Here is a 56,404-nt window from a genome sequence, read left to right on the forward strand (position 1 = left end):
ATTCAGAATTAATAAGCAATACAAAGAAAATTTAGAAGTCCTTTAACATACCATGTTAAGGGGCTTTTTTTTGGGAAAGGGTATATAAAAGTAAAAAAAATAACTCTTGTTTGGTTGAGCGCACCCGATAGCTATCGGGTTGAAACCTATGTTTAAAATATGTGAGTAGTAGTTCTCTCCCGAAACTTCGGGAGCGCTCGAACAGACATCTTAGTATGCTTTCCAGACACCCTTTTTTTATAACTATTTTCAACATCTCCGAGCTGTCTTCGTTTTGGAAATTTGTTAGGTTAAAGAATCTAGCTAAGCCTACAATAGAATCAACCTAATGCAATTGGAGCGCTCATATTTCCGAAGGTATACTTTAGAGGTTACTGTAATTATAAAGCATAAAAAAAACCTGACATAAGCGACAGGTTTTAAAAATATATAAAAGTATTTCTTATAATTTATCTGCAGTAATACGTCCTTCGCGGTTGGCAACTTCCCATGCGGTGTGGAAAATAAGACGCGTTCTTTTTTCCATTAATTCGTACTCAATTTTGTCAGGCGTGTCAGATATTTTGTGGTAATCTGCATGTACTCCATTAAAATAGAAAATAATAGGAACATTGTTTTTAGCAAAGTTGTAATGATCACTACGGTAGTAGAAACGGTTAGGATCGTTTTCATCATTATAAGTGTAATCTAGTTCTAAGTCGCTGTATTTTTTGGCTACTTCTTCTGAAACATTATGTAATTCTTGGCTTAGCTTATCACTTCCAATAAGGTATATATAATTTGGGGTATCTGCCTTATCTGGGTCAATACGTCCAATCATGTCTGTATTTAAGTTACAAACAGTATTAGCAAGCGGAAACAAAGGATTCTCTGTATAATAACGCGAACCGTACAAACCAATTTCTTCTCCAGTTACGTGTAAAAATAAGATAGAGCGTTTTGGACCTTTCCCTTCTTTTACTGCTTTTTGAAACGCTTCTGCCATTTCTAACATGGCAACTGTACCACTTCCGTCATCATCGGCACCATTAAATACGTTTCCTTCGTCATCAACACCCACATGGTCTAAATGTGCAGAAAGTACAATAATCTCATCTGGAAATTCGCTTCCTTCAATAAAGGCTACTACGTTTTCTGAATCTGCTGGTTCTTTTAATCTAGTAAGGTAGCTCGCAGGAACATTTTGAAAATAATTATCACCTCCAAGTGGTGATTTGATACCATGATCAACATAGAATTTCTTTAGATAATTTACCGCCATTTTCTGACCTTCGGAACCTGTCATTCTTCCACGCATGTCATCTCCAGCATAGACGTATAGCATTTCTTTTAGTTCACTAGAGGTAATTGTTGCTGCATAATTAACAGCGTCATCTCCTTTTTTTGTAGTTGTTTTTTGAGACGAATTACATGCTACAGTAACAATAGCAAGTAATGCGATGATATAATGTTTCATAAAATTATTTGTTTACAGCCTGCAAAATATTCATTTTTTGAGAGTTATGCTAGTGTGTACATATTAAAGTTTTATTAACGCATCAGGAATCATTTTTTTGATATTTGTAACCATCACTATTAGTATCTTTGTAATAAAATGATTCATTATGCAGATTGAACAACTATATACAGGATGCCTTTCGCAAGGCGCATATTATATTGAGAGTAAAGGAGAAGTAGCTGTTATAGATCCACTTCGTGAAACGTCCCCTTATTTAGAAAGGGCGAAAAGAGATAACGCTACTATTAAGTATATTTTTGAAACCCATTTTCATGCAGATTTTGTGAGTGGTCATGTTACCTTATCGAAAGAAACAGGAGCATCTATTATTTTTGGTCCCAATGCAAACCCTTCTTTTGATGCACATATCGCTAAAGATGGGGAGACTTTTACCATTGGAGATATTTCTATTACTGCATTACATACACCAGGGCATACCATGGAGAGTACTACCTATTTATTGCATGATGCCTCTGGCAAAGAACATGCAATTTTTAGTGGAGACACACTATTTCTAGGAGATGTAGGTCGTCCAGATTTAGCTCAGAAAGCAGCAGATATGACTCAAGAAGATCTCGCAGGTATTTTGTTTGATAGTTTACGAACCAAGATCATGCCTTTGCCAGATCATGTTATTGTCTATCCAGCGCATGGTGCTGGTTCTGCTTGTGGAAAAAACATGATGAAGGAAACGATTGATACCTTAGGGAATCAAAAGGAAATGAATTATGCGCTACGCGCCAATATGACCAAAGAAGAATTTATAAAAGAAGTAACAGATGGTTTGGCGCCACCGCCTGCCTATTTTCCTTTAAATGTGAAAATGAATAAAGAAGGCTACGAAAACTTAGATGTTATTGTAGCGAAAGGCACCACACCGCTAAGTCCAGAAGATTTTGAAACTGCTGCAAATACTACTGGTGCTTTGGTCTTGGATGTGCGTCATCAAAAAGATTATATGGAAGCTCATGTACCACGTTCTATATTTATTGGTATCGATGGAGGCTTTGCTCCTTGGGTAGGTGCTCTAATTAAAGACGTACAACAGCCAATTCTATTGGTGACTCCAGAGGGGAGAGAAGAAGAAACGGTTACTCGTTTGTCTCGTGTTGGATTTGATAATACCCTTGGTTTTTTAAGGGGTGGCATAGATGCATGGAAAACCTCTGGAAAAGAAATAGATAGTATGCAATCTGTCTCTGCGGAAATTTTAAAGGCAGAAATCGCTTTAGGTGCCCCAGTGTTTGACGTTCGAAAAGAGGGGGAATTTTCAGGGGCCCACATTCCATCGGCTGAACACACTTCATTAGAATTTATTAACAATCATTTGGATGAATTTCCATCAGATACTCCTTTTTATGTGCATTGTGCTGGAGGGTATCGCTCTGTGATTGCGGCTTCTATTTTAAAAAGTCGTGGTATCCACAACGTAATTGATGTGGCTGGAGGGTTTAAAGCAATTAAAGAAGCTGGAATAGCAACAGTTTAGGCGATAGCCTATCTTGATGTTGTGCTATCTAATTAAAAGCTATCTTTGCTCGCTGAAAAACCTATTCATGTCATTATTAATTTTTGTCCTAGTATATCCTCTTATCTGGATATTATCTAAGTTTCCATTTAGAGTACTTTACTTTATTAGTGATGCCGTATACTTATTGTTGTATTATGTAATTGGATATCGCAAAGAAGTAGTTCGCTTTAATTTAAAAACGGCATTTCCAGAAATGGATGCGGCTACCTTAAAAAATATAGAAAAACGTTTTTACCACCATTTTTGTGATATGTTCATTGAGGTGATTAAAACATTGAGCATTAAGGAAGAAGCCTTAAAAAAACGGTATACCTTTACAAACCTTGAAGTGTTACAAACATATGCAGAAAAAGGGCAACCAGTCATACTTACATTAGGGCATTATGCTAGTTACGAATGGATTTTTACATTGCATTTATTTTTTAAAGGAACACCCGGATATGCTATTTACAAGAAAATTAGAAATCCATATTTCGATAAAATGATACGTGATATTCGAAGCAAATGGCATTCTACTATGGTTCCAAACAAAGAAGCTCGCGAAACAATGAAAGAGGTGCTCAAATCGCAGTCTGGGTTTATGCTATTTGGTTTTGTGATGGATCAATCGCCATCAAACGATAGAAATAAGCATTTCACAAAGTTCTTTGACGTGCAAACTCCTTTTTTTACTGGGGTGGAGCAACTTGCAAAACAACATGATTTACCAGTTCTTTTTTTAGGTACCACAAAGATTAAAAGGGGTCATTACAGTTCTACTTTTAGTGTCTTGGCAGATGCCCCAAAAACACATCCAGATTTTACGATTACCGATGCTTTTGCTCAAAAATTATCTGAACAAATTGCCATAGATCCAGCGTATTATTTCTGGACACACAAACGATTTAAATTTATTAAATAGTATAGATATGACTTCTGAAATTTTAGAACAATTACAATGGCGTTATGCCTGTAAAAAATTTGACGAGACCCATAAAATTTCCGAAGAAAAATTAACGCTATTGAAAGAAGCGTTTAATCTTACAGCAACTTCTTACGGTCTACAGCCATTAAAAATGATGGTGATTTCAAATCCAAAGATTAAAGAAGATTTGGTGCCTATGACCATGAATCAGGCACAGGTAAAAGATTGCTCGCATACATTAGTTTTATGTACAGAAACAAACATGGATGCTGCTTTTATTGAAAATTATTTTAAAAATGTACAGGCAGTAAGAAATACACCTTCGGAAATATTAGATCCCTTCAAAAACTTTCTGTTAGAAGATTTTGCAGGGAAATCTCAAGATACTATTGACACTTGGATGGCAAAGCAAGCCTATATCGCCTTAGGAAATTTACTAACGGTATGTGCGCTAGAAAAAATAGATGCCTGTCCTATCGAAGGCTTTAATTCAGAGCAATATGATGGCTATTTAAAACTGAAAGAAAAAGGTCTTCAATCTGTCTTGGTCTTAGCAGTTGGAAAACGTGCCGATGACGATATGTTTGCCAGTCTTGCCAAAGTACGTCGTGGGGTTGATGAAGTGATTATTGCTCTATAATATTGTATTTCAATAGAAAATTGTACCTTGAAGTTTCGATTTTAAGTGTACCATGATTACAAATACCACACGTAATTTCTTAACAACATTTATTACTAGTTTTTTTGTCTTATTAAAAGGTAAAAGAACTCGGAAGTTTGCTTTTATTCCTTTTTTAATTATTGGAATAGGCTATTTGTTACCACAAGAAATGGTCATTCCTGTGCAAGGAGCCACCACTAATGATTGGGACGATCAATCTTTTTGGGCCTACCCTTGGGGAAGCTCTATCACGCACAAAGGGATTGATATTTTTAAGGAAAAGGGAACACCAGTAGTTGCGTCAACTTATGGCTTGGTAGTGTACACGCACGAAGGTGGTAAAGGTGGAAAATCTGTGATGGTATTAGGACCCAAATGGCGATTTCATTATTATGCACATTTAGACGCTATTGATGCCTATCCTTTTGAACCTTTAAAAACAGGGGAAGTAATAGGAACAGTTGGTGACACAGGAAATGCCAGAGGAAAACCACCGCATTTACATTATGCTATCACAACCCCTTTTCCGTATTGGTGGTTACGTGACACCGTTGCTGTGCAGGGCAATAGGAAGATGTTTCATTTAGATCCAGATACTTGGCTACGGGATTAGTGAGTAGGACGTTCGCCTTTCTCACTGGTACCATGCAGGACACTTCTCTTGGAGAAAGTATGTAACTCCAAGCGAAGCGTCCTACCAGCAAACTAGTTTGAATCCTAATGTTTGCCAATTAACAAAGTACTAATTTACTTCAAGTAATTTGCTTTGGGTTGGGGTATTTATATTGTTTTCAAAATACTCAATTAAATACGTTCCCGATTCGAAGATCATCCCAAGATCATGGTTGGTGTTGGTACTATTAAATACTTGTGTGTCATTTGATTGGTCGTATACCTCAATATCCCAATTTACCACTGTTGTAACGCTATATACCCAGCATCCAAACTCACATGTTGTTCCATTAACTGCAGATATTTTTATTGTAAGATCGATGCATTCTACTGGGAGGAGTGCTGCGAGACTTACAAAGGTGTTTGCTGGAATCTCTGTGCGTTCTGTGTCTAGGATATTTAACCCATTGGCACCAGTTTCTTGGTAGGTAATAACAGTTTTTGTTTCTTGGAAATCTGTATTTGAAATAAAATTGGAAATGATTTGACCAAACTCAGGAACGTTAACCTCCACACCGAGTGTTTCATAGCGAGTTTCAATATTTGAGGTGATTTCAGCTACATCAAGAAGTTTTGCATGCTCCAATAAATCTGAACCAATTGCTGTGTTATCAAGTGTACCATCAGTTCTAACATCCGAAATGATATCTGCCATGATCGATGAGAAATCTGCTTCATTTCTAAACCCTTGTAAAATACTCGAAACAGCTATGAGTATAGCATCACCTTCTGTAGAACCCGAAATATCGAACAATTCAGAAAATATCGCTCCGCTTGAATTGGAGATTTCAAATATCGCTAGAATTTCAGTTTGTGCTTGAGATTTTGCTTGTAAAAATGTACTTCCATTTTCTATGAGATACTCTGTTCTTACTTTTTCTAAGTGAGTGAGTACATTTATGTTTATTTGGTTTTCCTGTAAATTAACAGGATCCTGAATGTTCAATGCGGTAATACCTTGTAGTGTGATTGGAGCGCTACTAAGATCACCACAAACCTCATTAAAGTAAAATCCATCCACGCGAAGATTGATGTTTGGTGAGGAAAGAGTCAATGCTCCGAAACTAAACTGCCCAGTATTGTCTAATATTTCAGAAGTAAAAACACTCCCAGTGGGGGTAAAGGTGTTATCTAATTCTGTAAGGAGTATTGCCGAACCGTTTATAAAAGGTCCTTTTTGGGCTTTACCTTCAAGCACTATATTTATTGGACAAGGAACGCATGATCCTCCACAATCTATATCGATTTCATCTCCATTTTGAATGCCATCATTGCAGGATGGGATTGTTTCTTGTTCTTGCTGTTGTTCTGTTGTTGTAACACCCTCATCGGTGCTGCAACTGAAGAGGACAAAAAGTAGGGTTGCTAGAAGTGTAATTTTTTTCATAGTTGTTAGTTTTTTTCTAAAAATACTACTCAAACCTACTTCTTTTTTCCTGTTAAAACTTGTTTAACAATTTTTTAACCCCTTATATCTTAGCTTGATAGGTGTATATATCGTAATACCTACCTTCTTTTTCTATGAGCCTATCGTGATTTCCTTGTTCGGCGATGTGTCCGTTTTCTATGACTAATATTTGATTTGTACTATTTTTTGTGAATGATTTTAAAACTAGTTATTTTTTTATATTAATTTAAAAACTGATATAATTATGTTACTTTAGTAAAATATTAACATTAAAACAACAATTCATGAAAAAATTATTTTTGGCTTTAACAGGATTAGCACTCATTTTATCTTGTGAAACTGATGGTACTCAAAATGCAATAGATCAAGAAATGGATCTAAGTGATTACACCTTACACATTGATGAAGATCTTACTGACCATTCGGAAGGAAGAAAATGTCATTCTATGCAAGTATTAGAACAAAATCTCGCAAATAATCCTGAATTAATAGCAAGTATGACTCAAATTGAGGAGTTTACAAGACGTTCAATTATAAATAGAATGCCAGGAAATGGAAATGGAAATGGAAACGGAAATGGTGGCGGCGGAAACGGCGGTGGCTCTGGCGGTGGTGATCCAATTGACAATTTAGGCACCATAAATATTCCAGTAATTGTTCATGTAATTTATAATAATTCGAATCAAAACATTTCTGATCAACAAATAAATTCTCAGATTAGTGTTTTGAATGAAGATTTTAATTTAGGTAATAGTGACGCTAATCAAGTTCCCACAGAATTTGCTAGTTTAATTGCAGATGTTGATGTTAACTTTACTCTTGATCAGACCATAAGAGTTGCGTCTTCAACAAGTTCTTGGGGAACAAATGATGCAATGAAATTTTCATCAAACGGAGGTTCTGATGCTGTGAGTCCCGATACACATTTAAATATTTGGGTATGTAATATTGGAGGTGGAATTTTGGGCTATGCTCAATTTCCAGGTGGTGCAACTTCTACAGATGGTGTGGTAATCTCTCCACAATATTTTGGTACAACAGGATTTGTTCAAGCTCCTTTCAATAAAGGTAGAACTGCTACTCATGAAGTAGGTCACTGGATGAATTTAAGACATATCTGGGGTGATGGTAGATGTAAAAAAGACGATTTTGTTTCTGATACTCCTGCCTCAGATGCACCAAACTATGGATGTCCAAATTACCCTACAAACAATTGCAGAAGCAATGACATGACTATGAACTATATGGATTATGTAGACGATGCTTGTATGTATATGTTTTCTGAAGGTCAAAAAGTACGTATGAGAACTATTTTTCAGCCAGGTGGACCTAGAGATTCTTTCTAAGAAAATCAATTTATTTAGTGTAGAAAAGGGTGCTCAAAAGCACCCTTTTTTTATTAAATCTTAGCCTGATAGGTATATAAATCGTAATACCTACCTTCTTTTTCTATGAGGCTATCGTGATTTCCTTTTTCGGCGATACGTCCGTTTTCTATGACTAATATTTGATCTGCTCTTTTAATGGTACTCAAGCGGTGTGCAATGACAATAGTAGTTCTGTCTTTTGTTAAAGTAGCTAATGATTTTTGAATAAGTGCTTCACTTTCTGTATCGAGATTAGAGGTTGCCTCATCTAGAATGATAATTTTTGGATCCGCTAAAATAGCTCTTGCAATAGCAATACGTTGGCGTTGTCCTCCCGATAATTTAACCCCGCGTTCTCCTATGAGAGTATCTAGTCCGTCATCAAATCGATCTGTAAATTCATTTACATATCCTGCTTTTACTGCGGCTTGTAGTTGTTCTTCTGTAGCATTAGGTCTTGGAAATAAAATATTATCTCTAATAGTACCTTCAAACAAAAATTCATCTTGTAAAACCACACCTAAATGTTGGCGGTAACTGCTTAGATTTACCTTAGCTAGGTCTATGCCATCCATGGTGACGGTTCCAGATTGTGGCGTTAAGAAAGTTGCGCATAATCCAGCAATGGTCGATTTTCCCGAACCAGAACTTCCTACCAAGGCAATGACGTTACCCGCTTCCACAGTGAGGTCTATATCGTGTAATACATCTTTGCTATCTTCATAAGCAAAAGAAACCTTATTAAATTCGAGTTTTCCTTTAATATCGTCTAATACAATGGTGCGATCTTCCATTTCTTCCTCCGTGGTGATATTCATAAGTTCTTCGGTACGGTCTAATCCAGCGAGGGCTTCGGTGAGCTGACTCCCGATATTACTCATTTGCACAATGGGGGCAATCATGAACCCTAACAGTAAGGTAAAGAGTAAAAAATCACCAACAGTCATGGTGCCTTCAATCATGTAGTAACCACCAATTCCCATAATCCCTACAGAAGCTAATCCTAATAAAAAAGTAGAAGAACTTGTCATTAATGCGGTAGCGGTTAAGCTCTTTTTTACATTTTGAAATAGCCTGTCAACACCGGCTTCAAAGACTTTGTTTTCTTGGGCTTCGGCGTTAAATCCTTTAATGACACGAACGCCTGCTAGCGTTTCGGTTAACCTACCTTTTACTTCGGCGTTAATTTTTCCGCGATTACGAAAAATTGGTCGGATATACTTAAAAGCTTTTAAGGCAACAAAACCAAAAATAGCTACAGGCAAAAACACAAATAAAGTCATCCAAGGGTTGATACGGATTAATAACACCACAGAGATAATTGCCGTAATGGTTCCTCCAACTAATTGTACCAAACCAGTACCAATAAGATTTCGAACGCCTTCTACATCACTCATGATTCTAGAAACTAAGGCACCAGATTTTGTGTTATCAAAAAAACTGATAGGCAAGGAAAGTACCTTTTTTTGGACTTGCGCACGTAATTCACTAATAAGGTATTGCGCTTGCACACTGAGAATACGCGTAAGTAAAAATGAAGTTATGGCCTGAACCAATAGGGCAGCGCCCACCATCCAAAGCATGTTGTAGAGTCCAGAAGTATCATTGTTTGGAATGATGCTGTCTAGTAATTCTTTCGATTTTAGTGGTAATACAAATCCAGCCAAGCGACCAATGACAATTAAAATCAAACCAATTAACACCAAGTTTCGTCGAGGCCAAATAATGGTTTTAAAAGCAGAAACCATGGTTACTTTAGGTTTTGTCTTGGTCTCTTTTTTGGGAGTTTTTGCGTAGTGTTTCATTGCTGTAAAGATAGCGCTTGTACTAATATTTCCGAAGTTAAAAACTTCCTAAAATAGACAGACTATGTATCTTTATGCTATACAGAGTGAAATTATGGACACCTACAAAGAAACTCATGCCACCTGGAACAAAGTAGCTGCTGCCTATGAGGCATCCTCTATGGACTTAGCTCTCTATAACGATACCTATAATTCTTTTTTAGAACTATTACCTTCTAAAAATGCAGCGATTCTCGATGTGGGTTGTGGTCCGGGGAATATTTCAAAATATCTTGTGAGTCAAAACCCAGTAATACAAATTCATTGTGTTGATATTTCGGAATCTATGATATAAAAAGCACAGACGCATGTTCCATCTGGAATTTTTTATGTGTTAGAAACCTAGACACATTGCAACTGACTTTCGAAGGTATTGTTTGTGGCTTCTGTCTACCATATCTCTCTCCAGAAGATTGCGAAACATTTATTAAAACATGTACTACTTTGGTAGTGCCAAAAGGAATAGTGTATCTCAGTTTTGTGGAAGGAGTGAAAGAAAAATCTGGGTTTGTAAAAGGCAGTACAGGCGATCGTGTGTATTTTTATTACCATCCTTTAGATTGTATCCAAAGAGCATTAGAAGCATGTCAATTCTCTATAGTACATACCACACATAAGGACTACACAAAAAAAGACGGCTCAAAAGAAATGCACACTATTGTGATTGCAAATAAAGACTAGAAGGAAGCTGCTTAGTAAGCAACATAGTCGGTAATTTCTAAACCATAGCCAATCATACCCACACGTTTTTCTTGTTTGCTGTTAGAAACCAAACGTATTTTATGGATCCCAAGATCGTGTAGTATTTGTGCGCCAATTCCAAAATCTTTAGCGTCCATTTTAATGCTTGGTGCTTTGGCAATTTCATCGCCTTTTTGGACTTCCTTTAGGGTTTTTAATCTGTTTAGAAGATTAAAAGACTGACTCTGCTGATTGATAAAAACCATAGCGCCTTTGCCTTCTTTTGCAATGACTTGAAACATGTCGTCTAGTTTTTTATCAACATTGCTTGTAAGTGCTCCCAAAATATCATTGTTGACCAATGTAGAGTTCATACGAACCAACACAGGTTCGTCTTTTTTCCAATCACCTCTGGTTAGGGCAATATGTACTTGGTCGTTGGTAGTTTGTTTGTAAGCTCTTAATCTGTAGGGTCCGAAATTAGTATTGATAGTAAAGTCTTCTTGTTTTTCAATAAGCGAATCATGCTCCATTCTATAAGCAACAAGGTCTTCTATAGACACAAGTTTTAGATCAAATTTTTGCGCTACTTCTGCCAACTGTGGAAGTCTTGCCATCGAGCCATCTTCGTTCATGATTTCTACAATAGCTCCAGCGGGTTCGAGCCCAGCAAGGCGAGCAAAATCAATAGCAGCTTCTGTGTGTCCAGTTCTACGCAATACGCCACCATCTTTCGCTTTAAGCGGGAAAATATGTCCAGGTCTGCTTAAGTCGAAAGGTTTCATGTTTGGATCTACCAGGGCCTTTACTGTTTTAGCTCTATCGCCAGCAGAAATCCCTGTTGTAACGCCATGTCCTTTTAAATCGATAGAAACCGTAAAGGCAGTTTCCATAGGATCTGTATTGTTACCCACCATCATGTCTAGGTGTAATTCTTTACAACGACTTTCGGTAATGGGTGTACATATAAGACCGCGACCATGGGTTGCCATGAAGTTGATAATCTCTGGAGTAATGTTTTCTGCGGCAGCTACAAAATCCCCTTCATTTTCACGATCTTCATCATCTACTACAATAATCACCTTCCCTTGCCTAATGTCGGCAATGGCTTCTTCAATGGTGTTTAGTTTGATTTTGGTGTTGTTTTCAGTAGAAATCATAGCGTTTTGTTTTCGTTGCAAAGATAAACAATGCAGGTGAGATGTGCTTCGGAAATTTTAATACACTAACATACTATTGAGGTATTATATTTCCGAAGTAAAGATACAAACTGTAGGATTTATATAGTTGTTGCGACATATAAAACCTAACAATAAGAATATTAGGTTTCTTGATAACTTTTTGCGTCCATTTTTTGTGAAAATGTTTACTTTTGGAATCTTATAAAATTTTTGAAAAAATAGCCATGAGCGATACGATAGAGAGAATAAAATGTTTGATTATAGGTAGTGGTCCTGCAGGATATACTGCTGCAATCTATGCAGCACGTGCAGACTTAAAGCCAATTATGTATACAGGTATGGAGCCTGGAGGTCAGTTAACAACAACTACAGAAGTAGATAACTTTCCAGGATATCCAGAAGGAATTGATGGACCCACCATGATGGTGCAATTGCAACAACAAGCAGAGCGTTTTGGTACAGAAGTTCGTATTGGGATGATTACAGCTGTTAAATTTGCTACCGAAGTAGGAGGTATCCATAAAGCTACTGTAGATGGTAAGACGCAAATTGAAGCGGAGACTGTAATTATTTCTACGGGTGCTACAGCAAAATATTTAGGCTTGCCAAGTGAACAAAAATTACGTGGAGGTGGAGTTTCTGCCTGTGCCGTTTGTGATGGATTCTTTTATAAAGGACAAGATGTTGCCATTGTAGGAGCTGGAGATACGGCTGCAGAAGAAGCAACTTACCTTGCAAATATCTGTAATAAAGTAACCATGTTAGTTCGTAAAGATTACATGCGTGCAAGTAAAGCAATGCAACATAGAGTTACTGCTACGCCAAACATTGACTTACGTTACAATACAGAAGTTGACGAGGTATTAGGAGATATGGTGGTAGAAGGGTTACGTATGAAGAACAACCAAACAGGTGAAACGGAAGATATCGCTATTACTGGATTGTTTATTGCCATTGGTCATAAGCCCAACACAGATATCTTTAAAGGACAGTTAGATATGGATGACACAGGGTATTTAATTACCGAAGGAAAGTCAACAAAAACAAATATTCCTGGAGTTTTTGCAAGTGGTGATGTACAAGATAAAGAGTACCGTCAGGCAGTAACTGCAGCAGGTACAGGTTGTATGGCAGCCCTAGATGCAGAACGTTATTTAGCGACTATTGAAACTGCTGTTGAAGCATAAGTTTCATTTAAATAAAAATTAAAAGTCCTTTTGTTAACTAACAAAAGGACTTTTTTATTGGGCTTGATGATGATAGCTGTATATAGTTTTAGCTTTCCAAGTATTATTTTCTTTCATCCATAGAATGCTAAACAATGCTTTTCCGGTTTGATACAATGCTTTGTTTGGTTCTTTAATATGGAACTCATGTGATCCTTTAGCAATCATTCCATACAAGACTCCATTATTTCTTAGCGGAAAAACTTCTAGTGTTTCAGGCACCAATTTTCTAATTGGTTTTTTATCTGTAGGCCCGCAAATATTTTCTTTTATGGCTTTCATGAATTGACTTTTGTTTTGCCTGCCAGCAAGATCATGATAAAAAGCGACATCTGAAGCAAGTAAATTTTCAGTAGGAGTGAGGTTACATTTGTTAAACCCTTCATCAAAAATAATACGGTCCAATTCGAGTGCTTTTATATATAAGGGACTATCTATTTTTTCTTGCGCTAGGATATTTCCGAAGAAAGAAAAAACAATAATAATGAGAGCGTATTTTTTCATGATTTATTAGAATTGGTAATTGATGTAAAAAAAAGAGGATAAAAAAGAACTTTTTGTCTGTTCGAGCGCAGTCGAGAACTATACCTAGGTGAAAGTTCACATAGGTTTCAACTGCGCTCAACCAGACATAGTTACAAATCCTTTAAATATCCTCTTGTGTAAAACGTCTATAGCAATATGTACGAATTACATTTTATTGATAGCGCCACTGTAGTTTTTGGACGTTGTGTGTACGGTAGGTTCTCCGTAATAATCAATATTACCACCACTACTAGCTTTGGCTTCTAGATGTTCTTTTACGTTTACTGAAATATTACCACCACTAGAAGCCCTTGCATCGCAGTTTGCAGAAAGTACATGATCTGCATCTACCAATCCACCACTACTTGCTTTTACTTTAAGTGATTTTGTTTTTCCAGAAACATCTAGATTAGCACCGCTACTAGCTTCTAGGTATAAATTTTTTGAAAAAACATCTGCTTCTATATGAGCACCACTGCTGGCATCAAGTGTAAAGCGCTCACTTTTAATTTGGTCAGATGCACTAACATTTGAACCACTACTTGCTTTAATTTCTGAAAGCGAAGTGTAGGTTACATAAATCTTTTTTGACTTTGCATTGCGAATGTTCTCTTCAGATCGAATGCGTAACATACCATTATCAACATAGGTTTCAATTATTGGAAGTAAATTACTGTCTGCTTCAACTATTACTTTTTGAGAGGTTCCTTCTTTTAATATTACGTGTAGACCAGAACTTGCTTTAACAGCTGTGAATTCTGCATTCATGTTACGTTCTTCGGTTTGTACGTCTCCGTTTCCACTTATTTGACCTAAATCAAGATCAAATCGGCAGGATATTGCTGTAACAGCAATAAGTGCTATGAGTATAAATTGCTTTGTTTTCATGTTTTCATGTTTTTGGTTTTATGGTTATACTTATTAGAAGATTTCGGTAATGGTAGTCTCTTTAATTTTTAAAGAGTCGTTCACTTTCACTTTTACCTCTTTTACTTTTTTCGAATTGATGTTTAGACTGTTATTTACGTCCTCTTCCCAATTTTCAAAAGTTGTTGTTTCTTTTTGAGTAGTGGTATCACTTTTTGTTTGACTTGGTGGTGTGTCACAATCTAAACATAGTGTTCCCGTTGGAGTGATTTTTAAAATCTTTCCTTCGTCGCCCACATCTAAAATGTCTCTGTATCTAGATTCATTTCTATGGAAAGAACGCGTGTTTTTATCAGCCACAAGTCTTGCATCTACAGGAAGGTATAAGATGATTTCCATTTCTTGATCACGATATTTGTTTTCTATATCTGTTAAGAAATAACCGTCTAATTCCAAAGTGTTTGTTGCAGCATCGTAGGTATAGTTATAATCTATAGCCTCTGCACGTTCTTTGGCAAGCTTATAATTTTTCCCTCTAGCCGATTTTTCGATGACTAGTTTTGCATTGGCGTCGTTGGTGCTTCTTACAATAAGTCTAATGTCGTTAGAATACAAAACTTTATCTCCATTTTCATCAGGTCTTACATCTAGACCACCACCTCTTCTTGCTTCGTAGTCGTACTTTTCATTGCTACGCATTTTTAATATCATAGGAGTTTCCATATTTATTACAAAAGGGGCTTCTGTAATACTAGTATCCTCATACGCTCTGTCTGTTGCTTGACGAATCCCTAATGCTCCTAATGCAATAATGGCAAGCAGCCAAATGGTTGCTAGTGTTATTTTTCCAGGTGCTCCAATCGACTTAATATTAGGTGCAATAATTTTCAATCCTAAAATAAAAAGTACTAGTAAAGGGATTCCTGCTGCTAGTGTTACAATGATAGAGACTAACCATAGTGGAGTGTTAGTTGTATCTATAAGTTGGTACAAGTCCATTCCAGCTCCAGTATCGTAGATACCAAAGGTGCCAAAGGCAAACATACCGATGATGGTAGCGATAAGACCAATCAATCCAGCAACTAGGATAATGAGGCCAAAGAATTTTACAAATACTTTGAGTATCGTCAAGATAACACTACCAAGAGAATCGAAAAAACTAGCTGATCCCTTTTTGATTTTCTCTCCGTATTTGTCAAATTCAGCATTTTTTATGCTGTCGGATACAGATTGATAGCCCTCATTAAACTTTTTTTCAATGTTGGAGATATTAATAGGTTCTCCAGTCATTTTTAGTTTCTCGCTAGTTGTCTCAGCAGCGCGTACTAATATCCAGAATAGGACATAGGCTAACACTCCAAAACCACTAGTAGCAAAAGTTAATAAGATCCACATAAGACGTACCCAAATGGCATCAATACCTAAGTAATGACCCAGTCCCGAACATACCCCAGCTACAAACTTGTTATCGATATCTCTAAACAATTGTTTGTGTCCAGTACTAGTACTACTTGTGTAATCACTTTTTGTGTCTTCATTTGCAGCAGTACTACTTTTTGGAGCATCCTCTTCATACATGTTTTCGCCCATGATATAATCTTCAGGCTGTCCCATGATGGTGATAATTTCGTCCAATTCTTTGGTAGAAACTACTTGTGTATTGCTTTCTATTTTTTCTGAAAAAAGTTCTGCAATTCTCGCTTCTATATCTCGAATAATTTCATCTCCTCCAAGAGGATCACTAAGCGAACGTTTGATCGCATCGAGATAGCGTGATAATTTTCCAAAAGCATCTTCATCGATGTGGAAAAAAGTTCCGGCTAAATTAATATTGACTGTCTTTTTCATTTCTTGGTGGTGGTATTGGTTACTTTAGAGACTGCTTGTTGAAGGTTGCTCCAAGTAGTTGATAATTCGGTTAAAAATATAGTACCTGTTTCGGTGAGTGCGTAATATTTGCGTGGTGGGCCGCTGGTTGATTCTTCCCATCTGTAGGAAAGTAATCCCGAATTCTTTAGCCGTGTTAATAACGGATAAATGGTACCTTCTACCACCAGTAGCTTTGCGTCTTTAAGAGCAGCTAGAATATCACTAGTGTACGCTTCTCCATCTTCTAAGATAGAAAGGATACAGTATTCTAGTACTCCCTTGCGCATTTGCGCTTTTGTGTTTTCAATGTTCATTGGTGTGATTTTTTGTACTATTCTGTTCGTTTTTTGATATTAAAGTATGATCGCAAACCATGGTGATGGTTTCTTTACAAGCATCAGTAACTTCATGCTGTTGTTGTGCCATCTGTGCGCCAGTAATTTGTAATACTAGTGCAAGAATAAAATTGATTAGTGTACTCATGAGGTTGGTTTTTCTGAAATTTCCTCTTCTGAAATGGTGTTCGTTTCATTAGAGTGTGTCTCTGTGGTTGTTATAAATTGAATGCAAAAAGGATATGTAAATAAGATGCCTTTTGATGCTTTGATGGTTGCAGTAATTACATAATAGAGTTCAAATAAAAACAAGCCTAGAAATAACAATGCAAATACCATTATAAGCACGATATAACTAGGAAGGTTTTCTATTTCTGGTGCTCTTACATGTCTTGCATGATCTAAGGTTTCTATAAGCCCAATAAAGTCTAAAGCAAATATGGCTACAAACGGAAGACTTACTAATGCAATTCCTAAGGCATATACAAAAACACTTAGTTGGAAATTGATAGCCTGTTTTCCATGGTGATCTAGAAAAGGCTTCTCTTTATGGATGGTCCATAATAATAAAGGAGCAAAAAAGTTTCCTAGTGGAAAGAAGTACTTTAAAAAGGTACTTCCATGCATTAATGCACCTACTTGTTTTTGCGTTTCTGTGATTGATTTTTCCATTGCCTATTAATTTCTTATACAAATATATGTCTAAAAAAAGGTATTATGTTACGCATAGTACTAAAATTAACAAAATATTAACAATTGAATATTTGTTAAACATCTAAAGATTAATAGTTTGTGTAAAATTTTCTATTTTTATCAAAATAGAGCGGTTTTTTGAAATGGTTGGATTCTCGGTTTTTTGTATTCTTTTAGATGCTCTTTTTAACTTAAACAATGGTAGATTTCTAAAATTTCCGAAGCAAATTTGAGCTCCAATATATAAATAGGGTTAGTAAATAGGTATCTTCGCAAAAAATGAAAGAATATGAACGTCACTCCAAGTAAAATAAATAGCTATATACTCTTTAAATTACCTTCTTGTTACTTTACAGGGGTGCGTGTAAAAACAATTAATACTACTACTTGTGTTACCTCTGTAAAACATCGTTGGATTAATCAAAACCCTTTTAATTCTATGTTTTGGGCCGTGCAGGGTATGGCTGCAGAACTAGCTACAGGGGCTTTAGTAATGAAATCTATTGCAGAGAGTGGTGAAAAAATATCGATGCTTGTTGCAAATAATAACGCTCGATTTGATAAGAAGGCCACTGGCAGAATCTCTTTTATATGTGAAGATGGAGTGGCTATTAAAGAAGCAATAATAGAAGCAGTTGCTACCGGAGAAGGACAAACGTGTTGGATGAAAGCCAAAGGTAAAAATGCAGAAGGTGTTATTGTATCTGAGTTTAACTTTGAATGGACACTGAAGGTAAAGCGCTCTAAAACTGGTGCTTAGTCGAATTTTTAGATAACTTTAACTGTGTTTTTTATTAACAATCTTCTTTTTTTGATGAAAAATTTCATACATTGAAGAAGTTAAAATTATAAACACATTATATATAGCATAGAAAACTACTTAACCTTTTAGTAATTATACCCTATGGCGAGAGCGATGTTTGACTACACCAAAGCTGTTTTATCTAAAGTAAGTTTTGATGTCCAACTTTTTTGCAAGGAGCTTGAAAAAGCAATCACACGATTATTACCTTACGAAATCGAGGAATTAATGATCTGGGTTGATTCTCTGGTAAAGCAGAATCCTCAACTTAATCAATGTTTAATACAATTAAAACCATAAAAAAAGCACTCCACGGAGTGCTTTTTTTAGTTTTGTGTAGCTTGTTATTTCAACGGACTAATAATTTTCACATCATTAAAGCGTATGGCACCTCGTATGACGCCAGCAATAACATCGTATAAGGCATTGATGATTTGCATTTTTAATTCACTTTTGCTGTAAATAATACTTACCTCTCTTGCTGGCGAAGGTTCATTAAAGTAGCGTAGTTTTTTTGCTTGTTTTTCTGAAATATCTAGGGTGTGTAGATATGGCAATAAAGTCATTCCTAGACCTTCATTCGATAATTTTATGAGGGTTTCAAAACTTCCACTTTGTAACTGGAAATGATCTTCTAATTGTGCTTGTTGCGATTTGCACAAGTTAATAACACTGTCTTTAAAGCAATGACCGTCTTCGAGCAGCAGTAAATCATCTAAATCTAAATCATCACTGTTTAGTTTTTTGTGTTCAGAGAGTCTGTGGTTTTCGGGTACAAAGGCTACAAAAGGTTCGTAGTACAATACACGTTCCTTGATGTGTTCTTCTTGTAAAGGTGTGGCTGCAATCGCAGCATCTAGATGACCGTCATTTAATTTCTTAATAATATCATCTGTAGTGAGCTCTTCTATCTTGAGCTGTACTTTTGGGTATTTGTTGGTAAAGTTTTTAAGAAACATAGGCAAGAGCGTAGGCATTACTGTAGGGATGATCCCTATTTTAAATTCCCCTCCAATAAAACCTTTTTCTTGGTCTACTACATCTTGCATGCGCTCACTTTCGTTCACAATGTTACGCGCCTGACTTACAATTTTTCGTCCGACGGGAGTTAACTCTATAGGTTTTTTACTACGATCGAAAATTAAAATTTCGAGTTCCTCTTCCAGCTTTTGTATTTGCATACTAAGTGTGGGCTGGGTTACAAATGTTTTTTGTGCTGCCTTTGTGAAGTTTTTGTTTTCAGCAACAGCGAGCACATATTTTAGTTGTGTTATGGTCATGATTAGAATTGTTTTTGTAAAAATAAGAAAAATTGATAGTAAATTAAAATTATTTAGTTTTTATCTATCGAATTGATTCTAATACATTTGGGATGATATTTCCGAAGAAAAGCAGTACATACCCGCAATAATGTAGCTGTTTTTTAGTTTATTTGCAGAAGCGCATATGCTACTAAAAATACTACTATGAATTTTTTATATTTCGATCCGGGTCTAGGTGCTATGATTGTTCAAGCTATTGTAGCTGCCGCTGCAGGCGTTTTATTATTTTCGAAAGGCGTAATGTATAAGATAAAAGCGTTTCTTGGTTTAGCTAAAGATGAAGATGACACCTACGATTCTATAGACATTGAGGACCAAGACGATACAGACGATGCAGAATAATACCCAGGCACATCAAGCTTCTTTTAGAGATCCTTCTGGATATATGTTTCATGATGGTGATACATTAAGAAGAGCAATACAACCTATATATTTCAAGCAATACAATGCCTTAAATGACAGTGGGTTTTTTAAGACATTGATAAAAAATGAATTGCTTATCCCGCATGAAGAAACCAGTGTTTCTGATGCACAAATAGTCATTACACCCGAAGCGATTCCATTTATTACAAATCCGTATGAATGGAGCTTTGAGCAGTATAAGCATGCTGCATTACACACGTTAAAAATTCAAAAATATGCCTTATCTAAAGGATTTATTTTGAAAGATGCTTCGGCATATAATGTAACATTTCATAAAGGCAATCCTATTTTTATAGACACCTTGTCCTTCGATTTTTACGAAGAAGACACTCCATGGCGCGCTTACAAACAATTTATCACGCATTTTTTTGGTCCGTTGGTTTTGACAAGTTACCATGGCACTGAGATTTTTAAAATGCTACAGACCCACATCGATGGAATTCCTGTAAAACTAATTTCTTCATTACTTCCGGGAAAAACAAAATTAAGCTCTACCATTTATACCAATATTCATTTATTGGCAAAAATGGAAAGCAAGCACAGTGAAGATTATAAGGCGGAAACCAAGATTGCCAAGCTGTCAAGAAAGGCACAAAATAATATTATTGATAATCTTTTCGATTTTATAAAAAAACTCACACTTAAGGAAGAAACAGAGTGGGGAAATTATTACGATAAGACCAATTACAACGACGCAGCGTTTCAAGGAAAGAAAACCTTGATTGAAGACTGGGTAACCGCTCTCAATCCGCAACGATTAATAGACATTGGTGGTAACGATGGTACTTTTGCTAGAACGGTTTTACACAAAGTACCCCATGTTATCGTTACCGATATCGACAGTAATGCTGTAGCTCATAATTACAAACAAGCCCAACAACACAAAGAAACTAATATGTTGCCTTTTGTGTGTGATGTATTGCAGCCAGCACCGGGTATTGGTTTGAATAACACAGAGCGCAATTCGTTAACAGAACGGTTGCGTGACTATGCGCCAGATGTAACCATGGCCTTAGCACTCATTCACCACATTACACTGAGTGGTAATGTTCCTTTTGAACGTTCTGCTCAATTTTTTGCAGGCTTTTCAAACTATTTAATACTAGAATTTCCAACGAGAGAAGATTCTTGGGTAGAATCCTTACTAGTGCGTAAACGTGAATTTATCAATCATTTCGATTTCTATAATCTCGATATGTTTGAAAAAGGCTATCAGCAGTATTTTACCATTGAGAAAAAAGAAAATGTTCCAGGCACAAAGCGTGTCTTGTACTTATTAAAAAACAAAGGGTAGATGGGAGCTCCTAAAAAGCAGTCTGTTATTGCCTCTTTTTTATCTTCAAGTAAAGAATATATTTTCCTTGCAGCTATTGCATCGGGGTTGTATCCTATCTTTTTCTATTACAGTAATAATTTCCCTTTAGTAAATTCATGGGGGCATCTAGCCTTTTTTGTGGGTACTTTTATTTTGCTGCCAGCGGTAGGCTTTTTTGTGATTAAAAAAGTTTTTTCAAAGGTTGCTGTGTTGCAAAAATGGGAAAAGTATGTGCTTCCTTTTTTAGGAATTTTCACCTTTTTGTTTTTACTAAAAATATGTTTGTATGCTGGGATTCAAAAGAAAATAACACTGGGTATTTTTGTAGTTGCTGCAGGAGTAGCCTTTTTTCTTTGGAAACATTATAAAAAAATAATAGTACTTCAATTATTACTAGCAGGTATGGGGTTGTTTACGCTATTGCCAGTTTTAAATAGGCAGTTGTCGTATGATACAAGTTGGACAGACCAACCAGATGCCATTACAGAAGCGAGCTTTGTAAAAAAACCAAATGTATATTTCATTCAGCCAGACGGCTATGTTAATTTTTCTGAAATTGATAAAGGCTATTATACGTTAGATAATTCAGTTTTTAAAGAGTATTTGGAACAGAACAATTTTAAGATCTACGAAAATTTCCGAAGTAATTATGCTTCTACATTAACATCCAACAGTGCTACGTTTATGATGAAGCATCACTATTATGGAAATGGTAAAAGTTTTACAGAAAGTACGAATGCTAGAGAAATGATTGTTTCAGAAAATACCACATTAGAGGTGTTTAAAAACAATGGCTACAAAAGCTATTTCTTAGCCGAAATGCCTTATCTGTTGCTTAATAAACCATCTTTAGGCTATGATGAATGCAATTTTACATTTAGTGATGTAGGCTACGTTGGAACAGGCTTAGGAACCTATTACGATATTTTATCTCCCTTGGCTACTTACACAAAAGAAGAGATTGATCAGCCTAAGTTTTTCTTTATTGAAATTTTTAACCCAGGTCACATTCATGGTCAGAAAATAAAATCCTTAGGAGTTGAAGGAGAGCGAGAATTATGGCAAGAAACGCTTGCTAATGCAAACGAAATGCTTACCAAAACGCTGAATCTTATAAATGAGAATGACCCAAATGCACTCGTAGTGATTATGGCCGATCATGGAGGTTTTGTAGGAATGGAATATACAGGACAGACCTATAAAAAAACACAGGATAGAGATCTAATTTACTCTATGTTTAGCAGTAACTTATCCATACACTGGCCCGATGGCGCTGCACCGGTATTTGACACAAACTTTAAAAGTGCTGTAAACGTTTTTAGGATTTTGGTATCTTACCTAACAGAAGACACATCGTATTTAAAACACCTTCAAGACGACAGCAGTTATGTGATTCTTAATGAAGGCGCTCCAAGTGGAGTCTATAAATACATCAATACCGATGGAGAGATCGTTTTTGAAACGGTTCCAACAGAGTAAGAACTTGGTCTTTTACTGCTCAAATTAGCAACAATTTTATGTCCAACTATCGCGTAGAAAAATATACTCAAGCACACAGGACCCTTTGGGATGCTTTTGTGCGCACTGCTAAGAACGCCACCTTTCTATTTGAACGCGATTTTATGGAGTACCACAGCGATCGGTTTGAAGATTTCTCGCTACTCGTTTTCAAAGATGATACGTTGTATGCTGTATTGCCTGCAAATGTTAAGGATGGAGAAGTCTATTCGCATCAAGGGCTTACCTATGGTAGTTTGGTATTACAAGAAAGCGCCAAGTTATTATATGCTTTTGAGGCTTTTAAAGCACTGCTGAAATTTTTACACTCGAAGAGCATTAATTCCTTAGAGATTCGTAATATTCCTACATTTTATAATTCGGTACCCGCTGATGAATTATCCTACTTTTTATTTAAAGCCAATGCAACTTTGGTAAAGAGAGATGCTTTGATGGTTATAGATAATACGCACCAAATAAAATTTCAGAAAAATAGAAGAGAAGGTATTAATAAGGCCAAACGAAATGGATTAATCGTAAAAGTAGATAGCAATTTTGAAGATTTTTGGAATGAGATTTTAATCCCAAATCTTCAACAAAAACACGGAGTGTCTCCAGTACATAGCTTAGCAGAAATAAAAGCACTTGCTGCAAAGTTTCCTGAGCATATAAAGCAAGTAAATGTGTATAAAGACAGTGCAATTGTTGCTGGAACAACAGTGTTTTTAACCAAGACAACCATTCATCCTCAGTATGTTTCTGGCAATAGTGACAAGAATGCTTTTGGTAGTCTAGATCTTGCCTATCATTTTATTATTAATGAATTAGATCCATCGAAACGTTATTTCGATTTTAATATTTCTAGTGAAGAAAATGGAACTAAACTTAATAGCGGACTCATATTCTGGAAAGAAAGTTGTGGGGCACGTACCTATGTGGCAGACAATTACGTTGTAGCTACAGCAGCATATAAAACTATAGATTTAGGCGTACTATGATACCATTTATCGATTTGCATAGCATTAATAAGCGTTTTGAAAAGGCGTTCAGAAATCAGTTTCAAGATTTCTTAGATAGCGGGTACTATATTTTGGGGAATCAAGTAGCTGCCTTTGAAAGTCGATATGCCGATTTTTGTGGCACACAATATTGTATAGGTGTTGGAAATGGTCTTGATGCATTGCGTCTCATTCTAGAAGGATACAAGGTCTTAGGGAAATTGAAAGAAGGCGATGAGGTTTTAGTAGCTTCCAATACTTTTATAGCAACTATTATTGCTATCAAACAAGCTGGACTCACCCCAGTATTGGTGGAAGCAGAAAAGGAGACCTTTAATTTTAATATTTCTGCATTACAAGAAGCCATTACGACAAATACTAAAGTGATTATGCCAGTACATTTGTATGGGCAAATAGCCCCTATGGATGAAATTGAACGGTTGGCTGCCTATCATAATTTGTTAGTTATTGAAGATGCCGCGCAAGCACACGGAGCAGAACATAATAATGGGAAACGTGCTGGTAACTTAGGCCATGCTGCTGCATTTAGTTTTTACCCTACCAAAAATTTAGGAGCGCTTGGTGACGGAGGTGCAGTGACCACCAACGATACTGAACTAGCTGAGATTGTAAAGAAATTACGTAACTATGGAACTTCTTCTAAATACGTGAACGATATCTTAGGAGTCAATTCTAGATTAGATGAAATACAAGCAGGCTTTTTATCTACAAAGTTGCATTGTTTGGATGCAGACAATGACAATAGAAGAAAGGTTGCAAAGGCTTACATAGAAGGTATAAATAATCCTAAGGTTGTTTTGCCTAGTTATGATGGTAGCAAAAACCATGTGTTTCATTTATTTGTTGTGCAGGTAGAAAATCGAATTGCATTTCAAGAATACCTAACGCGAGAAGGGGTAGGGACTTTAATTCATTATCCCATCGCACCGCATCAACAAGAAGCCTTAAAAGAATTTGCAGATTTGACCTTTACAGTTTCCGAAACCTTGCATCAACAGGTAATTAGTTTGCCAATGAGTCCCGTAATGGAGCAGGAGCAGATTGAGAAAGTGATTAACGTTGTAAATGCCTACTAATTGAAAATACCACATTTTATAAAGAGTAATTTACTGCTAAAGATCACATCTTTAAATGCGATAGTTATTTCTATTCGTCTGGTGTTTGCGGCACTTATACAGCGTCTTATCACCGATACCATAGGTGCAGAAGGCTTGTATAAGGTAGGGCAGTTGCGAAGCTTAACCCAACTACTTACTTCCCTAAGTTCTTTGGGAATTTTTAATGGAGTTGTAAAATACCTGGCGCAATACAAAGAGGACAAACAAAAATTACAAGAATTATTTTCTACAGCATTTGTCTTGTTGTTTGTGGGATCTTTGGTTTCTGGAATCTTACTTTTTGTATTTGCAACACCTATAAGTCATTACCTGTTTACAGAAAGCGAAGACTATACCTATCTCATAAAGTTTGTTGCCATCCTTACCCCAACTATTGCAGTACAACGAATGTTTAGTGGTGTGGTCAATGGTCTGTCTGAGTATAAGAAATTTGCTAAAATTGAACTCATAAGTTACCTATTGAGTGCTGCGCTTTTGGTGATTGCCTTACTGTATTATTCTATAGACGAAGCCCTCATGGCAATTGCATTGGCGCCGTTTATTCAAGTACTAGTAGTGTTGGTTATTTTCTATAAGATTTTAAATACCTATGTACAGTTTTCTAAACTATCTTTTAAAACACCTTTTCTAAAAAATCTATTGGCGTTTACGCTCATGTCATTTGTAGCAACCGTATTGCTTCACTTTGTTGAAATAGACATTCGCTCTATGTTGGCCGAAAAAATGACAGAAAAGGATGCTGGAGTTTGGACCGGAATTACATTCATTTCTAAGAACTACATGGTCTTTTCTGGGTCTCTATTTTCGTTATATGTATTACCAAAATTTGCAGGTATTTATACAGGAGGGGCTTTTAAGAAAGAAGTGGTTTCAATCTATAAAACATTGCTGCCCATATTTGGTCTTGGGATGCTTCTCGTCTTTTTTGGAAAATCGATTATTATCGATATTATTTATCCGGGATTAGAGGAAATGTTACCCCTTTTTAAATGGCAACTCCTTGGGGATTTTATTAGACTTGCTTCTTTGGTATTGGCACATCAATTTTTAGCAAAAAAGATGGTACGTAATTTTATTTTTTCTGAGCTGTTATCCTTAGCCTTGTTTTATGGCTTTGCTAATTATTTGGTGACTCAATATGGCGTAGAAGGTGTGGTAATTGGTCACTTTGTAAGATATGTGATCTATTTTGTAGTGGTGCTCTTTTTAGTGTGGCGCTATTTTAAAAATAAAAAGGAACAAGACTTTGATGCACCTATTGTGAACTAACCCCATTCCAAGTGTCCAAATACTGCTGTGCAACTTTTTTATGATCATGACGTGCAGCGACAAACCTTCTGGCTGCCATCCCAATTTCAATAATCTTTTTAGGTTGCGTGATAAGTGATTCCAAAGCTGCTACTAATGAGTCAACATTAGGAAGAGCATTAATGGCTACTGGATGGTCTAATTTATAATGTTCCGTAAATTTTTTTTCTGCTCCTGTGAATACTACTTTCCCTTTGGCCATGGCTTCTAAGGCATTGTATCCTTGATCGTAGGCAAATACTTGGTCAAGTATAATATGCGCTTTGTTGTATTTTTCGATGTATTGTGCGTAGGGAAGGTTTTCTACAATTTCTACTTTTATTTTCTTCGGAAATTTTTGTTGCATCACCACTAGGGCTTCTTCGAAATAACGAATGCCTTTACTGTGGTAATTGGTTCTGTTTATTCCCATAAATATTGTGATGGGTGCTACAATTTCAAGTTCAGGAATGGATAGCACCTCCATATTTACGGGATTAGGAAGCAATCCAAGGTATTTTGGATGTCCTTCTAGTGGCATGTGGTAATCAAAATCACTAGCAATGACACCATCTACTGTTTTAAAAACAAACTCATGTAGTTTCTTGAAAGGGAACTTTGTATATTTTAGGATATTCTCAAAGTGTGTTTTTGTAACAATTCCCTCTTTGTATTCACTTAATATTGAGTAGGGGTTTGCGTCACTAAGTTGATGTTGTACACTCAAATAATCGGTGCCGCAGCTTAAAAGAAATATTTTTTTGTTGTGTTTCTTTAGGTATGAAATCATTTTCATTTCATCTTTAGGAGCACCCCCAAACGGACTTTCATTAATGAGTTGTACTACATCAAAACCCTGTAGTATTTCCGAAGCTTTAAAAAACTGTTTGGTCATGCTCCAAGAAGTGAGATCATAGTTAAAAAGTTGATACACTGCAATCTTCAATTTTCTTGAGAATCCGCTATCAAAGCCTCTTGTTATTTTAATATCGCTAGGGTAATTTTTAAAGTAATCTCCCGTTGAGATTAATGTGACTTCATGTCCTAGTGCATGCAGTCCTTCTTGCAATGAGTTATGCAATCTGCTATATTCACCAACGAGAAGGATCTTCATATTTATACTATCTTTGGGTTTTGATATGTTTCAAAAATAACATTAATTGATGACGCAGACAGCGCACAAAACAAAATTAAAAATTTGCTTGGTTTCTATTTCTTTGGCCAAAGGAGGAGCAGAGCGCTCTGTTGCGATGTTATCTGAAATGTTAACAGCCAAAGGTCATGATGTACATCTGGTTGTATTGACCAACGAAATTGATTTCGCATATCAAGGGACCCTGTTTAATTTAGGGGAGTTGAAATCTAAAAACGATTCTTTTCTCGCTAGGATATTTCGGTTTAAAAAATTACGCACCTATTTAGTAGCTCAAAATTTTGATGTTATTATAGATCATAGGCCTAAGAATAACAACATACGGGAACTTTTTTATAGCAACTATGTCTATAAAAATATTCCTACTATGTATGTGGTTCATAGTTCTAATGTGGCAGAGTATTTCACCAACAATATGGCTAGCATGGTAAAGATTTACAATAAGGGATTGGCAACCATTTGTGTTTCGGAACATATTCAAAAAGAAATTGCTTCTAAGTTAGGCGTATCCAATAGCACCACGATACACAATGCTTTTAATCCCAATTGGATAGAAATTGAAAGTAAGGAAGCGCAAATAGAAGCTCCGTACATCTTAAGTTATGGTAGACTCTATGATGCAATTAAAGATTTTTCTTTTTTAATACGATCTTTCGATCAATCTAATGTCTGGAAACAAGGCGTACGTTTAGTGATTATGGGGGCTGGGCCCGATAGGGAGATGCTTCAGGAGTTAGCCGGTACCATGAATTCGAATACATTTATTTCTTTTCTACCTTATAATATTAACCCTTTTGAAATGATTAAAAATGCAAGATGTGTCACCCTAACAAGTACCTATGAAGGTTTTCCTATGGTGCTAGTAGAATCGCTTTCATTAGGTACTCCAGTGGTGTCCTTAGATATTGTTTCTGGGCCTTCTGAAATTATACAACACAAAAAAAATGGTTTACTGATTAAAGAAAGAGAAACCGAAACATTTGCAGCAGCTTTGAATACCATTTGTACCGACGAAGCACTATATTTGAAATTGAAAGAACAAACACTTGCTTCTGTAACACAATTTTCGATGGAGGAAATTTCAGAAAAGTGGAACCAATTATTAGAAGATGGCTTACGTTAATTTAAACGAAATACAGTTACAGGAAATTCCTAAAATAAGCGACCCAGATGGGCGCGGAAACTTGTCTGTTATTGAGAAGGACGTACTTCCTTTTGCAATTAAGCGCGTGTATTATTTGTATGATGTTCCTAGTGATAGTAGTAGAGGAGGACATGCGCACAAAGAGCTTCGTCAGTTCTTAGTAGCGCTAAGTGGTAGTTTTGATGTTGTGTTAGACAATGGCAAAGAGCGCAGAACAATTACACTTAATAGACCCAATAAAGGATTGTTAATACCTTGTGGTGTTTGGCGTGAGTTAGAAAATTTTTCAGCCGGATCTGTATGTTTGTCTCTGGTAAGTGAGGTTTATGATGAAGAAGATTACATTCGCGACTATGCTGAATTTACCTTATTTGTAGGTGCTTAAGTGAATTCTCATTTTTTCTAATACCAGTTTTGTTTGAAATAAGATCTTTATAACAAAAGAAGGTGCGTTTAACAATAAACGTTGTTTGCTATTAAGGCTCTCTGGGGCTATTTTTTCTTGTAAAGCCTTTACGTTTTTTTTATTTCCAGTTCTTTTTGCAATGATAGCCAAAGCAAATCTGTTTAAATCCAAGAACTTTTTAAGTCCCTTATTTGTGTTAGTGTATTTCTCATAAACATCTAGATTTAAGGTATTCTTAATTTGCTTTGGAGAATTTGATAAACTGGAGTTTTCAAAGGTATAGGTGGCTAAAGCTTTGTTTAGAAAAACTACTTTATAGGCTAGCCCGAGTCTAATCCAAAGGTCGGTGTCTTCTCCACTTTTAATGTCCTCGTTATACCTGCCAATGGTATCAAAAACATCTTTTTTTATAATGGTACTTGAGCTCGTGAGGACGGTGTTGATGTAGCTTGTTGTAAAATAATCTACAGTGGCTGTAGCTCCTTTCTCTAAAGAGAGATTAGAATAAGTAGGGTGTAAGGTTTGTTTAATTGTTTCAACTGTGCAAGCACAAGCAAAAACCGACTCCTTAGGGTAGGTGTCTATAACTTGCTTCATCTGCGCTAGATAACTAGGATGCCACACATCATCTGCATCTAATAAGGCGATGTAAGGAGCTGTCGCTTTTTGTAGGGCTGCATTTCTTGCACTAGACACCCCATTGTTTTCTTGCTTGTAATATTTTATTCTTGGGTCTTCAAAACTTTTTATGATATGTTCACTGCTATCTGTAGATCCGTCATTTACAATAATAACTTCAAAATCTGTAAAATCCTGTTGTAACACACTTTCTATGGTTTTAGAGAGGTGTTTCTCTTTGTTGTAAACAGGAATGACGACAGAGAACTGCATTAGGATTTGTTTTTTGATATGTCTAAGTAGTGTCCTAGTCTATAGATGTCAAATAGGAATAATGAAGGGTTGTTTGACAATAAATTCTTTTTTATAAATGTATTTCCTAACCAGATAGTTGCTCTTATAAACGAAGCAAAACCTTTCTTTTGTATGGCAATTGCTTTTTTTGACAAAGCAGTTTCTTCTGCATCAATGAGTCCTTCTTCTACAAATTGATGCAAGGCGTCTACACTTTCTATTGATTTGCGTAGAAATACTTCACTACTCTCAATGCCTAGGTGTATTACTGGATTGTCTATGTGTTGCACGTTAATGTTTTTTTTCTTGGCGTCTAAAGCAAACAAGGTGTCCTCGTGCCTCAGGTTTGGGATGTCTTCATTAAACCTCAGGGATTTAAAAACATTTTTTTGGATTAAAAAGTTTAAGGTTAAAAAACGAAGATGCGGTTCTTTGTTTCTTTCTATTACCGATAAAGCTTCCCTATGATTTCCATAATGCCATCTCAATAGTTGCGAAGTGTCTGGTTTTTCTTTTTGATAACAAATTCCTCCATATATAATTTGTGTAGTTGGTGTAATGCTATCTAAATATTTTTGAATAAAGTCATCTCGAATGACTTTCGTATCAGCGTCCAAAAAGAGAAGGGTATTGTATCTTGCGTCATTTGCTAGTTTGTTTCGGATGGCACTTCTACCAATATTCTTTGGTAGCTTGGTAAAAGTAGCATGTGCTAACGTATTAATAGCATCATTTTCAAGAACGGGTACGGGAGAGCAATCATCATACACGCAAATTTCAAAATTGACTAATGAAGCTACTGCTTGTGCATGAAGGGTATTCACAAGTTCAAAGACATTGTATTGATACGTAGGTATTACTATTGATAGCATGGTGCTAAGGTACAAAACAGATTAAAAGTATGGTTGTTATCTTAATCAAGTTTTTTGTGTTTAGATTTTATGAATACCTATCGTGCAACAATCCCTTTTGGCTTCTTTTTTTTTCTGTAGGTAGAGGTTTTATGCTTTTTATTTCAATAAGAAAAGTATTTTGTCACCATAAATACGTGTGTTTTTACAGGTAAATAGCACACATTATAGGTTTAAGTGTTTGCTATTTGAGAAATATTAAATCTTGTGTTAATATGTTGATAACTATGGTGATAAGATACTTTTGCTTTTAAAATATTGTAAGCTTTTTCTTGTTAATTTCATATCAGAACGTAGTGAAAGTACTATTAAGAATAATTTAACATTTTGGTTTTATATATTCAATTAAAAGTCATACATTTGCACGCTGAAATTTTAGCGTGAGAATTTTCTCGCTAACATTCTAATCTCACATGAAAAAAAGTATTTTAGTTACTAGTCTACTACTTTCAATTACCGTTTTTTCGGTATTGGGTTTTTCTTCTAAAGAAAATACCACAGACCTTTCTCACTACAAATTGGTGGATGAGGTGTATACGTATCAAGTACCTACACAACAAGAGGCATTAGCTGAGGCTAATTTTGTAAAGAAGCCGGCTTTTAATCTTTTTCTTGGAAAAACCTTTATTGGTTTTAAAGAAGCACTTGGCTTTAAAGAATCTAGAGGAAGTTACACTATCATTAATAAATTTGGTTATTTGGGGAAATATCAATTCGCCGCTGCTACTTTATCATTAATAGGTGTTCATAATCCGAGTGATTTTATAAGAAATGCTGCGTTACAAGAAAAGGCCTTTACTGCACATACTGCTAGAAATAAATGGATATTACGTCGAGACATCAAGCGTTTTGTAGGTAGACGTATTAACGGAGTCCTTGTTACTGAATCAGGAATACTAGCTGCTGCGCACCTTGCTGGTGCTGGTAACGTAAAAAAATATTTAAGAAGTGGTGGTACCTTTCATTTTGAAGATGCATTTGGAACCAGTATTCGCACCTATTTAAAGAAATTTTCTGGTTATGATACGTCTTACATCAAACCAGATAAGAAAGCAAAAGTTGTTTAAGTTAATTTGAGTTAAGTTTGAATTATAAATAGGGTGGGTCTTTTATTAAGATCCACCTTTATTTTTTTCCATTCTTGGGCTGTTGCGGTTCTAATATATTCTGTAGGTAATGTGATATCACAAGCAACACATATGCGCGTGTGCTTTTGTAATACCGTTGTGAGACTCTCCAGCATTTGATTGTTACGATAGGGAGTTTCTATAAATAACTGACTCTGATCTTCCTGTGCCGATCTTTTTTCTAGTTGCTTTATTTTTGATTTTCGATCTCCTTTGTCTATTGGGAGGTATCCATTAAAGGCAAAATTTTGTCCGTTAAATCCGCTAGACATCATCGCTAATAAAATGGAAGAAGGGCCTACTAATGGGACTACTTTAATTCCTTTTTTGTGAGCTTCAGCTACTACGGCAGCACCTGGGTCTGCAATTCCTGGGCAACCTGCATCTGAAATCACACCAACATCATGACCTTCTAAGCAAGGTTGAAGCATGTTTGGGATATCCTCTTCGTTAGTAAATTTATTAATCTCATCAATTTTTAAATTGGGCTGTGCTTTTTTGCTGTCAATTGCTTTTATGAATCTTCTGGCACTTTTTTCGTGTTCAACAATATAGTGATCGATGTGTTCAACAGCTTTCTTAACCAATAAGGGTAATACTTCTAGAGGTGGTGTTTCTCCCAAGGTACAGGGAATTAAATATAGGTTGCCTTTTAGTCTGTCCATAGTGTTTGTGTAGGTGTGAGGTTAAATATAGCTAAAAAAAATGTTGCCAATTCATTGTTTGTAACAATCAAAAGGCAACATTGGGCAATTTTTCTCAATCAATAGGTGTTTAACCAAAGGTAGCTTAGTAAACTACCAGTTTTTTTACAGTCGTATTTCCGTTTTGCGTGGTAATGTTTATAAAGTACATTCCGTTAGCAAGGTTTGAAATAGAAATAGCGGTTTTAGTGTTGTTTACAATTTCAGAAGAAAAAATACTTCCTTTTATATCTGAAATTTGAATGCGTTCTATTGTTTCCTGTGGTACTTCAATAGTGACAGTGTCTTTTGCAGGATTAGGGTATACTTTAGCTGTTAAGCTAGTATTGTCATTAATCCCTAATACTTCCCCTTGGACTTTGCTTATGGTGCCTCCAAGATTTACAATGTATAATTCTCTATTTATGTCTTCTCCAAATGCAACCCATGTTCCAGGGAAATTTCCTTGATTCACAAAGACGTCATTTTCATCGATGGTACCAATCATTCCGTCAATGTCTGCAAATACGTATACATCTTCTAGGTCAGTGTATGTAGTTCCTCTATAAACATATCCTCCTATAACAGAGCCTCCACCGTTCCAGTTGTAATCTAATACTGGAAATGTTAATTCGCTCATATTTGGACATCCACCAGTATTAAAAGGCGAATTCCCTTCGTAGCATCTCCATCCGTAATTTAAACCACCTTCTGTTAAGCTGGCTTTGTTAACTTCTTCTTTTGCGTTTTGTCCAACGTCTCCAATCCAAACGGTGTTGGTTTCTGGGTCCATGGTAAATCTAAAAGGGTTTCTTAATCCGCTAGCCCAGATTTCATCGCGAACTCCTGTGTCGCTTATAAAAGGGTTGTCAGCCGGAATTCCATAATTGTTTCCTCCACTTGGGTTGTCAACATCGATACGTAGCATTTTTCCTAATAGTAATGTTGGGTTTTGAGCATTATTGTCTGGATCGCCACCGCTTCCACCATCTCCCATGCCAATATACAAGTAGCCATCAACTGGGCCAAAAGCAATACTTCCTCCGTTGTGGTTAGAAAAAGGTTGATCTATAGTAAGTAATGGTAGCTCAGAGTCCGGATCAGCAACATCAGGATTTCCAGTACTTACAGAAAATCTCGAAATCTGTGTGTCACCACTATTGTTAGAATAGTGTACAAAGAAAAAACCATTGTTTGCATAATCTGGGTGAAATGCAAGTCCTAAAAGACCACGTTCTCCGCCACTGCTTACACGTGATTGAATGTTTAAGAAAGGAGTGCTGTTTGTGTTTCCGTCAAGGTCTAGAATTTTGATGGTTCCGTTTTGTTCAACTACAAACAACCTATCGTCTCCAGCATTTTGCAAATCTAGCGGACTAGAAAAACCGCTTGCAAAAGATTCTAACTCTATGTCTTGTGCAAATGAAGTGCTACTAAGTAATAACGCTGTTGCTAATAAGAATATCTTTTTCATGAGTGTAAGTTTTTATCAAAGTAACAAAAAAGGATTGGTTCTTTTTAGCTACGTCTACTCACAATTTTCTCACATGCGGTGTATAGCATATCATATACGTTATCAAAACCACGATCTCCTCCATAATAAGGATCTGGAACATCAACGTTTTCTCCCGGGAAAATCTCATCTAGAATGCGAGACACTTTTTGCTTCTCTGCTTCAGAGTTGGCTAGTTTAATTACATCGCGATAGTTGGCATTGTCCATGACAAAAATATGATCGTAAATTTCAAAGTCGTATGTAGAAAAATGTTTTCCTCTTTGGTGAGTAATGTCAATATTATTCTTGTTGGCAACTGCAATGCTTCTTGGGTCAGGCGGACTACCCACATGCCAGCTTCCAGTCCCAGCAGATTGAACTTCGAAAAGAGTAGGGTCTAACATGCTGGTTAAAATACCCTCAGCGAGTGGGGATCGGCAAATGTTGCCCAAACAGACCATCAGTATTTTTGTTTTCAAGAGTGTAGATGTTTAAAATTTCAGAATAGCTAAAAAAAATCCCGCCAATGGCAGGATTTAATGTGTTATAGTGTTAGTTTTTTTTGTAAATCTTCTACATACTTTCTAAACTGTTTGTCTGTGCTAGAAAGATTGTCAACTGTTTTACATGCGTGTAATACGGTAGCATGATCGCGTTGTCCTATTTGAGATCCAATAGAAGCAAGAGATGCTTTTGTGAATTTCTTTGCAAAGAACATAGCTAGTTGTCTCGCTTGTACAATATGACGTTTACGTGTTTTAGATTGAAGTGTCTCTACGTCCATTTGGAAGTAATCGCTCACTACTTTTTGTATGTAATCGATAGAAACTTCGCGTTTGGTATGCTTTACATAATTGTCTACTATCTTTTTTGCAAGATCGATGGTGATTTCTTTCTTGTTAAAAGAAGAGTGTGCAATGAGCGAAATAATAGCACCTTCTAGTTCGCGTATATTTGTCTTAATGTTGTTGGCTAAAAACTCTACAATATCTTCTGGCATTTCTACACCGTCACGATACAGCTTGTTTTTAATGATGGCCACACGCGTTTCGTAATCTGGGTGATTGAGCTCTGCAGATAATCCCCATTTAAATCGAGATAATAAGCGCTGCTCGATATCAATCATATCTACGGGTGCCTTGTCACTGGTTAAAATGACTTGCTTTCCGTTTTGGTGTAGGTGGTTAAAGATGTGGAAAAATACATCTTGAGTTCCTGCTTTTCCAGATAGTAATTGAATGTCATCAACAATCAAGATGTCTATTACTTGATAGAAATGTATAAAGTCATTGCGATTGTTTTTTTTCACAGACTCGCTGTACTGTTGTACAAATTTTTCTGCAGAAATATACAATACCGTTTTTTCTGGATATTTGTCTTTAATGTCAACACCAATAGCGTGAGCTAAATGAGTTTTACCTAGACCAACACCTCCAAAAATAAGTAGTGGGTTAAAAGAAGTTCCTCCTGGTTTGTTTGCAACTGCAATACCTGCAGATCTTGCCAAACGGTTAGATTCTCCTTCTAGGAAATTTTCAAAGTTGTAATTTGGGTTTAATTGTGATTCGATCTTAACATTTCGAATGCCTGGTATTACAAACGGATTTTTAAGCTCTGGGCTTTTATTTTTTAACGGTACATCAACATTTTGTGATGCTTGGTTGTTGCTTCTGTTTGAACTGGGGATTCTCTCGGTAAAAGGTTGTTTGTTTCCATAGGTGTTTTCCATACGAATGACATACACCAATTTTGCAGTCGGACCTAATTCTTTGGTTAAGGCTACTTTTAGTAATTTTACATAGTGCTCCTCTAACCACTCATAGAAAAATTTACTAGGAACTTGAATGCTTAGCGCATTATCGCTAAGTTTTACTGCTTTGATAGGCTCGAACCATGTTTTATACGCTTGCTGGGTAATATTATCTTCTATAAACGAGAGACAATTATTCCATACAGTTGCAGCAGTATTATTCATAGTTTTAAAAAAATGGTATTTTATTTGTTAATCATTGCGGCAAAAGAAGAAGAAATTTGGATATTTCTCTCTGACTCTCTCGCCCGACAAATATGTGAACAAATAAATGAAAAAAAAAATGATTTGGGTATTGAATTTTCGGTTTTTTTTATGCATGTTTAGTTAGTATTAACACGTACAAAAAAAGTAACCCCTTTTATATCAGGAATTTTTGAAAAAAACAACGACAAATTTAAGAGTGCGATATGCAGAAACAGATAAAATGGGAATTGTCTATTATGGAAATTACGCACAATATTTTGAACAGGGAAGAACCGAATGGCTAAGAAACATGGGCTTTTCGTACAAATGGATGGAAGAAAATGGTGTGCATTTGCCTGTGATTGAGTTGCATATAAAATACAAGGCGCCTGCACATTATGACGATGTATTGACAGTTAGTACAAGTTTAAAGAAAATTCCTACTTATCGAATTGAGTTTTACTATGAAATTCACAACCAAGATGGGCAACTTTTAATCACGGGAGAGACAAGTTTGGTGTTTGTAGATAGTGCTACAAATAAACTCATAAAAGCACCTTCATATTTGTTAGATAAATTAACCTAAAAGTTAAACTAAATTTCAGTGTTAATCTTCTAATTTTTTGATGGTAACTTTATAGGTATTTTCAAAAAGATTAAAAATACGTTCAGCTTCTTTTTTTCGAACTGAAATTCTAAAACGACATGCTGCTTCCATCTCTTGCGAAATCACTTTTATTTTTTCGTCTTTAATACTGCGCATCACGATATTCATTTCTGGATACTCAAAAAGTAGTAAAAACTCGGTGTTTATAGTCCGCTCTTCTATAGTGCTTGCTTCTAATGCTAATTGTGCAGATGTTTTATAGGCCTGTATCAACCCTCCAACACCTAATTTAGTGCCTCCAAAATAACGTACCGAAACCACTAATGTGTTGGTAACATCGAAAGCTTGTAATTGTCCGTAAATAGGCATTCCTGCACTGTTATTGGGTTCTCCGTCATCATTGGCTCTGTAACTATTGTACGCTGTTCCTAGCTGCCATGCGTAGCAAAAATGACGTGCCGTATGATGATGTTTTTTTAATTGTTCGAGGCATGCTTTAATGTCTTCTTCTGTAGTTACTGGAAAGGCATAACCAAAAAACTTACTTCCGCGATCTTTGAATAAGGTCTCTGCAGAAGGTTTTGTGATTGTTTTGTAGGTGTCTTTTGCTTCCATTTACAATGTTGCTAAGGTTACTAAAGCAATGCTAATAATTGCTAAAACAATCCCTATCCAATTTTTTAACGATAACTTTTCTTTAAAGAAAGCAATACCTAATAGGGTTGAGAGAATTACAATGGCGACATTGTTGACGGTAAAAATTCCTGAACTATCAAATAAATCACTACGTAAGGCTTTCACTAAGAAGTAAATAGAAAAGTAGTTAGGGATTCCTAGCGCAATCCCTCCAATAATATTTTTTACCTCAAAATAGAACGCACCTCGTATGCGTTGCACTAACAAAACACAAACACCAATAACACCAGCTGCTGCAAATATGGTAGCAGAAAATATTGGTACAAGTGTCTTATCTTCAATGAAATCATTTTGTAGGTAATTAAGACTGGTGTCTATAAGTCCGCTACCTAAAAAAACTAATAAAGGGAAAATGAGATTCTTTTTAGAAAGTGTGACGCCTTCTGTGTTTTTTACAGAGGCTAAATACACAGCAACTAGTGCTAAGCCAATTCCCAATCCTTTATATATGCCCAAAGATTCTTTGTAGTACCACAACCCAAATATAATAGGAATTACAACTGCCATTTTGGTGGCTACAGAAACGACTGAGAGTCCGCTGCGTTGCGTGGTAATTGCCATGAGGTTAAAAACAACAATAAATAAGGCACCTAGTCCTAGGGTGTAATAAAACCAATCGTATTGCGGTATTTTTGAGATCTCAATGGTGTTTTCATACCCAATAAGACCACAGGTACATGCAACCACATAGTTCACAACAATGGCTTGTAGCGTGTTTATATTATAGGTAGCAAAGAGCTTAAAAACCACAAAAATGAGGGTCGATGCTATGATACTTATGAGTAAGTATGTCATTTGTCGGTGTTTTTATAGGTGTGGTAAAGGTCTTTTTTTATGGTGCTTGTACTTGAAATGCTAGCTTTTAAAATAGGTGCTTTTACTCCGTCGTTAAATCTGGTCTTTCCAATGTACACCTGCGCTTCGTCCCATAGATTTTCGTCAATAAAGGTTTGTAGCGTTTGGGCACCTCCTTCTACAATAAGACTTTGTACGTCGTTTTGGTAGGCAATCTCACACACTTGAGCAGCTAGGTTCTTCTGAAATGTTACAGGCTGTACTGCTGTGTTAGGGATATCTGTAGTAGCGTCCTTTTTCTCGGTTATTATAAGTGTAGTTGCTTCACTATTATAAATAGCAGAAGTGGTAGGGATTTTTAAATTTCGGTCTAAAATAATCCGTGTAGGATGGTTACCGTTCCAATCACGAACCGTGAGGCTAGGGTTGTCCTCAAGTGCTGTTGCGGTGCCAATCAAAATACCTTGTTCTTCGGCTCTTAATTGATGTACGCGTTGTCTCGAAAAGGTGTTGGTGATCCAAACTGGTGCTCTACGATCTCTCGTTGTTGGAGCCATAAACCCATCTTCACTTTGTGCCCATTTTAAGATGATATAGGGTCTTTTTTTGTTCTGAAATGTAAAAAAACGTTTATTGAGTTCGTTGCATTCGGCTTCTAAAACGCCTTGGGTTATAGTGCATCCTGCGGCTTTTAGTTTGGAAATACCTTTCCCAGCTACTTTTGGATTGGGATCTGTGCTTCCAATGACAATATTTTTTATACCAGATGCCACAATTAAATCGGCACAGGGAGGGGTTTTTCCAGTATGACTGCAGGGCTCAAGACTCACATAAATGGTCGCTTTTGAGAGAAGTTCGTTGCAGCTATCAAGGTTTTCGTTTTTTAAAATTTCCGAAGCTATCCTACTGTTAGACAGACTTTTAATGGCATGTACTTCTGCATGCGGCGCTCCAGCTTGATAATGCCAGCCTTCTCCTATAATTGTATCTTGATACACCAAAACACTACCCACCAACGGATTTGGATACGTACTTCCCAAACCATTTTTGGCTAATTGGATGCAACGCTTCATGTATTTTTGATGTATATTCACGCTGTAAAAATACAACGATTTTAATAGATGAGCTTCCCTATTATTAGACCCATTCAAAAAGAAGATAATCCACACATTGCTAGGGTAATTCGAAAAGTATTAATCGATTTAGGAGTGCCCAAAGTGGGTACGGCCTATGCGGATACAGCGCTAGATTGTATGTTTGAAACGTATCAAAAAGAGCGAGCCGTTTACTTTGTGGTAGAAGAAAAGGGTGAAATTATTGGTGGAGCAGGAATTGCCCAGCTCGATAATTACGAGGGTAATGTCTGCGAACTTCAAAAAATGTATTACCTCGAAGAAGCGAGAGGAAGAGGGGTTGGTACTGCAATGATGCAGCGTTGTTTAGAGAAAGCGGCTGAATTCAAATTTGATAAATGCTATCTAGAAACCATGACCTATATGGAAGCTGCGCAAAAATTATACAAACGGTCTGGCTTCGAATATATCGATGGGCCACTTGGAAATACGGGTCATTTTTCTTGTCCGGTGCAAATGCTTAAAACACTCTAACATTGACATTAAAAGCATTACAACAATCATTTTTTGCACAATTAGAAGGAGTGCATCCCAAAGAAGAGATCACTTCTTTTTTCTACATTCTTTGTGATTTTTTTCTGAAATATTCTCGATTTCAAGTCTCGTTGAACCATGAAACGAATATTTCAGAAGCACATATAAACGCCTTTCATACTGCCATCGAACGGCTTAAAAAGCAAGAACCCATTCAATATATCCTAGGAGAAACCGAGTTTTACGGGCTCCCTTTTAAAGTCACGGAAGATACCCTAATACCAAGACCCGAAACCGAAGAATTGGTAGCTTGGATCCTTTCAGATCTTGCTGTAAGGGATATTGAACATACCATTTTAGATATTGGGACAGGGTCTGGATGTATTGCAGTTTCCTTAGCAAAGCATGTAGCGAAGGGAACAGTATCGGCTATGGATATTTCAGCAGGTGCGATTCAGGTTGCCAAACAAAATGCGCAATTAAATAAGGTATCGGTAACATTTTTAGAACAAGATATTTTAGCACAAGATGAGTTGCCTCAGCAATATGATGTTGTTGTTTCCAATCCGCCCTATGTGCGCGAATTAGAGAAAGCAACCATGAAAGAAAATGTATTGGACTTTGAGCCGGAGACTGCCTTGTTTGTATCTAATGATGATCCTTTAATTTTTTATAGAAAAATAGCCCAACTAGCCTTTAAAGATGTAAAACCTAATGGTTGGTTGTATTTTGAAATCAATGAATACCTAGGTGAGGAGATGCTGGAACTAGTAAAGGAGATAGGGTTTAAGAATAATGAATTAAAAAATGATTTTAGGGAGGTGCCTAGAATGCTAAAATGTCAAAAAATATGAAACGTATTTGTGTATTCTGCGGGAGCAGTGATGGGAAAGATCCTTTAATAAAAAAAGCAGCTACTGAATTAGGGGAAGCGATGTTGCAAAGAGAAAATGAACTGGTGTATGGTGGCGCTAAAATTGGTATTATGGGCACCATCGCTAGAACGGTTCTTGATGGGGGTGGACATGTAATTGGCATCATCCCTGAGTTTTTAAAAAAGAAAGAAGTGTTGCATACCGAATTGGATGAGGTGATTACCACCAAAAACATGAACGATCGTAAGCTAAAAATGCTAGAACTTAGTGATGGGTTTATAACCCTTCCTGGTGGTTTTGGTACCTTAGAAGAATTGTTTGAAATTGCTACAGGCCTACAGTTGGGACAACATAAAAAACCAATCGGACTCTTAAACGTAAACGGTTTTTACGATGAACTTTTGGCGTCGCTTCAAAAAATGGTGTCTTTGGGTTTTGTAAAACAGCACAATCTTGATTTAATGCTAGTAGATACTACGGTGTCTGGATTGTTGGAAAAAATGGATGCATTTATAGCGCCTAAAGAAGCGGTTTGGTAATTAATTGAAGTTGAACTTATTAACTTTTAAGCTTCAGTTTTTAACAAAATTCGTGTTGGATTTTTTCAAATTACTATCTTGAAGTATAGTAACTTATAAAATTCATCATATGAATGCTACAAAAAAGTATTTCGCCGAAGCACTAGGAACCTTTGCTTTGGTATTATTTGGTTGCGGTGCCGCAGCCTTGGCAGGAGTCTCCGGAACGGGACCCGCCGGAATTGGACTCTTAGGAATTTCTCTTGCATTTGGTCTTGCAGTCGTCTCAATGGCCTATACTATTGGACCTATTTCTGGGTGTCATATCAATCCTGCAATTTCAATAGCCATGCTCGCAGCAGGAAAATTATCTGGTAAAGATACTGTGGGTTATATTATTGGGCAATGTATTGGCGCAATTGCTGCTGCTGGGGTATTGTATGTTATCGCTTCTGGTGGCGCTGGATTTAGCATGGTAGAGTGGGGATTAGGAAGCAATGGATGGGGAGAAGGCTATCTTGGTAATTACGATATGAAAGCTGCCTTTATAGCAGAGTTTGTTTTTACATTCCTTTTTTTAATGGTCATATTTGGTACAACTGCCAAAGACGCATCTCCACAAATGGCTGGATTGGCCATTGGTATTTCATTGGTATTGATACATTTGGTAATGATTCCAATTACAGGGACTTCTGTAAATCCAGCACGTAGTTTAGGTCCAGCATTATTCGCAGGTGGGAAAGCGATGAGTCAATTATGGCTGTTCATAGTCGCGCCAATAGCTGGTGGTTTACTTGCTGCATTGGTTAGAAAAGTGTTTATAAATGATTAATTATAGGAGGCTTCAGTTTTTCTGAAATATTCTATACAAAACTTTATTGATATGAATAAAAATCTATTACGTATCGCTATTATAGCAGCACTCACTGCAATTATTGTTGTAGTAGTTTTAAAGCTGCTTGGTCACAGCAATCCTACTGTCACTGGTGGTGCTGTTGCTGGCGCTATTTCTGGCGCTTTGGTTGCTACCTTAGCAAAAAAGAAAAGTACAGATTAGTAAGTACTGTTCATAATTTATTAATTAAACCTGTTAGGTCTGTATGATCTGGCAGGTTTTATTTTTTAGTTTTGTTGTATGAATCCCGAGCAACACATCACTCAATTACGTAACGAACTTAGAACACACAATCATAACTACTATGTATTGGACAAGCCTACCATAAGTGATTATGATTTTGATATAAAACTCAAAGAGCTGCAAGCTCTTGAAGCAAAACACCCAGAGTTTCATGATCCAACATCACCCACCTTACGCGTGGGAGGTGAAGTAACTAAAAATTTTGAAACCATACAGCATGCTTTTAGAATGTATTCTTTAGATAATAGTTACTCTAAAGAAGATCTAGAAGATTGGGAAACGCGTATTAAAAAACAAGTAGATGGTGCGGTAGCGTATGCCTGCGAGCTCAAGTATGATGGTGCTTCTATGAGTCTTACCTATGAACATGGAAAATTAGTAAGAGCTGTTACCAGAGGTGATGGATACCAAGGCGATAATGTCACTACAAACATCAAGACCATTAAATCTGTGCCGCTACAATTAAAAGGTGATTATCCAGCCTTTTTTGAAATTCGTGGTGAAATTGTATTGCCTTTTGAAGGCTTTCATAAAATGAACGAAGAAAGGATAGCCGCTGGTGAAGAACCCTATAGAAACCCAAGAAATACAGCATCTGGAAGTTTAAAACTACAAGACAGTGCCGAGGTAGCCAAAAGACCTTTAGAATGTTTACTCTACAGCTTAGTAGGAAACAAACTCCCAATCACCACGCAAATGGAAGGTCTTGAAAAAGCCGCCGCCTGGGGGTTTAAAGTGCCACCTATAGCTAAGCTTGCTACCAGTATTGATGAGGTGTTAGATTTTGTAAATCATTGGGATGTGCATCGTCACGAATTGCCCTATGAGACAGATGGTGTTGTTATAAAAGTGAACAATTTACAGCAACAAGAAGAGTTAGGTTATACTGCTAAAGCGCCAAGATGGGCTATGGCCTATAAGTTTAAAGCAGAACAAGTGTCTACAGTTCTGGAGGAAATCACCTATCAAGTAGGGCGAACAGGTGCCATTACACCTGTGGCGAACTTACAACCTGTTGCGCTTGCGGGAACTACGGTAAAGCGCGCCTCTTTGCATAATGCTGACCAAATAGCCTTATTAGATATTCGAGAAGGAGACACAGTGTATGTTGAAAAAGGAGGAGAGATTATTCCTAAAATTATAGGAGTGGATCTTGCAAAACGGCCTTCAAATTCTAGTCCGACAGAGTACATTGCTTCCTGTCCAGAATGTGAAACACCACTTACCAGGAACGAAGGAGATGCCAAACATTATTGTCCGAATGAGGAAGGATGTCCGCCACAAATTATTGGACGCATTCAACATTACATTTCTCGTAAAGCGATGGATATAGAAGGCTTGGGTGGTGAAACTGTTGCTTTGTTAGTGAATGAAGGACTCATAACCACCTATGCCGATTTGTATACGCTAACAGTTGAAGATTTACTGCCACTAGAGCGCATAGCGCAAAAGAGTGCCGAAAATTTAGTAGCTGGAGTTGCTGCTTCTAAAGAGATTCCTTTTGAGCGTGTATTATTTGCCTTAGGAATTCGTTTTGTGGGAGAGACTGTGGCAAAAAAATTAGCAAAACACTTTAAAAGCATTGATGCTTTAATGGAGGCAAACTTTGAAGCCCTCATTGCTGTCGATGAAATAGGCGATCGCATTGCCGAAAGTGTTATTGCCTTTTTTGCTTCGGAAACATCTCAGGATTTATTCTCGCAAGGCTCCGAAACTGGCGCTCAAAATAGAGCGATCATTTCGAGATTAAAGGAGTATGGTGTGCAATTGGAAATATCTGCAGAGGAATTAGCAGGACAAACCGATGTGCTAAATGGCAATACCTTTGTGGTATCGGGAGTGTTCACAAAAGTTTCAAGAACAGAACTTAAGAAGCTTATCGAAGACAATGGAGGGAAAGTGTCCAGCAGTATTTCTAGCAAAACAAGCTATGTTGTTGCGGGTGACAAAATGGGGCCAAGCAAACGTACAAAAGCCGAAGGATTAGGAATTTCTATCATTACCGAAGATCAATTTTTAGAAATGGTTCAATAGGTTAGTGATATGCTGTAGAAACCTGTATTTTTGTACCTTAGTTGAGGAACTATGTTTAAAAAGTTAAGGAAAAAATACTATCAAAAAGCAATCACTGCTGCCTTGGAAAAGCGAGATGTATCTCAGCTAAACGCCAGGATGCAGACACTTGCTTTTTTGTTTGATGGTAATGTTGTTAAAGATGTTTCGGCATTTAACACCATAGCTAAGGCACTTCATATTTCCGAAGCGCAAACACGATTTTTTTCTTTTGTAACATTTCAGAAAAAAGGACCGTCCTTAACACAGGAACAATGCTGTGAAAAAGATATTTCTTTTAGAGGTGTTATTAAGGGTGCTGCAGCAAAGAAATTTGTGCAAAATCCGTTAGATGTGCTGGTGTATATGACAAATAAAGAGCACGAATTTTTAGATGTGATTGCTGCTAAAAGTACAGCGACATTTAAGGTTGGATTTGAAGGTGCAGACCCGCGTTTTTTTGATCTTATCCTAGCAATAGATCCTACTAACACTACGTTGGTAATTGAAGAGCTAACAAAATATTTTAAAATACTAGGAAAAATTTCAGCATGAAAGAACTCATGGGTACCGGAGTAGCATTGATTACTCCTTTTACAAATACGGGCGCCATAGACACAGAGGCACTCACGCGTATTGTACATTTTCAAATAGAGAATGGCATTAACTATTTAGTGGTTTTAGGAACTACAGCCGAAAGTGCTGTGCTTAATAAAAACGAAAAACAAGTAGTAATAGACACTATTGTTGCTGCTAATGATGGTAAATTACCCTTAGTATTAGGTATTGGAGGAAATAATACCAAAGCTGTGATGGATGAGTTTCTCACTACCGACTTAAGTGCCTTTACGGCAATTCTATCGGTATCTCCAATGTACAACAAACCTACACAGGAAGGAATTTATCAGCATTTTGCTGCCATTGCAAATGTGAGCTCAAAGCCTATTGTTTTATACAATGTGCCTGGTAGAACAGCTAGCAATATGGAACCAGAAACAGTTGCTAGGCTAGCAAACAATTTCGACAATATTGTGGCCATCAAAGAAGCCAAAGGCGATATCGTACAGGCTATGGAGATGATTTCGCAAACGCCAAAAGAATTCTTAGTGATTAGCGGAGATGATATGATCGCTTTACCGATGACCCTGGCAGGAGGAGCAGGGGTAATCTCTGTTATTGGTGAAGGATTTCCAAAAGCATTTTCAAGCATGATTCAGTACGGATTAGATAGAAAGGTAGACGCTGCTTACGATATTCATTATAAAATTGCACCTGCCATTGACTATATTTTCGCTGAAGGAAACCCAGCAGGAATCAAAGCAGTTTTTGCGGCTTTAGGCTTGTGTGGTCCAAAGGTGAGATTACCATTGGTAGGCGTTAGCGACGCTTTGAATGCTAAAATAAAGGCGTTTGTTTCAGATTTCAAGAGCTAAAAAACAACAAAAATTCCATTGAAATTCTCTTTAGGGCTAGCGTGAATGTCAATGAAATTTTTAGAGAAATCTAGCAGTAAATTTTTATAGCCTTTCTTTGGTATGTTTTTTGTCTGAAATTTTAAGTGGTAAAAGTAATGGCAGCACAATAAACACAACCGATAATAAGTTTTTGTAATCACGTATAATTCACTACTTTTGCCCGATGTTTTTTAAAACTATGAAATACCCTTTTTTCTTACTCATGGCTAGTGTGATGCTAGTTGCGTCTTGTACTCCATATCAAATCGTGCTAAAAGGCGAAGATAGTGTTGCCAAATATCAAATGGCAGATTCTTTATATCAAGTAGGGGTGGCTACTGGAAAAAAAGGAAAATTTAGAAAGTCTTTGAAATTGATGGAACAGATTGTACCACAATATAGAGGGAAGCCTCAGGCTGAAAAACTTTCATATATCTACGCAAATACTTTTTACAACTTAGAAGATTATTTTGTTTCAGGATATCAATTTGAACGTTTCGAAACTACCTACCCAAAAAGTGATAGTGTAGAAATAGCTGCATATAAGTCTGCAAAAAGTTACTATGCGCTTTCGCCTCGCTATTCCTTAGATCAAAAAGATACACAAAAAGGACTGGAGAAATTACAAGCCTTTGTAAACAAATATCCAAATTCTGAATACAGAGCAGAAGCGAATACCCTAGTAACCGAACTTCGTGGGAAGTTAGAAAAGAAAGACATAGAAACAGCGCATCAATATTTAAAGATTGCAGAGCAGATAGGAAGTTTTAAACCTGCTTTAGATGCTTATGATAATTTTATTGGAGATCATCCCGGTTCTCTATATCGTGAAGATGCGTTCTTTGGAAGAATTGAAGCTGCTTACAATAGAGCTATTACAAGCATACCTTCTGTTGTAGAAGCACGACTTTTAATAGCAAAAGAATACTACGAAAAATATTTAAAATACTATAAAGCTGGAGAGAAAAGAGAAGATGCAGACGCATTACTAGCAGCAATAGATAGAAAATTGGAGCAATACCAAGAAACCACAGAAAATTAAGATTATGGCAGATATTAAAAACAGCGAAGCACCGTTAAGCACGACTACTATTGACAAAAACCTAGTAGATGCGCCTACAAACAACATTTACGAAGCAATCTCTATTATTTCTAAGAGAGCAAATCAAATTAATGGAGACATTAAAAAAGAATTGTTAGAGAAGTTAGATGAGTTTGCAACGTATAACGACAGCTTAGAAGAGATTTTCGAAAACAAAGAACAAATCGAAGTTTCTAAATTCTACGAAAAATTACCAAAGCCGCATTCATTAGCAGTGCAAGAGTGGTTAGAAGATAAAATCTACTTCCGCAATACTGCAGATGAGGCTTTAGACCAGTAAACATAATATGTCAGTACTAAGCGGAAAGAATATATTACTCGGCGTTACGGCGGGTATTGCTGCTTATAAGGCTGCTTTTTTGGTACGTTTACTTGTAAAAGAAGGGGCATATGTAAAAGTGGTAATGACCCCAAAAGCAAAAGAATTTGTAACTCCACTGACACTTTCTACGCTTTCAAAAAATGAAGTTTTTTCTTCGTTCACCAACGAAGATGATGATAATGCCCAATGGAATAACCATGTCGAGTTAGGCCTTTGGGCTGATTTATTTATAGTCGCTCCGGCAACCGCCAACACCTTGTCTAAAATGGCGCATGGTACCAGCGATAACTTATTATTAGCTACCTATCTTTCGGCAAAATGTCCCGTTTATGTCGCTCCAGCAATGGATTTGGACATGTACAAACACCCCACAACTGCTGCTACCTTTCAAAAATTAGAAAGTTTTGGGAATGTTATTATTCCGGCAGAATCTGGCGAACTTGCAAGTGGTTTAGTAGGGCAAGGAAGAATGGCCGAACCAGAGACCATTGTAACGTTTCTTTCTTCGGAAATATTAAAAACACTACCTCTTCGCGGAAAAAAAATACTCATTACAGCGGGTCCTACTTTTGAAGCTATTGACCCTGTTCGTTTTATCGGAAATCATTCTTCTGGTAAAATGGGAATTGCTATTGCAGAGACGGCAAGAGATCTAGGCGCTAGTGTGACATTGGTGTTAGGACCTTCGAGTGTTTCTATTTCAGAAAAAAGTATACAAGTTGTTCGTGTTACTAGCGCTCAAGAAATGTATGATGCGGTACATGAACATTACAACTCTTGTGATGTAGCTATTTGCAGTGCAGCTGTAGCAGATTTTACGCCTGTTGCTGTTGCCAACGAAAAAATTAAGAAGAAAACTGGAGAAGGTATGTCGATTGAACTGGAGCGAACCAAAGATATTTTGGCTAGTTTGGGGGCTCAAAAGAAACAGCAATTTTTGGTTGGTTTTGCCCTAGAAACGCAAAACGAATTAGATAACGCAAAAAAGAAACTTGAAAAAAAGAATTTAGACTTAATTGTGTTAAATTCGCTAAGAGATAAAGGTGCTGGATTTAAAGGCGATACCAACAAAGTTACTTTTGTAGCTAAAGACAATAAAGTGACCCCTTTTAATGTTAAAAGGAAGCACGAAGTTGCTAGAGATATTTTAGAACATATTATTACAAAAATAGATGCGTAATTTTTTACTTTTTTTAAGCTTGTTTGTTTGTACAGCTGTAAGCATTGGCCAAGAACTTAATGCTAATGTATATGTAGATGCGGAACAAACGGGACAACAAAACAATCAGATTTTTAGAACCATGGCGCAACAGCTTACAGAGTTCCTAAATAATCGCGTTTGGACCGATGAAGAATACCTAAATCAAGAACGAATTGATTGTAATTTTACTTTAATCATCTCAAGTTTTGATGGGACATCGTTTAGTGGTTCTCTACAAGTACAATCTTCTAGACCCGTTTTTAACTCTACGTACAACGCGCCAATCTATAACTACAACGATAGACAAGTAGCTTTTGAATATAAAGAGTTTGAGCCCTTAGTATACAATATCAACCAAATTGATTCTAACCTCGTTGCTATTTTTGCCTATCATGCGTATACCGTAATTGGTTTAGATGCTGCTTCTTTCGAGTTGGGTGGTGGTGATCCATATTTTGAAATTGCAAAACAAATCGTGAGTACTGCATCTTCAAGTACCTACTCTGGATGGAAATCAACAGACGGAACACAATCAAGATATCGTTTTAATGATGCCATGGTATCTCCTGTATACCAAGAATTTCAAACAGCAATGTACGATTACCATCGTGGTGCTTTAGATATGATGGAGAAAGATCAAAAAGAAGCCAAAGTAAAAATTATTGATGCCATTAAAGTACTAAAAAGTATCAATGATCGTAGACCTAATTCTTTTGTGTTACGTGCCTTTTTTGATGCTAAAGTAGATGAGATCAAATCTATTTTTAGCGCGGGACCACAGATTAATACTACCGAATTAAAAGAAGCGCTTAATAGAATGGCGCCTACTAGAAGAAACGTTTGGTCAGAGATTAACTAATTTTTTTTAGTTTTCAATATAATAGTAATTTGTAGGTATGATTTTAAGCCTTTCCATAAAGAATTACGCCTTAATTGAAGATATTCATGTTTCGTTAACCAACGGACTTACCATTATTACTGGAGAAACAGGTGCTGGGAAATCCATTTTATTAGGGGCATTGTCACTTTTATTAGGGAAAAGAGCAGATTTGAGTAGCGTGAAAGACGCTTCCCAAAAATGTATTATTGAGGCAGAATTCTCCCTAAAAGGCTACCAACTTCAAGCTGTTTTTGAAGCAGCATCCATAGATTATGATGCGCATACCATTATTAGAAGAGAGATTTTACCTAGCGGAAAATCAAGAGCTTTTATAAACGATTCTCCTGTAGGAGTTTCGCAATTACAAACCTTAGGAGCTTTTTTGGTAGATATTCATAGTCAGCAGGAGACGAATAGCTTTGCTTCAGAGAAATTCCAATTTGAAGTACTTGATGTTTTGGCAGGGAATGCACCCATCCTATCAAGATACCAAGAAACATTAGCTTCGTTTTCTAATATTTCCTCAACACTTACATCAAAAATTGCTCAAAAAGAAGCAGCTATAAAGGAACTGGACTATCATTCATTTTTACAAGAAGAATTGGCAGAGGCGAACCTTTTTGGAGTGGATCAAGAAGCTTTAGAGGTAAGTTATGAAACCTTAAATAACGCTGAGGAAATTCAGACTTCTTTTGCAGGGATTAGCCAATTATTAGCACAAGAAAATATAGGTTCTTTAGAAAGTTTAAAAGAAGCTAGAGCACTCCTTCGTTCGGTAGCAAGTTACGCACCTTCGTATCAAGAACTCTACGACCGACTCCATAGTGTGATCATTGAATTGGAAGATATTCAGGAAGGAATTGAAACAGCTTCTAATACGCTAGAGGCAGATCCTAAAGAGTTGTTTAGAATTAATGAAGTATTGCAAACCATATATAAGTTGCAACACAAACACAGTGTAGCTTCGGTGGCAGAACTTATTGCCATTGAGAATGATCTAAGTGCAAAAATACATACCACGCAACATTTGGATGCTACCATAGAAGCGTTGGAAGCCGAGAAAAAAGAAGCAGTAGCAAGTCTCTCAAAACTAGCGAAGCAGCTTCACGATAGCAGACTTTCGGTAGTGCCTAGTCTACAACAAAAACTAGTAGAATATTTGACGCTCCTAGGCTTGCCCAATGCTCAATTTAAAGTGGATATTAACATTTCAGAAACCTTTAAAAAGAACGGAAAGGATATTGTTGAGGTGTATTTCACAGCCAACAAAGGAAGTAATTTTGGACTGCTTAAGAAAGTGGCTTCTGGTGGTGAGATGAGTAGAATCATGTTGTCGATAAAAGCAATTTTGGCGCAGTATAAGCAACTACCAACTATTGTGTTTGATGAGATAGATACTGGGGTGTCTGGAGAAATTGCCCTAAAAATGGCAAGTATCATGGAGCAGATGAGTGCGCATATGCAATTGCTTAGTATTACACACTTGCCACAAATTGCTGCTAAGGGGGCGCAACATATTAAAGTATATAAAGAAGATCGAGACACCACAACTGTAACTCATTTAAAGCAACTCACAGAAGAAGAACGTATTGTGGAAATTGCACAAATGATAGGCGGTAAAAATATTACAGATACTACCTTGGCAAATGCAAAAGAGTTACTTAATTAAAAAAGGATACTGTATCTTTACATTATATAAAAGAAAAACACCAACCATTAATAGTATACAAGATGTCTTATAACTTATTAAAAGGAAAAAGAGGAATCATTTTTGGAGCCCTTGATGAAAATTCAATCGCTTGGAAAACTGCAGAAAGAGTGCATGAAGAGGGCGGAACTTTTGTCTTAACAAATGCTCCTATTGCAATGCGAATGGGTCAGATTAAAACTTTGGCAGAGAAAACAGGTTCTGAAATTATTCCAGCAGATGCTACTTCTGTAGAAGATCTAGAAAACTTGGTGACCAAGTCTATGGAGATTTTAGGCGGTAAAATAGATTTCGTATTACACTCAATCGGGATGTCGGTGAATGTGCGTAAAGGAAATCACTATACGAGTCAGAATTACGACTGGACCCACAAAGGTTGGGATGTTTCGGCGGTTTCTTTTCATAAAACCATGAGTGTATTGTACAATCACAACGCCATGAATGAGTGGGGAAGTATTGTTGCGCTTACCTATATGGCGGCACAACGCGTATTTCCAGATTATAACGACATGGCAGATAACAAAGCCTATCTAGAATCTATCGCGCGTAGTTTTGGGTATTTCTTCGGAAGAGACCAAAAAGTACGTGTCAATACTATTTCACAGTCTCCGACACCAACCACTGCAGGTCAAGGTGTAAAAGGATTTGACGGATTTATCGCGTACGCAGAGAAAATGAGTCCGCTAGGAAACGCAACAGCTGAAGATTGCGCAAACTACACAGTAGCTATGTTTAGTGATTTAACAAAGCGCGTTACACTACAAAACTTATTCAACGACGGTGGCTTCTCGAATATGGGAGTGAGCGACGGTGTGATGGAAACCTTTGTGAAAGAGTAGTTTACTAACACACAATATAACAAACCATCTCGGCGAAAGTTGAGGTGGTTTTTTTGATTAACTTTACAGCATGACTTTACAATTTTCGTTTATTATTCCGGTGTATAACAGACCTCAAGAAATTAAGGAGCTGTTGGAGAGTTTTGTGCGTATGCAAACTTCGGAAATTTTCGAAATCGTTATTATTGAGGATGGATCGACCCTTTCTTCTGAAGCTATAGTAAAGGACTTTACGGATGCTTTGCAAATTTCATATTATCAAAAACCGAATACGGGTCCTGGCGATTCTAGGAACTTTGGTATGAAAAAAGCCAAAGGAAATTACTTTATCATATTAGATAGTGATGTGTTAATGCCAGAGAATTACCTAGAAACGGTGCGTTCTTTTTTAAATGACCATTATGTAGATTGTTTTGGAGGAGCTGATGCGGCACATGATAGTTTTACCCCTTTACAAAAAGCCATTAACTATACCATGACATCTTTTTGGACCACAGGCGGTATTCGTGGCAATCAAAAAAGTGTACAGAAATTTGAGCCTAGGAGTTTTAATATGGGAATTTCTAAGGCAGCCTTTACTGCTACCAATGGCTTTGCAAAAATTCATCCCGGCGAAGACCCAGATTTATCTCAGCGTATAAAAAAGGCTGGATTTGAAACCGCATTTATACCCAATGCTGCAGTGTTTCATAAGCGCCGTATTTCTTGGAAGAATTTTAAAACACAAGTACGAAAGTTTGGTATGGTGCGTCCCATTCTTAACAAATGGCATCCAGAAGCAGCTAAGATCACTTTTTGGTTTCCAACCTTGTTTGTTGGCTTTGTATTGGGTTCTGTTTTACTAGCAGTTTTTGTTTCTTGGTGGTTTTTGATACCACTGCTTAGCTATGTTGCTATTATTGGTGTAGATGCTACCAGAAAAACAGGAAGTTTACAGATAGGCATTATGGCGGTGCGTGCTATGTTTATACAATTTTTTGGATATGGACTAGGTTTCTTAAAGAGTACTTTTTATGTACATTGGTTGCAAAAAGATCCGGAGAAACAATTTCCAATGTTATTTTTTAAGTAATTTACAACAAGTTTCATCGTATGTCAGCAACCCTAAAAAACCCTTTTAAGAATACAAAACTAAAAGCCTTTTTTGTCTTTTTGTTTTTGGCTTCAGTATTTTGGGTGCTGACCAAGTTTTCAAAGCAAGATGTCGCTTTTGTGGCGGCAACTATTTCTTACACGAATATTCCAGATGGGACAATGCTTTCAAAGGATAATCCTAAAGAGGTATCTTTTAATCTTGTAGCGACTCGTTTTGAGTTTTTGAATTATGCTATTAAAAAACCAACGGTAAGTATTGATGTTGCAGCTTTTCAAGATGAAGGTGCTCAAAAAGTAACCATAGATGCCGCGGCATTAGAAAAATTGATTTTAAATCAAGTGGTGAGTGATGGACGTATTACACAATTGTCATTGCAGGAAATTGTGGTTACACTTGAGCGTTTAAATTTTAAGAAAGTGCCCGTACGCCCCAATGTATCAGTTACCTATGATATGGGGTTTGATGCTTTAGGTGCAATGATAGTGAAGCCAGATTCAGTAACAATAACAGGCGCTAAGATGGTGTTGGATACCTTACATTTTGTAGAAACAGCAAGTATAGTGATGAAGGATATTTCCGAAGCCATTACACAAAATGTTGCTATTAAAGCTTGGTCTGATACTACTGTGACCGTATCACCAGCAATGGTTGAGGTGCATCAAAATGTAGCAGAGTATTCACAAAAAATTGTCATGGTGCCAATTACAATGATTAATCAGCCTCTAGAAGGAAGTTTTAAATTATTGCCGGCAACTGTAAAAGTGGCTTTTAATGTCCCGATTGAAAAATTTAAAGATGTCTCTGCAAATGACTTTAAGATTGTATGCGATTATAGATCTAGAAATCAAGAAGACAATTTTATGATACCTGTTATCAAGGAGCAACCTGAGCATATTACTGGGATAGAAATGGAAACCAAAAAAATTGATTTATTATTTTTTAAATGAAAATTATAGGACTTACCGGAGGCATTGGTAGTGGGAAATCCACTATTGCTGCTATGTTTCAAGAGTTGGGCATTCCAATATATATTGCAGATATTGAGGCTAAAAAAATGTTGGTTTCTTCTAAAATTGTAAAACGTAGAGTGATTGCATTATTGGGAGAAGAAGCCTATGATCAAGGTACTCCTAATAAAGCATTTATTGCGAATAAAATTTTCAATGATCCTGCATTATTAGAAGGGATGAATGCGATTATTCATCCTAAGGTTGCTTCGCATTTTAAACGATGGGTAAAAAAGAAAGACGCGTCTTATTGTATTAAAGAAGCTGCCATTTTGTTTGAAAATGATGGATACAAGCAATGCGATGCTACTATTTTGGTGACAGCCCCAAAAGAAATTAGGCTGGAAAGAGTGATGCAAAGAGACGGTGTTACAGAGGAAGCTGTTGCAAACCGAATGCGAAATCAATGGGATGACGAAAAGAAAATTTCATTGGCAACCTATGTGATTGAAAACACAGACTTAAAATCTACAAAAAAGCAGGTTGAAAAATTGCATAAAGAACTTCAAAAGGCTTGTGTCTAAAAAGGCTAATCTTATTCTGTTAACATTTGGTTAAACACAAGATGCACTAAATGTTAAAATCTTACTTTTGAGAGATGGACAAAAAGCTCTTTGGCTTATTGGTTGCGTTGATGGCACTTTCTCTTTTAGGGATTATTTTCGTGCAATGGTATTGGATTTCAAACTCTTATGATAACAAGGAAACTCAATTTGTTTCTAATGTAAGACAAGTACTTGTAAATACGGCAGAAGAGATAGAGTTACAGGAAATTGAAAAGTACTATGATATTTATAGTAATTTTTTATCTGAAGCAGGAACTCCAGAGAGTATCAGTATTAGTGAGTTGATTTATAAAATTAACAGCGACAAATCGAACGATTCTTTTATATTTTCTGACGGGATTTTAGAAGAAGATTACAAGCTGTCAACTAGCTTTTTAGATACAGAAATAGATAGCATTGTTTTTAAAAAAGTAACAAGCAAAACCAAAACTCAAAAAGTTTTAGAAAATGTTGATGGCTCTGGTGAGCAAATTGTAAAGACAGAGTCTTTTGCGAGACTAAAGGATTATGAACGTAAGCAGTTTGAAAATGCCTTTGGTAATATTTCTGCAAACACTCCGCTGCATAGAAGAGTGACTGCTACCGAAATAGAAGAGAGTATTTCAAGACAATTACGGGAAAGAGGAATTAAATCTAGATTTCAATTTGCAGTGTACAGCAATAATTTGGCAACAAAAGTGCGCTCCAAAAAATTTGATATTTCTCCAGAAACAACATTTAGAGTACCGCTCTTTGAAAACAATGATGTGAATGATGGTTACCAGCTTTACGTAAATTTTTACGAACAAGAGCGTGATGTTTGGTCTACTATTCTAGGAATGTCTGTATTATCATTAGCTTTTACGAGTGTTATTTTTATAGCTTTTTATAGTGCCTTAAGTCAGCTAATAAAGCAGCGTCAAATCGCACAGATAAAAAATGATTTTATCAATAACATGACGCATGAGTTTAAGACACCTATTGCTACTATCAATTTAGCGTTAGATGCACTTAAAAACCCTAAAGTAAAAGGGAATGAGGCTTTTTTTACCAAATACATTAAAATGATTCGTGATGAAAATGGTAGAATGCTTGGGCAGGTAGAAGATGTGCTTCGTATTTCAAGACTTGAAAAAAATGAGCTTGATTTACCTAAAGAGCATTGTAATTTACATCATATTATTGAAGACTCTATATCACATATTAGTCTTATAGTTGAAGATAACGGAGGCTATATAAAAGGGCATTTTGGAGCGTTAAAAGATGATGTCTATGTAAATGATTCGCATCTTACAAATGTGATTGTTAATATTTTAGACAATGCAGTGAAGTATTCAGAAGGTTCGCCAAAGATTAATATCTATACAGAGAATGTAAAAGATACCATTGTATTAAAAATACAAGATCAAGGAATTGGAATGAGTAAAGCATCTCAAAAGAAAATTTTTGAAAAGTTTTACCGTGTATCTACAGGAGATATACACAACGTAAAAGGCCATGGTCTTGGATTGTCATACGTTAAAAAAATACTTGATGATCACGATGCTAAAATTAGTGTTGAAAGTGAACAAGGGAAAGGAAGTACATTTATAATTAAATTACACTTAATATCTTAATATATGGAAACAGAAAATAAAAAAATATTGCTAGTAGAGGACGATCCAAACTTTGGGACAGTCCTTAAAGATTACCTTACCATGAATGACTATAATGTGATTCATGCAAAAAATGGTATGGAAGGTTTTGAAAAATTTAAAAAAGACGATTACGATCTATGTATTTTAGATGTCATGATGCCATACAAAGATGGGTTTACATTGGCAAAAGAAATACGCGAAAAAAATGAAGATGTGCCTATCATTTTCTTGACTGCTAAGGCAATGAAAGAAGATGTGTTAAAAGGATACAAAGTAGGAGCAGACGACTACTTAAACAAGCCATTTGATAGTGAAGTACTCTTAATGAAAATAAAAGCAATCATACAGCGTAAAGCCACAGATTCTATAGCAGACAGCAAGCAGTTTGAGTTTCAAATTGGAAATTTCTTTTTAAACTCTAAACTACGTTTTCTTACATTTAACAATGGAGAT

General features: G+C 36.5%; 60 protein-coding genes (1 of these 60 cut by a window edge). 39 read left to right on the forward strand and 21 right to left on the reverse strand.

The genetic code is table 11. The features are described 5' to 3' along the window. Positions 1-442 precede the first annotated feature (442 nt). The gene (locus ACY2RS_RS09505) at positions 443-1,456 is read right to left on the reverse strand and encodes a M28 family metallopeptidase (RefSeq protein WP_490098415.1); all 1,014 of its coding nucleotides are present in this window, start codon (positions 1,454-1,456) and stop codon (positions 443-445) included. Between the two features lie 148 nt (positions 1,457-1,604). Here ACY2RS_RS09505 and ACY2RS_RS09510 point away from each other — a divergent pair, with 148 nt between their 5' ends. The 4 genes from ACY2RS_RS09510 to ACY2RS_RS09525 all read left to right on the forward strand — a co-directional run bounded on the left by ACY2RS_RS09510 (position 1,605) and on the right by ACY2RS_RS09525 (position 5,207). Then, positions 1,605-2,987, forward strand: coding sequence for an MBL fold metallo-hydrolase (locus tag ACY2RS_RS09510; protein ID WP_490098416.1), 1,383 nt, complete (start codon positions 1,605-1,607; stop codon positions 2,985-2,987). A gap of 67 nt (positions 2,988-3,054) precedes the next feature. Further along, complete coding sequence (locus ACY2RS_RS09515; protein ID WP_490098417.1) at positions 3,055-3,930, forward strand: lysophospholipid acyltransferase family protein; 876 nt, start codon at positions 3,055-3,057, stop codon at positions 3,928-3,930. 7 nt (positions 3,931-3,937) lie between these two features. Then, on the forward strand, positions 3,938-4,573 hold the full coding sequence (locus tag ACY2RS_RS09520) for an NAD(P)H-dependent oxidoreductase (protein WP_490098418.1): 636 nt from the start codon (positions 3,938-3,940) through the stop codon (positions 4,571-4,573). 52 nt (positions 4,574-4,625) lie between these two features. Further along, positions 4,626-5,207 (forward strand): M23 family metallopeptidase, encoded by a 582-nt coding sequence (locus ACY2RS_RS09525; RefSeq protein WP_490098419.1) that lies wholly within the window; start codon positions 4,626-4,628, stop codon positions 5,205-5,207. 129 nt (positions 5,208-5,336) lie between these two features. Here the strand turns inward: ACY2RS_RS09525 and ACY2RS_RS09530 are convergent, their stop codons facing one another. Beyond that, positions 5,337-6,653, reverse strand: coding sequence for a hypothetical protein (locus ACY2RS_RS09530; RefSeq protein WP_490098420.1), 1,317 nt, complete (start codon positions 6,651-6,653; stop codon positions 5,337-5,339). A 305-nt stretch (positions 6,654-6,958) separates the two neighbouring features. Here ACY2RS_RS09530 and ACY2RS_RS09535 point away from each other — a divergent pair, with 305 nt between their 5' ends. Then, a complete protein-coding gene (locus ACY2RS_RS09535; RefSeq protein ID WP_490098421.1) occupies positions 6,959-8,020 on the forward strand; it encodes a zinc metalloprotease in 1,062 nt (353 codons plus the stop codon). Between the two features lie 53 nt (positions 8,021-8,073). Here ACY2RS_RS09535 and ACY2RS_RS09540 read toward each other — a convergent pair whose 3' ends face one another. Next, on the reverse strand, positions 8,074-9,846 hold the full coding sequence (locus tag ACY2RS_RS09540; protein WP_490098422.1) for an ABC transporter ATP-binding protein: 1,773 nt from the start codon (positions 9,844-9,846) through the stop codon (positions 8,074-8,076). Between the two features lie 64 nt (positions 9,847-9,910). Here ACY2RS_RS09540 and ACY2RS_RS09545 point away from each other — a divergent pair, with 64 nt between their 5' ends. Together ACY2RS_RS09545 and ACY2RS_RS09550 are read left to right on the forward strand one after the other, a co-directional pair. Further along, positions 9,911-10,180, forward strand: a complete 270-nt coding sequence (locus tag ACY2RS_RS09545) for a methyltransferase domain-containing protein (protein ID WP_490098423.1) — start codon at positions 9,911-9,913, stop codon at positions 10,178-10,180. Between the two features lie 56 nt (positions 10,181-10,236). Continuing rightward, the gene (locus ACY2RS_RS09550; RefSeq protein ID WP_490098424.1) at positions 10,237-10,566 is read left to right on the forward strand and encodes a hypothetical protein; all 330 of its coding nucleotides are present in this window, start codon (positions 10,237-10,239) and stop codon (positions 10,564-10,566) included. Between the two features lie 11 nt (positions 10,567-10,577). Here the strand turns inward: ACY2RS_RS09550 and ribB are convergent, their stop codons facing one another. Next, the gene (gene ribB, locus ACY2RS_RS09555) at positions 10,578-11,726 is read right to left on the reverse strand and encodes a 3,4-dihydroxy-2-butanone-4-phosphate synthase (RefSeq protein ID WP_490098425.1); all 1,149 of its coding nucleotides are present in this window, start codon (positions 11,724-11,726) and stop codon (positions 10,578-10,580) included. Between the two features lie 245 nt (positions 11,727-11,971). Between ribB and trxB the strand changes: the two genes are divergently transcribed. Next, positions 11,972-12,934, forward strand: a complete 963-nt coding sequence (gene trxB / locus ACY2RS_RS09560; protein WP_490098569.1) for a thioredoxin-disulfide reductase — start codon at positions 11,972-11,974, stop codon at positions 12,932-12,934. A gap of 54 nt (positions 12,935-12,988) precedes the next feature. On the opposite strand, the gene ACY2RS_RS09565 is transcribed toward trxB, so the two are convergent. From ACY2RS_RS09565 to ACY2RS_RS09590, 6 genes are all read right to left on the reverse strand, one after another. Beyond that, positions 12,989-13,477, reverse strand: coding sequence for a nuclear transport factor 2 family protein (locus ACY2RS_RS09565; protein ID WP_490098426.1), 489 nt, complete (start codon positions 13,475-13,477; stop codon positions 12,989-12,991). A 186-nt stretch (positions 13,478-13,663) separates the two neighbouring features. Continuing rightward, positions 13,664-14,386: a head GIN domain-containing protein gene (locus ACY2RS_RS09570; RefSeq protein ID WP_490098427.1), complete on the reverse strand. Its 723-nt coding sequence runs from the start codon at positions 14,384-14,386 to the stop codon at positions 13,664-13,666. Positions 14,387-14,419: 33 nt separating this feature from the next. Then, entirely contained in the window at positions 14,420-16,213 is a 1,794-nt protein-coding gene (locus tag ACY2RS_RS09575; protein WP_490098428.1) for a PspC domain-containing protein, read from the reverse strand. Then, positions 16,210-16,548 carry a PadR family transcriptional regulator gene (locus tag ACY2RS_RS09580; protein WP_490098429.1) on the reverse strand — a complete coding sequence of 113 codons (339 nt, stop codon included), beginning with the start codon at positions 16,546-16,548 and terminating at the stop codon, positions 16,210-16,212. The genes ACY2RS_RS09575 and ACY2RS_RS09580 overlap by 4 nt, the downstream gene beginning before the upstream one ends. Beyond that, positions 16,538-16,717: a hypothetical protein gene (locus ACY2RS_RS09585; protein WP_490098430.1), complete on the reverse strand. Its 180-nt coding sequence runs from the start codon at positions 16,715-16,717 to the stop codon at positions 16,538-16,540. The genes ACY2RS_RS09580 and ACY2RS_RS09585 overlap by 11 nt, the downstream gene beginning before the upstream one ends. Beyond that, positions 16,714-17,241: a DUF4870 domain-containing protein gene (locus ACY2RS_RS09590; RefSeq protein WP_490098431.1), complete on the reverse strand. Its 528-nt coding sequence runs from the start codon at positions 17,239-17,241 to the stop codon at positions 16,714-16,716. The genes ACY2RS_RS09585 and ACY2RS_RS09590 overlap by 4 nt, the downstream gene beginning before the upstream one ends. Positions 17,242-17,551: 310 nt before the next feature. Between ACY2RS_RS09590 and ACY2RS_RS09595 the strand changes: the two genes are divergently transcribed. Then, positions 17,552-18,022: a DUF4442 domain-containing protein gene (locus ACY2RS_RS09595; protein ID WP_490098432.1), complete on the forward strand. Its 471-nt coding sequence runs from the start codon at positions 17,552-17,554 to the stop codon at positions 18,020-18,022. Between the two features lie 144 nt (positions 18,023-18,166). Further along, positions 18,167-18,364: a hypothetical protein gene (locus ACY2RS_RS09600; RefSeq protein ID WP_490098433.1), complete on the forward strand. Its 198-nt coding sequence runs from the start codon at positions 18,167-18,169 to the stop codon at positions 18,362-18,364. Positions 18,365-18,408: 44 nt separating this feature from the next. Here the strand turns inward: ACY2RS_RS09600 and ACY2RS_RS09605 are convergent, their stop codons facing one another. Beyond that, positions 18,409-19,344: a LysR family transcriptional regulator gene (locus tag ACY2RS_RS09605; RefSeq protein WP_490098434.1), complete on the reverse strand. Its 936-nt coding sequence runs from the start codon at positions 19,342-19,344 to the stop codon at positions 18,409-18,411. A 186-nt stretch (positions 19,345-19,530) separates the two neighbouring features. Between ACY2RS_RS09605 and ACY2RS_RS09610 the strand changes: the two genes are divergently transcribed. The 6 genes from ACY2RS_RS09610 to ACY2RS_RS09635 are packed head-to-tail and all read left to right on the forward strand — an operon-like array spanning position 19,531 to position 26,027. Continuing rightward, positions 19,531-19,728: a hypothetical protein gene (locus tag ACY2RS_RS09610; protein ID WP_490098435.1), complete on the forward strand. Its 198-nt coding sequence runs from the start codon at positions 19,531-19,533 to the stop codon at positions 19,726-19,728. Then, positions 19,718-21,103 carry a class I SAM-dependent methyltransferase gene (locus ACY2RS_RS09615; protein WP_490098436.1) on the forward strand — a complete coding sequence of 462 codons (1,386 nt, stop codon included), beginning with the start codon at positions 19,718-19,720 and terminating at the stop codon, positions 21,101-21,103. The genes ACY2RS_RS09610 and ACY2RS_RS09615 overlap by 11 nt, the downstream gene beginning before the upstream one ends. Further along, positions 21,104-22,603 carry a hypothetical protein gene (locus tag ACY2RS_RS09620; RefSeq protein ID WP_490098437.1) on the forward strand — a complete coding sequence of 500 codons (1,500 nt, stop codon included), beginning with the start codon at positions 21,104-21,106 and terminating at the stop codon, positions 22,601-22,603. 38 nt (positions 22,604-22,641) lie between these two features. Further along, the gene (locus tag ACY2RS_RS09625) at positions 22,642-23,619 is read left to right on the forward strand and encodes a GNAT family N-acetyltransferase (protein WP_490098438.1); all 978 of its coding nucleotides are present in this window, start codon (positions 22,642-22,644) and stop codon (positions 23,617-23,619) included. Next, entirely contained in the window at positions 23,616-24,716 is a 1,101-nt protein-coding gene (locus ACY2RS_RS09630) for a DegT/DnrJ/EryC1/StrS family aminotransferase (protein WP_490098439.1), read from the forward strand. The genes ACY2RS_RS09625 and ACY2RS_RS09630 overlap by 4 nt, the downstream gene beginning before the upstream one ends. Next, positions 24,717-26,027: an O-antigen translocase gene (locus tag ACY2RS_RS09635; RefSeq protein WP_490098440.1), complete on the forward strand. Its 1,311-nt coding sequence runs from the start codon at positions 24,717-24,719 to the stop codon at positions 26,025-26,027. On the opposite strand, the gene ACY2RS_RS09640 is transcribed toward ACY2RS_RS09635, so the two are convergent. Further along, a complete protein-coding gene (locus ACY2RS_RS09640; protein ID WP_490098441.1) occupies positions 26,014-27,159 on the reverse strand; it encodes a glycosyltransferase in 1,146 nt (381 codons plus the stop codon). The genes ACY2RS_RS09635 and ACY2RS_RS09640 overlap by 14 nt on opposite strands. 49 nt (positions 27,160-27,208) lie before the next feature. Here ACY2RS_RS09640 and ACY2RS_RS09645 point away from each other — a divergent pair, with 49 nt between their 5' ends. Further along, positions 27,209-28,321: a glycosyltransferase gene (locus tag ACY2RS_RS09645; RefSeq protein ID WP_490098442.1), complete on the forward strand. Its 1,113-nt coding sequence runs from the start codon at positions 27,209-27,211 to the stop codon at positions 28,319-28,321. Then, complete coding sequence (locus ACY2RS_RS09650) at positions 28,308-28,727, forward strand: sugar 3,4-ketoisomerase (RefSeq protein ID WP_490098443.1); 420 nt, start codon at positions 28,308-28,310, stop codon at positions 28,725-28,727. Before ACY2RS_RS09645 ends, ACY2RS_RS09650 begins: the two co-directional genes overlap by 14 nt. On the opposite strand, the gene ACY2RS_RS09655 is transcribed toward ACY2RS_RS09650, so the two are convergent. Beyond that, positions 28,710-29,639 carry a glycosyltransferase family 2 protein gene (locus ACY2RS_RS09655; protein WP_490098444.1) on the reverse strand — a complete coding sequence of 310 codons (930 nt, stop codon included), beginning with the start codon at positions 29,637-29,639 and terminating at the stop codon, positions 28,710-28,712. The two genes, ACY2RS_RS09650 and ACY2RS_RS09655, sit on opposite strands and share 18 nt — an antisense overlap. Next, the gene (locus tag ACY2RS_RS09660) at positions 29,639-30,532 is read right to left on the reverse strand and encodes a glycosyltransferase (protein WP_490098445.1); all 894 of its coding nucleotides are present in this window, start codon (positions 30,530-30,532) and stop codon (positions 29,639-29,641) included. Before ACY2RS_RS09660 ends, ACY2RS_RS09655 begins: the two co-directional genes overlap by 1 nt. A 452-nt stretch (positions 30,533-30,984) precedes the next feature. Between ACY2RS_RS09660 and ACY2RS_RS09665 the strand changes: the two genes are divergently transcribed. Further along, positions 30,985-31,638, forward strand: coding sequence for a peptidoglycan-binding protein LysM (locus tag ACY2RS_RS09665; RefSeq protein WP_490098446.1), 654 nt, complete (start codon positions 30,985-30,987; stop codon positions 31,636-31,638). A gap of 11 nt (positions 31,639-31,649) precedes the next feature. Here the strand turns inward: ACY2RS_RS09665 and ACY2RS_RS09670 are convergent, their stop codons facing one another. From ACY2RS_RS09670 to dnaA, 4 genes are all read right to left on the reverse strand, one after another. Further along, on the reverse strand, positions 31,650-32,363 hold the full coding sequence (locus ACY2RS_RS09670; RefSeq protein ID WP_490098447.1) for an SAM-dependent methyltransferase: 714 nt from the start codon (positions 32,361-32,363) through the stop codon (positions 31,650-31,652). A gap of 124 nt (positions 32,364-32,487) precedes the next feature. Further along, positions 32,488-33,855 carry a PQQ-dependent sugar dehydrogenase gene (locus tag ACY2RS_RS09675; protein WP_490098448.1) on the reverse strand — a complete coding sequence of 456 codons (1,368 nt, stop codon included), beginning with the start codon at positions 33,853-33,855 and terminating at the stop codon, positions 32,488-32,490. A gap of 44 nt (positions 33,856-33,899) precedes the next feature. Continuing rightward, a complete protein-coding gene (locus ACY2RS_RS09680; RefSeq protein ID WP_490098449.1) occupies positions 33,900-34,355 on the reverse strand; it encodes a low molecular weight protein-tyrosine-phosphatase in 456 nt (151 codons plus the stop codon). Between the two features lie 65 nt (positions 34,356-34,420). Then, entirely contained in the window at positions 34,421-35,851 is a 1,431-nt protein-coding gene (gene dnaA, locus ACY2RS_RS09685) for a chromosomal replication initiator protein DnaA (protein WP_490098450.1), read from the reverse strand. A 211-nt stretch (positions 35,852-36,062) separates the two neighbouring features. Between dnaA and ACY2RS_RS09690 the strand changes: the two genes are divergently transcribed. Continuing rightward, positions 36,063-36,458 carry an acyl-CoA thioesterase gene (locus ACY2RS_RS09690; protein WP_490098451.1) on the forward strand — a complete coding sequence of 132 codons (396 nt, stop codon included), beginning with the start codon at positions 36,063-36,065 and terminating at the stop codon, positions 36,456-36,458. 21 nt (positions 36,459-36,479) lie between these two features. On the opposite strand, the gene ACY2RS_RS09695 is transcribed toward ACY2RS_RS09690, so the two are convergent. From ACY2RS_RS09695 to ribD, 3 genes are read right to left on the reverse strand one after another with little or no spacing between them, the layout of a single operon-like run. Then, positions 36,480-37,094: an IMPACT family protein gene (locus ACY2RS_RS09695; protein WP_490098452.1), complete on the reverse strand. Its 615-nt coding sequence runs from the start codon at positions 37,092-37,094 to the stop codon at positions 36,480-36,482. After that, a complete protein-coding gene (locus ACY2RS_RS09700; protein WP_490098453.1) occupies positions 37,095-37,970 on the reverse strand; it encodes an EamA family transporter in 876 nt (291 codons plus the stop codon). After that, positions 37,967-39,043 (reverse strand): bifunctional diaminohydroxyphosphoribosylaminopyrimidine deaminase/5-amino-6-(5-phosphoribosylamino)uracil reductase RibD, encoded by a 1,077-nt coding sequence (gene ribD / locus ACY2RS_RS09705; protein ID WP_490098454.1) that lies wholly within the window; start codon positions 39,041-39,043, stop codon positions 37,967-37,969. The genes ACY2RS_RS09700 and ribD overlap by 4 nt, the downstream gene beginning before the upstream one ends. Positions 39,044-39,091: 48 nt before the next feature. Here ribD and ACY2RS_RS09710 point away from each other — a divergent pair, with 48 nt between their 5' ends. From ACY2RS_RS09710 to ACY2RS_RS09800, 19 genes are all read left to right on the forward strand, one after another. Further along, positions 39,092-39,577: a GNAT family N-acetyltransferase gene (locus ACY2RS_RS09710; RefSeq protein ID WP_490098455.1), complete on the forward strand. Its 486-nt coding sequence runs from the start codon at positions 39,092-39,094 to the stop codon at positions 39,575-39,577. A gap of 2 nt (positions 39,578-39,579) precedes the next feature. Continuing rightward, positions 39,580-40,431 carry a peptide chain release factor N(5)-glutamine methyltransferase gene (prmC, locus tag ACY2RS_RS09715; protein WP_490098456.1) on the forward strand — a complete coding sequence of 284 codons (852 nt, stop codon included), beginning with the start codon at positions 39,580-39,582 and terminating at the stop codon, positions 40,429-40,431. Further along, positions 40,428-40,991 carry an LOG family protein gene (locus ACY2RS_RS09720; protein WP_490098457.1) on the forward strand — a complete coding sequence of 188 codons (564 nt, stop codon included), beginning with the start codon at positions 40,428-40,430 and terminating at the stop codon, positions 40,989-40,991. The genes prmC and ACY2RS_RS09720 overlap by 4 nt, the downstream gene beginning before the upstream one ends. A 109-nt stretch (positions 40,992-41,100) precedes the next feature. Next, positions 41,101-41,802, forward strand: a complete 702-nt coding sequence (aqpZ, locus tag ACY2RS_RS09725; protein WP_490098458.1) for an aquaporin Z — start codon at positions 41,101-41,103, stop codon at positions 41,800-41,802. Between the two features lie 51 nt (positions 41,803-41,853). Further along, entirely contained in the window at positions 41,854-42,027 is a 174-nt protein-coding gene (locus ACY2RS_RS09730; RefSeq protein ID WP_490098459.1) for a hypothetical protein, read from the forward strand. 78 nt (positions 42,028-42,105) lie between these two features. Continuing rightward, positions 42,106-44,142: an NAD-dependent DNA ligase LigA gene (gene ligA / locus ACY2RS_RS09735; RefSeq protein ID WP_490098460.1), complete on the forward strand. Its 2,037-nt coding sequence runs from the start codon at positions 42,106-42,108 to the stop codon at positions 44,140-44,142. Positions 44,143-44,193: 51 nt separating this feature from the next. After that, entirely contained in the window at positions 44,194-44,715 is a 522-nt protein-coding gene (locus ACY2RS_RS09740) for a DUF6913 domain-containing protein (RefSeq protein ID WP_490098461.1), read from the forward strand. Then, positions 44,712-45,593: a 4-hydroxy-tetrahydrodipicolinate synthase gene (gene dapA / locus ACY2RS_RS09745; RefSeq protein ID WP_490098462.1), complete on the forward strand. Its 882-nt coding sequence runs from the start codon at positions 44,712-44,714 to the stop codon at positions 45,591-45,593. Before ACY2RS_RS09740 ends, dapA begins: the two co-directional genes overlap by 4 nt. Before the next feature lie 220 nt (positions 45,594-45,813). Next, positions 45,814-46,656 carry an outer membrane protein assembly factor BamD gene (locus tag ACY2RS_RS09750; RefSeq protein WP_490098463.1) on the forward strand — a complete coding sequence of 281 codons (843 nt, stop codon included), beginning with the start codon at positions 45,814-45,816 and terminating at the stop codon, positions 46,654-46,656. A gap of 4 nt (positions 46,657-46,660) precedes the next feature. Further along, complete coding sequence (locus tag ACY2RS_RS09755) at positions 46,661-46,996, forward strand: DNA-directed RNA polymerase subunit omega (RefSeq protein ID WP_490098464.1); 336 nt, start codon at positions 46,661-46,663, stop codon at positions 46,994-46,996. A 7-nt stretch (positions 46,997-47,003) separates the two neighbouring features. Then, positions 47,004-48,218, forward strand: a complete 1,215-nt coding sequence (gene coaBC / locus ACY2RS_RS09760; protein WP_490098465.1) for a bifunctional phosphopantothenoylcysteine decarboxylase/phosphopantothenate--cysteine ligase CoaBC — start codon at positions 47,004-47,006, stop codon at positions 48,216-48,218. Then, positions 48,211-49,098: a type IX secretion system protein PorD gene (gene porD / locus ACY2RS_RS09765; protein WP_490098466.1), complete on the forward strand. Its 888-nt coding sequence runs from the start codon at positions 48,211-48,213 to the stop codon at positions 49,096-49,098. Before coaBC ends, porD begins: the two co-directional genes overlap by 8 nt. A 37-nt stretch (positions 49,099-49,135) precedes the next feature. After that, on the forward strand, positions 49,136-50,788 hold the full coding sequence (recN, locus tag ACY2RS_RS09770; protein ID WP_490098467.1) for a DNA repair protein RecN: 1,653 nt from the start codon (positions 49,136-49,138) through the stop codon (positions 50,786-50,788). Between the two features lie 62 nt (positions 50,789-50,850). Further along, on the forward strand, positions 50,851-51,666 hold the full coding sequence (locus ACY2RS_RS09775) for an enoyl-ACP reductase FabI (RefSeq protein ID WP_490098468.1): 816 nt from the start codon (positions 50,851-50,853) through the stop codon (positions 51,664-51,666). A 70-nt stretch (positions 51,667-51,736) separates the two neighbouring features. Beyond that, the gene (locus ACY2RS_RS09780) at positions 51,737-52,738 is read left to right on the forward strand and encodes a glycosyltransferase family 2 protein (protein WP_490098469.1); all 1,002 of its coding nucleotides are present in this window, start codon (positions 51,737-51,739) and stop codon (positions 52,736-52,738) included. 20 nt (positions 52,739-52,758) lie between these two features. Beyond that, a complete protein-coding gene (locus tag ACY2RS_RS09785) occupies positions 52,759-53,709 on the forward strand; it encodes a CdaR family protein (protein WP_490098470.1) in 951 nt (316 codons plus the stop codon). Continuing rightward, positions 53,706-54,293 (forward strand): dephospho-CoA kinase, encoded by a 588-nt coding sequence (gene coaE, locus ACY2RS_RS09790; RefSeq protein ID WP_490098471.1) that lies wholly within the window; start codon positions 53,706-53,708, stop codon positions 54,291-54,293. The genes ACY2RS_RS09785 and coaE overlap by 4 nt, the downstream gene beginning before the upstream one ends. 74 nt (positions 54,294-54,367) lie before the next feature. Beyond that, complete coding sequence (locus ACY2RS_RS09795) at positions 54,368-55,930, forward strand: sensor histidine kinase (protein ID WP_490098472.1); 1,563 nt, start codon at positions 54,368-54,370, stop codon at positions 55,928-55,930. Between the two features lie 3 nt (positions 55,931-55,933). After that, on the forward strand, positions 55,934-56,404 hold the 5' portion of the coding sequence (locus ACY2RS_RS09800) for a response regulator transcription factor (protein ID WP_490098473.1). It continues 246 nt past the right edge of the window; the window shows 471 of its 717 coding nt (coding positions 1-471); it begins with the start codon at positions 55,934-55,936; its stop codon lies beyond the right edge, outside the window.

Source organism: Patiriisocius sp. 208BN25-11, assembly GCF_058147145.1.

What these genes read in the sequence shown, in the direction of transcription:
- ACY2RS_RS09505 (WP_490098415.1), bottom strand. Translation starts at nt 1,456, where the DNA reads ATGAAACATTATATCATCGCATTACTTGCTATTGTTACTGTAGCATGT.
- ACY2RS_RS09510 (WP_490098416.1), top strand. Translation starts at nt 1,605, where the DNA reads ATGCAGATTGAACAACTATATACAGGATGCCTTTCGCAAGGCGCATAT.
- ACY2RS_RS09515 (WP_490098417.1), top strand. Translation starts at nt 3,055, where the DNA reads ATGTCATTATTAATTTTTGTCCTAGTATATCCTCTTATCTGGATATTA.
- ACY2RS_RS09520 (WP_490098418.1), top strand. Translation starts at nt 3,938, where the DNA reads ATGACTTCTGAAATTTTAGAACAATTACAATGGCGTTATGCCTGTAAA.
- ACY2RS_RS09525 (WP_490098419.1), top strand. Translation starts at nt 4,626, where the DNA reads ATGATTACAAATACCACACGTAATTTCTTAACAACATTTATTACTAGT.
- ACY2RS_RS09530 (WP_490098420.1), bottom strand. Translation starts at nt 6,653, where the DNA reads ATGAAAAAAATTACACTTCTAGCAACCCTACTTTTTGTCCTCTTCAGT.
- ACY2RS_RS09535 (WP_490098421.1), top strand. Translation starts at nt 6,959, where the DNA reads ATGAAAAAATTATTTTTGGCTTTAACAGGATTAGCACTCATTTTATCT.
- ACY2RS_RS09540 (WP_490098422.1), bottom strand. Translation starts at nt 9,846, where the DNA reads ATGAAACACTACGCAAAAACTCCCAAAAAAGAGACCAAGACAAAACCT.
- ACY2RS_RS09545 (WP_490098423.1), top strand. Translation starts at nt 9,911, where the DNA reads ATGTATCTTTATGCTATACAGAGTGAAATTATGGACACCTACAAAGAA.
- ribB (WP_490098425.1), bottom strand. Translation starts at nt 11,726, where the DNA reads ATGATTTCTACTGAAAACAACACCAAAATCAAACTAAACACCATTGAA.
- trxB (WP_490098569.1), top strand. Translation starts at nt 11,972, where the DNA reads ATGAGCGATACGATAGAGAGAATAAAATGTTTGATTATAGGTAGTGGT.
- ACY2RS_RS09565 (WP_490098426.1), bottom strand. Translation starts at nt 13,477, where the DNA reads ATGAAAAAATACGCTCTCATTATTATTGTTTTTTCTTTCTTCGGAAAT.
- ACY2RS_RS09570 (WP_490098427.1), bottom strand. Translation starts at nt 14,386, where the DNA reads ATGAAAACAAAGCAATTTATACTCATAGCACTTATTGCTGTTACAGCA.
- ACY2RS_RS09575 (WP_490098428.1), bottom strand. Translation starts at nt 16,213, where the DNA reads ATGAAAAAGACAGTCAATATTAATTTAGCCGGAACTTTTTTCCACATC.
- ACY2RS_RS09580 (WP_490098429.1), bottom strand. Translation starts at nt 16,548, where the DNA reads ATGAACATTGAAAACACAAAAGCGCAAATGCGCAAGGGAGTACTAGAA.
- ACY2RS_RS09585 (WP_490098430.1), bottom strand. Translation starts at nt 16,717, where the DNA reads ATGAGTACACTAATCAATTTTATTCTTGCACTAGTATTACAAATTACT.
- ACY2RS_RS09590 (WP_490098431.1), bottom strand. Translation starts at nt 17,241, where the DNA reads ATGGAAAAATCAATCACAGAAACGCAAAAACAAGTAGGTGCATTAATG.
- ACY2RS_RS09595 (WP_490098432.1), top strand. Translation starts at nt 17,552, where the DNA reads ATGAACGTCACTCCAAGTAAAATAAATAGCTATATACTCTTTAAATTA.
- ACY2RS_RS09600 (WP_490098433.1), top strand. Translation starts at nt 18,167, where the DNA reads ATGGCGAGAGCGATGTTTGACTACACCAAAGCTGTTTTATCTAAAGTA.
- ACY2RS_RS09605 (WP_490098434.1), bottom strand. Translation starts at nt 19,344, where the DNA reads ATGACCATAACACAACTAAAATATGTGCTCGCTGTTGCTGAAAACAAA.
- ACY2RS_RS09610 (WP_490098435.1), top strand. Translation starts at nt 19,531, where the DNA reads ATGAATTTTTTATATTTCGATCCGGGTCTAGGTGCTATGATTGTTCAA.
- ACY2RS_RS09615 (WP_490098436.1), top strand. Translation starts at nt 19,718, where the DNA reads ATGCAGAATAATACCCAGGCACATCAAGCTTCTTTTAGAGATCCTTCT.
- ACY2RS_RS09620 (WP_490098437.1), top strand. Translation starts at nt 21,104, where the DNA reads ATGGGAGCTCCTAAAAAGCAGTCTGTTATTGCCTCTTTTTTATCTTCA.
- ACY2RS_RS09625 (WP_490098438.1), top strand. Translation starts at nt 22,642, where the DNA reads ATGTCCAACTATCGCGTAGAAAAATATACTCAAGCACACAGGACCCTT.
- ACY2RS_RS09630 (WP_490098439.1), top strand. Translation starts at nt 23,616, where the DNA reads ATGATACCATTTATCGATTTGCATAGCATTAATAAGCGTTTTGAAAAG.
- ACY2RS_RS09640 (WP_490098441.1), bottom strand. Translation starts at nt 27,159, where the DNA reads ATGAAGATCCTTCTCGTTGGTGAATATAGCAGATTGCATAACTCATTG.
- ACY2RS_RS09645 (WP_490098442.1), top strand. Translation starts at nt 27,209, where the DNA reads ATGACGCAGACAGCGCACAAAACAAAATTAAAAATTTGCTTGGTTTCT.
- ACY2RS_RS09650 (WP_490098443.1), top strand. Translation starts at nt 28,308, where the DNA reads ATGGCTTACGTTAATTTAAACGAAATACAGTTACAGGAAATTCCTAAA.
- ACY2RS_RS09655 (WP_490098444.1), bottom strand. Translation starts at nt 29,639, where the DNA reads ATGCAGTTCTCTGTCGTCATTCCTGTTTACAACAAAGAGAAACACCTC.
- ACY2RS_RS09660 (WP_490098445.1), bottom strand. Translation starts at nt 30,532, where the DNA reads ATGCTATCAATAGTAATACCTACGTATCAATACAATGTCTTTGAACTT.
- ACY2RS_RS09665 (WP_490098446.1), top strand. Translation starts at nt 30,985, where the DNA reads ATGAAAAAAAGTATTTTAGTTACTAGTCTACTACTTTCAATTACCGTT.
- ACY2RS_RS09670 (WP_490098447.1), bottom strand. Translation starts at nt 32,363, where the DNA reads ATGGACAGACTAAAAGGCAACCTATATTTAATTCCCTGTACCTTGGGA.
- ACY2RS_RS09675 (WP_490098448.1), bottom strand. Translation starts at nt 33,855, where the DNA reads ATGAAAAAGATATTCTTATTAGCAACAGCGTTATTACTTAGTAGCACT.
- dnaA (WP_490098450.1), bottom strand. Translation starts at nt 35,851, where the DNA reads ATGAATAATACTGCTGCAACTGTATGGAATAATTGTCTCTCGTTTATA.
- ACY2RS_RS09695 (WP_490098452.1), bottom strand. Translation starts at nt 37,094, where the DNA reads ATGGAAGCAAAAGACACCTACAAAACAATCACAAAACCTTCTGCAGAG.
- ACY2RS_RS09700 (WP_490098453.1), bottom strand. Translation starts at nt 37,970, where the DNA reads ATGACATACTTACTCATAAGTATCATAGCATCGACCCTCATTTTTGTG.
- ribD (WP_490098454.1), bottom strand. Translation starts at nt 39,043, where the DNA reads ATGAAGCGTTGCATCCAATTAGCCAAAAATGGTTTGGGAAGTACGTAT.
- ACY2RS_RS09710 (WP_490098455.1), top strand. Translation starts at nt 39,092, where the DNA reads ATGAGCTTCCCTATTATTAGACCCATTCAAAAAGAAGATAATCCACAC.
- ACY2RS_RS09720 (WP_490098457.1), top strand. Translation starts at nt 40,428, where the DNA reads ATGAAACGTATTTGTGTATTCTGCGGGAGCAGTGATGGGAAAGATCCT.
- aqpZ (WP_490098458.1), top strand. Translation starts at nt 41,101, where the DNA reads ATGAATGCTACAAAAAAGTATTTCGCCGAAGCACTAGGAACCTTTGCT.
- ACY2RS_RS09730 (WP_490098459.1), top strand. Translation starts at nt 41,854, where the DNA reads ATGAATAAAAATCTATTACGTATCGCTATTATAGCAGCACTCACTGCA.
- ligA (WP_490098460.1), top strand. Translation starts at nt 42,106, where the DNA reads ATGAATCCCGAGCAACACATCACTCAATTACGTAACGAACTTAGAACA.
- ACY2RS_RS09740 (WP_490098461.1), top strand. Translation starts at nt 44,194, where the DNA reads ATGTTTAAAAAGTTAAGGAAAAAATACTATCAAAAAGCAATCACTGCT.
- dapA (WP_490098462.1), top strand. Translation starts at nt 44,712, where the DNA reads ATGAAAGAACTCATGGGTACCGGAGTAGCATTGATTACTCCTTTTACA.
- ACY2RS_RS09750 (WP_490098463.1), top strand. Translation starts at nt 45,814, where the DNA reads ATGAAATACCCTTTTTTCTTACTCATGGCTAGTGTGATGCTAGTTGCG.
- ACY2RS_RS09755 (WP_490098464.1), top strand. Translation starts at nt 46,661, where the DNA reads ATGGCAGATATTAAAAACAGCGAAGCACCGTTAAGCACGACTACTATT.
- coaBC (WP_490098465.1), top strand. Translation starts at nt 47,004, where the DNA reads ATGTCAGTACTAAGCGGAAAGAATATATTACTCGGCGTTACGGCGGGT.
- porD (WP_490098466.1), top strand. Translation starts at nt 48,211, where the DNA reads ATGCGTAATTTTTTACTTTTTTTAAGCTTGTTTGTTTGTACAGCTGTA.
- recN (WP_490098467.1), top strand. Translation starts at nt 49,136, where the DNA reads ATGATTTTAAGCCTTTCCATAAAGAATTACGCCTTAATTGAAGATATT.
- ACY2RS_RS09775 (WP_490098468.1), top strand. Translation starts at nt 50,851, where the DNA reads ATGTCTTATAACTTATTAAAAGGAAAAAGAGGAATCATTTTTGGAGCC.
- ACY2RS_RS09780 (WP_490098469.1), top strand. Translation starts at nt 51,737, where the DNA reads ATGACTTTACAATTTTCGTTTATTATTCCGGTGTATAACAGACCTCAA.
- ACY2RS_RS09785 (WP_490098470.1), top strand. Translation starts at nt 52,759, where the DNA reads ATGTCAGCAACCCTAAAAAACCCTTTTAAGAATACAAAACTAAAAGCC.
- coaE (WP_490098471.1), top strand. Translation starts at nt 53,706, where the DNA reads ATGAAAATTATAGGACTTACCGGAGGCATTGGTAGTGGGAAATCCACT.
- ACY2RS_RS09795 (WP_490098472.1), top strand. Translation starts at nt 54,368, where the DNA reads ATGGACAAAAAGCTCTTTGGCTTATTGGTTGCGTTGATGGCACTTTCT.